Raw genomic sequence first — 55052 nt, 5'->3', positions numbered from 1 at the left:
TCACCGAAAGATCCGATGTTGTCGGCTATAAAGCAGATGAAAGACTCTCAAAGCTTCAGCGAATTGAGTCGATCACAATAATAAAACCCTTTTTTTCAAGCACCTTATTTGTACCCGTTATGAATCCCATCTGACCAATACAGGAAAACCAAATGATCTTAACTATTGACATTGTCGCTCGCATCACTGTTGTCGTGCTGGTGATCATCTTTTCGATCGCGTTTAAGCGCCGCAAAGCACTTTTCACTGTGAAAAATACCAAAGGGGACGCCCAGGCTGCTCTGCTCGAAAGTTACGTGTCCAGAGAAATTCGGGATACAAACTTGCAACTTTACCTTGTGGGCGGCTTTGGGGCCTTCGTTCTGGCTTTCTGCATCTGGTCGATCGTGGCTACCAACTGATAGCCAAGGCCTATCCGATCAGGATGGCCTTGGACACATGCTCCAGGAACGAAGTACTACGGGGCGGCATTGTCACGTCCTGTGGTACTTCTAGATTGAAGGGTCAAGAATGAAAATATCTTATTGGATACACCGGACGTTGTGGCTCGTCGGTCAGCCATCGGTAGCAGTTGCGTTGGCTGTTTTCGTGTACGTCTGGCTTAAGGTTGGATACATCGGCATTTTCTCAGTGGTACCGAGCTTTGTAGTCTTGGTGTCAGCGCTCGCGTATCGCCAGGCGCTGATACGCTTGTGTGCTCTCAGCATCGAATCATCCGGTTCAGGAAGTGCAGGTTCAGATTTGAGTTGAGGACCTGCCATGCCAAAGGCACCGACGCTTAGTGCGTTTTTGCGTAGGCAACGTGAGGATTGCGGTTTCTACAACGGCGTCCCGTTCCTGCACAATGCACATTCATTTCCTGCCGGCGATGGACTCACAGTCCGTTATTGCTTGTCTGAAGACGTCTTTACCTGGGGAGCCGTCTGTGAAGGGCGGGCCCTTGATGCATTGCTCGTCAAAAATGGTGACCCAGTTCCTATCGCAGTTCTAGAGGCCACAGTCCTTTCTAAAGGCAGCGGTCATGGGGTGGGGATCTCCGAGTCATGCGATCTCCTCAGTGAATCGCTCAACAATATTGTGAGCGACTTGTCGCGGACGAGTGTTCAGGATCTATTGAGTGTGCTTTCAGACGGTGGTGTGCTGATTTTGAATCGTTTGGAAGTTAGATCTAATCTGGGTCGTCACGGAATCGGGCATCGTTTCTTCCATTCACTTACAAATCATATTACTGGGTACATAGCGCTAACGCTTTACGCTCTTCATCCTTTCCCATTGCAGTATGAATACTGCGAACCTACACCGGATAGCCAAGAATACGAGCTATTTTGGGAGTCTTTCTGCGCAGATGTGGAAAAACTAACAAATTATTACTGTTATGAGTTTGGATGTAAAAGTGTCTCGCCTGAAACTAGGCTCTTAATTAGTGCGTTGCCGGGCTGGCAACTAAATATCGACCGCTTTGGGTGGTCCGTCGAGGTTTCGGAGTAATCATGTTTTCTGCTCAAGTACCGATCAAAGGCATTAGGTTCATTATTCAAGTGCTGCTCAATGGTTGGGTCTTGTCGGCCTTGCTTTGGTGCATTGGTACTGGGCTTCAATCCATTTCTAGCAATATAGTATATGGCTGGATACCACGGATCGGGGACTACATAGTTTATATAGGGTGGGGGTGCGGATCTGGCTCCGTCCTGATATTTGTACTGTTGATGTGCAAATATTGGTGGACACGACGGTCGGGTAAAATTCTGTGAGTCTTTTTATATCCGGATTGGCTCTTACAGCAGTCGCTCCTCTCCTATGTCGTAAAGCTACCTCAACCAGCACCTCTCAGTGGAAATACACACTGGGATGCGCTGCAGGTGTCTTGGGTCCTTATTTTCTTCTCTGCACATTCATGGACATGCACACAATCCTGTTGTTGTGCGCCGCAATCGGTACACCGTTTTGGCTGGTCGAGCGATTTCGGGCGGTTCGTCGCTTGGCCCCCTGGTCACAGGGGGTACTGGGGTTTGCAGTTTCGCTTGTGCCAATAGCAGCTTTGTTGTTAATCACCAGGTCATTCGTTGTTGAACCATATGTTGTTCCGTCATCCTCGATGAGGCCTGGCCTTGAGGTTGGTGATTTTGTTTTGGTCGATAAGTTAACCTATGGCCTACGGCTTCCGCTTTCAAATAAGCTTGTTTGGAACGTATCTACTCCGAATCGTGCTGATATCCTTGTATTTCGGTTTCCTTTGGATCGCAGCAAGGCTTATATAAAGCGTGTTATTGGCTTGCCTGGGGACATAATCGAATATAAGGCTGGAATATTGTATATAAACAACAAAATCGTCGACATGGTCGGTGGCGTACGTTATGAATATGTAGATGGAGATTCTGGGGTCACGACGATTGCAACATCATTAACTCAACGCATCGATCAAATACCATTTGATATTTTGTCTGACGCGCAGGATAAGGAGTTAGGCCGTGGATCAGATTTTCCAGAGATAACAGGCTGTGAGCGGAAGCCTGAGGGGGTGAAGTGTCTCGTACCCAAAGATGCTTTCTTTGTTCTTGGCGATAATCGTCGCGACAGCCTCGATAGTCGTTATTGGGGATTTGTTCATCAAACAGACATTATTGGTCGCGCTCTTTATTCAGTCTCAATAGACCGGCTTAATATTCGGATTAAACGAATTACTAATTGAATGCCGAGCATCAAGGAAGGTGAAAGATGAAGCATCGAAATCGTATGTGCCCATGTTCCACATACCTCCATGCAAGGGGTTCGCAAGTCTCTTGCATCCACTTATCAGGAGAATGAGCATGAGCTTTCACAATTTGGCTATGTTGTATGCAAAAGTTGCCACATCACCGGTAGATGCCCGCGGGTGTTTGTTGCAGGGTATAGGTGACTTTCCGGCAGGTTCGATTCGTGATGAGGTGTTGATCGCCATCGAAGAGATGAATCGCTCCAACGTGATCACGGATCTGGTGACTGGAAACGGCGCTCCTTTGGCAGCACACGTTGTCGTCAGCCTAGAAGACGGCGGAGCAGGCACCGAGGTGATTGTTAAGGGTGTGTGTTTTGATTCGGTATCGGCGATGGCCATGGCGGAGTTCGCCGCCAGTGAGATGTGTGCCTCGACAAATGCTTTACTGCGTCGCGACATGGGTGAGGATTTTCATCCGGTAGGCGTGGTGCATCTGAAGAGCAATGAAATCTGCATCTCAAGTCCAGAAACCGGTTGCCTGGCTTCGGTAGAAATTCAAACGACGACCAATCTCAGCAGCGAAAATAGCTCTGGCAGCTTTTTCGTCGGCACTCTAATAGGGGCCCAAGCGCTTCCGTCGATCTTGTAAATGCACCTCGACCACTCTCGCATTGCGAGAGTGGTTTTTTTTGACTAGATGAAACGCATAAGGCCTGAACTCGATGGGGATCCGTCCTCAGCGAAACTTCGGTGCCCGATTTTCCCACATCCTGGTTGGTCGAGTTCAGACCTGTCAACGCCATAGCCGCTTTGCACGAATACGCCTCAGGATACTGGATGCTTTAATTCTCATAGATCCCGGTTGGGTGTATATTGCTACCCGTTATGAATCAGCGAGGATCACTCGAATGGATCGCAAAGCATCTGGCCGTTTAATCATCAAAGTTGTTTTTACCCTAGTGGCGATGGTCGGAGCGCTTTTTACGCTCATGGCCGCACGAGCAGGAATGATCGAGCTCTCACCAGGAAAGATTTTCATGGGCATGTTTTTGCTCATTGTTGGCGGAGCCCTGTTGCATGTTGTGCAGGAGTTCATTTCGAGCGACAACGCCAGGCCGCAAGAGGACGCTATAGCTGCTCGCCCAGAAGGGGGAAATTAAAATGTTTGGAGTCAACGCAGAGCTGGCGGCTGCCAAAGAGTTACCACGCAACCTGACCTCCCGAAGCAGGTTTTTCTCCCTCGTCCCCAACGGGCTCAGTAATTCCGAATGGACTGAGCTGATGGACATGCTTCGCGTTGAGCGGGGGTGGAGTGACACCAAGCTTGGCAAGGAAATTGGAATCAGCATTTCGATGATCCGTCAGTGCAGGATTCAGATGCGTCCATTACCTCCTGCTGCAAAAGTGCGAATCCTCTCCGCCATGGGCGTCGAGGTGACCAGATCGTCGCTTATCGCTGCACTGCCGTCCGCAGTCAAGGAGGCTGTCGCTGCCGCGGATCTCCAGTCGTCATTTGTACGCAGGACGCTGATTTATGGATTCTTTGATCGGCTCGATGCGGGTGAATCTGCTGATGTCGTTGGCGGTTTTTTCGACGGCTTGGCTGCAATTGCTGGTGTGGATCAGCAAGGACTCGCCGAGCGTTTAGGCTTAACACTCGATGAGCTGACCTCACTTCGCCAGGGGTTAAGACCAATTCCATTCCTCGTGAAGGTGGCTATCACCGAGTCGTTTACTGCTCACGACATGGGACCTTTGATTATATCGCTGCTGACTTCCGCCTGAATCTGATTTGCTGATTGACTTCCTTCGTGCGCGAATTAAGTATACGTGTTATGAATCTATCTTAACCACGACACGTAACGAGCTGCGGGCTTCGTACACGAAAGGAAACTCCGATGAGTAACGCGCATATTTCTGCATTGACCAAGAGGCTGTGCGGTCATCTCGATATGTACAGCTTTAGTAGCAAAGGCCGTGATGGACGCCGCAGCGACTCGTTGTACGCCGCTACCACACTGTGTGGTGACTGCCGAGCAAGAGTGGGCCGCTCTCTTGAGCGACCTGGTACTGGCTTCTTTCCTGTGGCTCTGCCAGCACTCGCCGGCCGCTCAAATGCGGTGAGCTGGGCCAAAGATATTCGACTGAAGGCTTTGAGGAAAATGGGCCCAGTAATGGCCCAGCTCAAGCGGAGTGACGATCCTCTGGCTACCGCGGCGCTTGCAGTTTACGAGATGCTTTTCAAAATTCCGCTAGCGCTTTTCTGGATAGAAAACCGTGAATTTCCTTTTGATTCCTCCTGGGTTGTTTCAGAGGTTGAGCATCTTATGCGACGCCGGCCATCCAGTGTTGTACGCCTAAACGGATGCTCTGCGTTCTATTACTGGTCACAAGCTGATGCTGGGGTTATAGCCACTGCCAAGGAGGCATCGAGCGCAATCATAGACGTGGATGTAGTGCCTGCTGTGCAGCCTGACGTTCCACCTGCGCCGAAGACACTGCCGGTCATCACACAGTGCATCTTTTTGTAGTGTTCACCCCTTAGGAGGCTCCCCTATGCAGGTCGCGGCATCAACTATTCAAAAAATCGAGATTACTGAGATAAAAGCGCTCGACCCTGTGACGTGTATTTTGGAAGACTTGGGACGCTATCGCGGAAGCCTCGCTGTTTCTTGTGCCGGACGGAGTTGGGTGCGGCAATGGAACAACACCGGCGCCAATTCAATCGCTGAATACATTGGCTGGCAGGACGCCGAGTATCTGGCTTCAGCACTTGCGCCTACGATGTCGCCTACGATTTATGACGAGTCCCTTCTTGTCGCCTACGCTAAAACAGTGGTGGTAGAGCGCCGCCTCGGCAAAAGCCTCGATTACGGTTCGATTGATAAAGACGACGCCCGTCGTCTATTCAACGCCTGCGAAAACTTGCGTGGCTATATGACATTTGACTCTCTTCCTTCGGTGCTTATGACGGAGCTCTTCGGTGACGAATGGTTCTATGCCGCAGCGCATGCGCAAGGTCGGAACCCGGCCTTTGAATACATCAAACGAATCAGTCAGGCGGTAATCGATGGAGTAGCTCAGTTGCGGCCAGTTCACTCCGCTAAGAACCGGTTTGGCCTCGATATGGATTACTTCAGGCGCAGGCTCAACCGTCTGAGTCGAGATCTGGCTGACTTTCCACCGGATGAAGCTGCCCGTGAACTCGCCCGCATGGCTCGAACGGCCGATCCCGCGGTTTTATCGGAAGACGAGTTTAAACAGGTCGAAAGTTCCACTGATGATCACCTATGTCGATATCAGGTTGGGGAGCAGCATTGTGATGGAAATGGATTCCTCACCGGCACAATTCAGAGATCAATGCCTCTGGAGCAAGCGAAACCATGTCCTTGCTGCAACACTATGCTGTGGCTGATGGACGCCAAAAATGAGGTTGGTTCTCTTGCTGCTACTGGAACTGACGGAAGTGCGATCGAGCGGGTATGGCTTGATGCGTTGAATATCGCTTACCAGGCAGGCCCTGAACGTATTCTGGGCGCACTGGAAGCTATTGGGGCCGTTGAGGTAATAGTCCCGCCGGCAGGTGAGGATAGCAGTCAGATCCGCCGCTACAATGCGCCTGAGGCCTTTGCCGAAGCAAAGCTGGACGAGGATGCAATCAACGAGTTTTCGATTCAGATGAAGGTGAAAATGGCCTATTCACGTGCCAAGGGACGTGAAGGCTGGTACCGGAAAGATTTGTGCTCATCTACTACGTTGAGCCAGATCCTTCGGGAACATGTCGACAAGGGCGATCCAATCGATACCGGCATTTTAAGCATGATGCTTCACCAACGCGGGGAGAGCATCGAGCTCGAACAGGTCGCATGTGAAGCCCAAATCTAAAAGTAGAGATTCCATGATGTCTAACTTCCTTCGATGGGCGCCTGTGCTTTGCGTCTGTGCCCACCTCGACAACGCCCAAGCTCTCGAGATGACCTTGTCATCTAACGCACCCGAAATTAACCAAGTCCAAATGAAGGACGCGATCGTTCAAAACTTGCCCTCGGCTGTATCCCAGCTCGGCAGCGACTATCAGCTTTTCGCCATCGTCGAGACAGGCGATTACATGCCAGGCCAGCGTCTTTACAGCTATTCGGTGACCCTCCACCGTAAAGTGATTGAATCAGGTACTGGAAAACCCTATTGGGTGCCTACCGGCGGCATCCGAGGTCATGGTGTGGCTCAGGAATCAGAGACAGTGCTTAGTAATTTGAAGTCTGACGTCGTTGCCGGCGCCAAAGCAGGGGCATTCAAATTGGACCAGATGTAAAATGTCACCGGCAAATTGGCTGATCAGAGTTTCATCACTGTTCAGTCAGTCTGTGTAGAACAACGCCATTATTTAAAGGCGCGGACCAAGCATATGGGTTGTCCGCGCTTCCACTCACCATGCACTTGGTTGCACCCATCGGCGCGACGGTGGCAAGCCCCTCGCTAATCTGCTCAATATCTAGATCCTGCAAGTGACGTGCAGCCTCGTATTTCAATGTGCACGACAGTCAATTATCTGCACGCACTCGTGTGCGCGCTGTTGTTTCAGCGTGACAAGAATGGCCCGAAAGGGTGTAATGGGCATCTTACGTACACCTACGCGTTATGTATCGATTTAAATACCTCAATGATTGAGTTTGGCGTTGGAGCGAACATGATCCAGAAACCAATAGTCGTGGCAGTGGTAGCGGGGGCGCTGTCAGCGCCGTTAATGGCGTCGACATCCTACGGTTTCAGTCTGTTCCCTGAGAATTTTCAATCAGGCGCATCACCGGCAGTTGCCTCGGGCATGGCTATCGCTCTTTTGGCAGGGGGATATTTCTGGGTCCAGCGTGTCCGGCGTTTTTCCAGATCTCAGGAGCAACGAGTACAGAGGCAGTTGAGAGCGATGGAAAAGCTCTCGAAGCGAATCGAGCAAGCTGATGGCACGTTATACAAGAGCAACTTTCTAACGCATGCAACCCGGACAGAGCTTCGGCACGCATTGGATGCAATTGGCACTGATACTGTCCGTGCCATTGGCAACCTGCGTCGACATCAGGATTTACCTGACTCGGCCTTTCGGAAGTTGATGACCCGCTCTGATGAAGTGTTCGAAATTCTTGAGAGCTCAATGACGGAGGCGCTGCCAGACGTTGAGGAGGGGAGCGAACCATTGCTGATGCCTCGGCGCTCGAATCCGCTGCCCCGGCCGAAGCCACAATCTCGCCCACGTGACGCTTTGACCACATTGGAACCAAACCCTATTCGTGCTGCTGTCATCCCGATGCCGGCGAAGATACAACCCAAAGGGGCTAATGCCGACGAAGCTTCAAAATTGACGCTGCCGGATCTGGGGATGACTTCGCTCCTAATGGGAGGTGGGATGCTTTATGCGACTGAAGACCAGGATAGCGAGTTTTCAGGTGGCGCTGCCGATGCTGACTCAGATTGACCGCAACTGGACGTACCATGGCCATTGATCTCCCGGTAAGTTCGCCGTCCGAAAGCAATTCGAATCGAGCCCGAGGTCCACGCCGGGGGATCGACCCCGATATGCAAGGCATCACTCGGGATCTCAGGAAGTCCAACCCATCGGACGCAGGCTGGCGCGTCCGTCTGATGAAAGGGCGTCGGTATGTCGCCGATCGCCATTTTCGAGATCAGGCCTATGGCGGCTCGCAACGTGCCTTGCGGGCAGCTCGTTGTTACCGGGATGACATGGCCAAAGAGCATGGGATTGTCTTAACTGCGTCGAGCACTGGCGCTTTGGCTCAGTTGCGTCGAACGGCTGAGATGACCCAGTTACAGCTTGCCCGGGTCTTGCGAGTATCAAGCGCTCAAATTGCCAAATGGGAGCGGGGAGAGGCACCAGTTGCGTTATTGAAGCTGGCGGGCGCCATCATATCAGGGCAGGTTATTTGCACCTCGGTGGATATTACGGCCGGCGACATTCGTCGCATCCGCACACAGCTCTTGAAGTGGACCCAGCATCAACTCGCCATAGAACTGGATCGGGCTTATGCAGCGATCGGGCAATGGGAGCGAGGAACTCGACGTGCACCTGGTTGGGTGCTGGTCTATCTTCAGGCAATCAATGACGGGTGGAATACAGAAGTCAGCTCGGAGACCTTTAGTGCCTGACATAAACTTGATGGAGTCGATAGCCAGGTGGAAAGCTGAGAAGCCAGTGAACCAACTGCTGCCCATTCAATTTGCCGATGGAACGCGTCTGGACCATCTGGAAATAGATTGTGGCGGCTGCAACCGTGTTTTGCGCGCAAAGCATCAGCGGGCCGTGATCAGCATGTTAATGGCAGATACCTACAGGCTCGATGGCCTTGCTGCCTGTGAGCAGTGTCGCACGTTCACTCGGTTTTCGATTTTGTGTTCGGGCGCTGGTGGCGTGGTAACCATAGAATTTAGCACCGCCAGCGGGAGGGAAATGCGCATTCAGGTACATGCCACCTGGTTTAAAAGGCTTGCTGCTTGGCTGACCAAGCGGCTATGAAAAAGCCCCTACAGCAGAAACTGTAGGGGCTGGCAGAACATTTATACCTCTTCTTGATGGAGGTTGAGCTCGGGCTCTTCCGATGGGTTATCGGCGTTTAGCTTGGCTTCGGCTTCTTCCGCTTGCTTGAATTGCTCCAAGATTTCTTCCAGCTTCTGTTGATTAGCAGGAGACAGTTGGCTGAATGCCTTGTCCTTTTTGATATCATCGATCGCCGCTTTCATCGCCGGCGCAGCAGCAGTAACAGCTTTCTTGATCACCTTCCCAGGGACAAAACGAGGCATCAGCTTCGTTTTACCAGCGGCTTTCGATCGTGCCAAAGATTGCTCGATGATTCCCAGCGCCTTCGGGCCGTGCTCCTTCAGAAGCTCCACTGCCAGTGTGAAGGCGATGACTTCATCGCGAACGTAGTTTGAGATTTCGACCGGACCGTTGATCAGCAGCAGATAGTCCGTAACCTGAGATGGCCAGAGACCGAGTTTTGAGGCAATTTTTGCGTGGTTGTCAGGGTGCCAGCGAGTCATGCGTTTACACACGATAGCGGTGGCGTAAGGATCCAGGGGATCTCCGTTATTACTGAGAACGAGATCCGCGGTGAGACTTTCTTCATCGATGTCGTCTTTAACGATGACACACGGAACAGTTTCGAAGGGTTTTCCTTCGGCCATGGCGCCCAGTACAGCTTCAAGACGTCTGTGGCCGCGCTTCAATTTGATTCGTTGCTTGCCCTCTTCGTCGATCACGACGATCACGCTGAGCGGACTGTCCTTCTTGAAGCCAACTTCCATCATGTTGGTTTTGAGGAGAAGGACCTTTTCTTTGTACCTGGCGTTCTTTACCCGGGTGTTGTATCCGGGAATGACTTCAATGACACGAGGGTCGATGTTCCAGAGGTCACTTGAACCGAATTTATCGATCGGTTTTTCACCTTCAGCGACAACATCCTTGTTCCCGTTTGCCATTGCTTTCTTGATGCTGCCTGGAAACAGGTTCAGCCGAAAGTCCAAGTCCATCTGATTTACAGCATCGGTTTGTGGCACGGTGATAGCGTCCATCGGGAATTCTCCAAAAGTCAAAGATCGTTGAACTTGCTTTTGGTGATGGCGAACATCAACAAATAACCGATGATGATGACTTGGCCGGTGGGGCGCAGGGCTTCAAACAGCGGAATGGTTCAACGGCGCGCTGATCATAGCAGAATACAGGTACGTGTTATGCATCGTTAGTCTGATTCTCGACGATTTAGGACTTGCCAGACCATCGGCCTCAAAATGTTGTCACTCCCATCCAGCTCTAGGAGCTCGGTGGTAGGAAGCAACTGAACATCTAAGGCGCTATTCACCGTCTGTACCACGTCCAGTTCGGTTTCCGGAGTCGAGTGGGGGCCAATGGCAACACGCACAGTGCCTGTTACCAAAACAAGCTGCTCCCCTGCGGCGCTATTGCCTTTTCGGATCACTTTCAGGTCAGCGATTCGCCCATCAACCACCGCCAGCTGTTGCAAGCCTGCGATCGGCGCGGGTTCAACAAGCATTGCGCTGATGTGTTCCGACAGATCTACATCACAGTGAAGTTTGCTTTTTACAGTGGTGAATTTGAGAAATGAAGCGTCGAACATTTGCCATTGATGCAATGCTGGTAGTGCTCCTTGCTTTGATGACCACACTGGCCGATAGCTCACCAAGACCTTGTGTGCGAAGCGGGGTTGGGGATCAACGGAGGACCAATGCTGATCTATTTCTGAGCGCGTGTTGGCGATGATCCAATCGGTACGGAATGCCCACATCTCAAGAGTTGAGGTGGGGTCAATACCGAAATGAGCGCAATTCTCCTGGGCGTGTTCAAGAGCTGTCCCTTCAACAACTTCGCCGGGCCATTCAAAGCGCTCGACGTCCTTCAACTTCTGCCCGCCATGCCAGTAAGACAGATCGATGACCACCTTGGGCAGCCAAGCTACGCGGTTCACACAAACACTGGAGAGGGGAATTTTTAGGGAAGAAGAGTGCTGCGGGTTGAGCATGGCCAGCTCCTTAAGAATGTTTAGCGCAATGTTAACATGCCTACATACTCAGCAAGAATCTGTTAGGGGTCATCCTGTATTCATGGCCAAAAAAAACCGCCTGCGATGAGCAGGCGGTGATGGTGCGGTTAATTAGATGGTGAAGGAGGTGTGGCCTTCAACAATTCATCGAGGCTGGCACCAGCGAGGGCTTTGCGAAGCATCATTGCGATTGTCTCTTGCGTAGTGCCGGTGCAGGCTTTGGCAATGCACGTTGCGTAAGAGAACAGCAATCGATCAGCTACTTTCACGATGTCCGCCTCAGTTGGCGATTTGACTGGGTCGAAATTGCTGCAGCCATCACCGAGGCCGGTTTCGACAGCGGCAACATTTGCGCAGTACAACGGATCACAAATACCACGCACATCAAAACGCATGCAGAAGGCTTGGGCAAAATTTCGTAATGTTGAGGGTAGTCCAGAATCGCCAAAGGCTTCCTCGAAGAAGCCGGGCAGGAAGGAACTAAGAATTGTATGTGCTGCTGCTGGATTATTCACGGCGGATCTCCTGGTGGGTTTACTTGCAACAGGAGAGGTCTCACACAGGAATATAAGCTTTTAGAGAACCAGTGTTATTAGGCAAATAGTGAAAATCCCTATGCCAAGCAGCACCTTACGGTTGCCCTCATCGATGTGGAACCCGCGCTGCTTTAAAAAATGCTCCGCAATCGTCCAGCCATCCAGAGGGGGCAATGGGATGATGTTCGTGGCAGCCAGCAGGATCGACCCCTGCGCAGCTACCAGAGTTTGCCAATTTGGGTACATGAAATAGATCCCAAAGAATAACAATCCAGTGACCGCCGAAATCAGAGGGCCGCCCGCCGCGATAATTGCCCGTTGGCCCGAAGAAGCTTTTTCGTAATCCGCGCTCACCACGTACGCCCAGAGTGGTATCAGGCCTACCTCATGAATGATCCCGGACTTTTTGAATGAAAAGAGTTTCACCCCCCCGATGATTAGCTTGTCTGGTTTGATTCCCATTTTTTGCATCGGTATGAGATGCCCGGCTTCATGTATGAGGAGCAGAAAAACGAGCATCAGCCAGATTACGGCAAAAGCCGCGATGAACATCCCGATGGTCAGCAACATAGCTGTTTTATCCCCGATTCAGTAAGCCGTGATTCTTTAGCATCGCCCGGTTTCCTACAAGGAAAACATGCGCTTGCAAATCTGATTATGGCCCTCTGTGCACCATCCCCAAGTGTAAAGCAAATGCACTTGGAGTCTCCCTTATGCACACCGTATTTCAACTGGCCTTATCTGCGCGAACGAATTGGGCGATGGGTGTCCTCTTGTCCCGGGAAACCGGTGGAGAGTTATCGGCAGAAATTAAATTTCAGGAAGCTCGCGATCTTGCGTGGGCTTACGGCTGGGGGGCTTCTGCGGAACCGTCGCCGCTGTTCACAGACGTTCCAGACCTCATGGACGCGTTCCTCGCCGGATCACAAACATTAACCCTCGATTGCGATCGTTGCACGCTCGAATCAAACCTCTGAAAGGTGACGTTATGACTCAACAAGCCATGCCTACTGAAAATACTCAGCAACTTTACTCCGTGACTCTTCGCTGGCCGCAAAGCGATCAAGGTGACTACTCTCAATATGTTCTCGCCGGCGACCATTACGAGGCGTGCTTGCTCACAGCCCGAAAGATGGCTGAGGTGCAGGAAGAAGACAGTGATGACCACTTTGATGCGTTCGAGGACAATGCTGAGCGTGAGACATGGATCAAGGAACGAGCCGCTGATTCGATGGAATGCAGTCTTGTCGCTGACTCATTGAGAAGCGATCTTTCGGAGCTGTTTGCCGCTGAGTTGTTTCCAGATGGTGTTCGTCACGGTATCGACATCGAGGCATTGCGATCGCTGGTGCTGGAAAACAGAGAGCTGCTTTGCACTAAACCCTCTACTCCTAAAGTATCCCTGACTTTCAGCCTGGTCGATTCAGGCAACTGCCGCGTGTATTACAAGGATCCGCTCAAGCGGTTGTTTTGCTTCCAGCTTGACCGCCCCAAACAATTCAAATTGCTGTATTGCACTCGAGACGGTGAGCCCTCGCACACTGTTGAACATCTCAACAAAGATCTGCTTGATTTGCCTCCCGCAGAACCTGGCATTGCAGTGGATTTTATCCGATGGTGGGAGCTGATGATGAATCAGGAGCCGACCGCAAGCTAACGTTTTACCCATGCCACTGGACTCCAGTGGCTTTTTTTTATGGCCGTTTTCAAAGTTTTTGCGCGAAAAAAAACGCTCCGCATGGCGGAGCGCTTCATTTATTCCTTGCAACCTTCAGGTGGTCTAGAAACCCACTGAGAAAGACACAGTGGCTACGTCGCTGGCAACGGCCTTGCCGCCGTTGAATCGGTGACCGTACGAAAAGCCGACACGAGAGGTCTTTGCTGGACCTGCCATTTGCACCCCAAGACCAATTTCGTCCCAGCGTTCGGTGGTGGCTTGTTTGAGGTCAAAGGTCGACACGCCCAACACCTGACCGCTCAGGTCGTCGCTCGAATTATTAAGCCGCTCTACGTGCTTGAGGTTGGCCGACAGAATTGCCTTGTTACCCAGATTCAAGCTGCCGTTGACCCCAGCGGTGCCATAGATGTTGTTTTTTTTACGGCTATCGAACTGGACAGGGTATGGACCGCTATTTTCGGTGTATCCATCCAGCTTGGTGTCCAGGTAGTCAAGACCGATAAACGGCATTACAGCTGCATTGTCCTTCACGATGAACACGTAGCCAGCTTGACCTGAGACAGCGCGTTGGCTGATATCAGATTTTCCTTTGGAGGAGGAAGTGCCAGCACCGGTCAGGTAGGAGCGCTTGATGGTTGCATCACCTTCCGAAATTGCCACGGCGCCGCGGGCGAAGACGCCCTGTTTCAGTCGATTACCGTATTCGACGAAGGCGCCAAAGGTGTTTGTGTCCCCTTTGACACGGTCGTCGTTGACCTTCAATGACGTGCTCGGCCCTTGGTAGCCGATGCCGGCAATGAGGTCTGGCGAGATGCGATAGGCCAGCGTGACACCACCGTAGGTGTTGGTCCCATCAACGGTTCCATTATGACGGGTCATCTGCACGCTTACGTTGACGCAGATGCCCTTAGCATCGAACGTAGTACAGCCCAGTTGATCTTGTACGAATCCCTGCAATTGGTTTTGCAATGCTTCAGCGTACAGGCTTGCATTGTTCAGCGAGTCGCCGAGGTCATACAAACCGATCACGCCCGTCGGAGGCACAGGAGTGGTGCCGGTACCGGAACCAGATTCGCTCCCGCCGACCGTTGGCGTTTCACCGCCGTTGCCGGACGTCGGTGGGGTAGTTGCACCTACACCGGATGTAGGCGGGGACACTACTGGTGGGGTGACTACCGGCGGGGTCACCACCGGAGGAGTTACAACAGGGGGGGTCACTACTGGAGGAGTGACTACTGGAGGAGTGACTACTGGAGGAACCGCGATCGGACCGTAGGAACGGGCAACAAATGGCTGATCACGACCGTTCAAAGTGCCCAAGCCGAACACTGTATTTCCGTCAGTTGATACCGCGGTGGCGAGATTGAGAGAGTTACCTGGCAGAAGCGTGTAGGACGGATCGTTATCCTGCAACCATTGCACGAGCGATTGCATTCCCGTTTCTGCGGTCCAGCGGAAGCCAGACACAACGTTGCCAGTAGTGTCGGCGATGCCTACGACCACTGCTCCATTGGCCGAAATAGCTTGCGCGTCAGAAAAAGAGCCGTCCGAAAGAAAACCCAGCCCCTTCATTCCCGAAGCCTCGGTCCACAGAAAAGCTTCGTTAGCAGACAACGAAGAACCACTCACGCCGGCGATGTATGAACCGTCTGCACTTGCCGCTTGGGCACGGGAAATAACACCTCCAGGCATAACCCCGAGGCTTTCAGCACTTCCGCCATTGACCCAGCGGGTTGCAACCTCTCCGTTTGCCGCCCCATTTTGAGCGTAGCCAACAACTACGCGGCCGTCACCGGAAACGCCAAGGGCGAAACTGAATGCGCCGTCACTCAAATGGCCGAGACTTGTAATGTCTCCGGCGCTATTCCACATCACTGCGGTATCGTTACTCAGCAGGCCGTCACTGGCGGTACCGACGATCACGCTACCATCCGCGGAGACCGCGCTGGCTCCGGCATAATCGCCGTTGTTGAGGAAGCCCATCGCGTGGACTCCAGCGCCGTCCCAGAAGACAGCTGTCCTTTTCCCGGTCGATCCGTCCAGCGCAGAGCCGACGATGACGCCGCCATCATTCGATGCAGCCCATGCCTGGCTGCTGGTCCCCCCACCGAGATTAGGTAGGTACTGCTTACCCCCCAGCAAGGTCCACTGAAATGCACTTGTGGTGCCGGTCGAGGTGTTGGTTTGTGTTCCTACGAGCATCTCACCGTCACCCGACCCACCTAAGGAGGGGTTGTAACCGTTGATTGAGGTACCGAGTGTCGGGGCAAAAACATCGATGCCGCTGTAGGCGGCCTGTGCGGCTGGTGTGGTGAGGCCTAGGCCGATTGCGGCGACCAACAGCGAGAGGCGGGGGTTGAAGCGATTGTTCTTGTCGTGCATGGGTGATTCATCCTGGTATTAGGTTCGCAGTAACATGCGTTTATAATACTGAAAGAATCGATATCAAATCAACGACATTTTGGTTGCAGGGTGCCATTACGAGTCAAGCCCAGTAAAAATGGGCATTTCGGTATCTTTTTATGTGACTGGCCTATCCGTTATGGGGATGGAGTTTTCTCAGAATTAGATTCTTGTAGTATCGAATATCTGACCTTGTTCAGCATTCCTACGAGTAAGGCCACCGCAAGTGACCGCCAACCCCGAGGAGAATATCCGTGCTGAACATTCCGAAATCTCTTTTGGAAACCCGCATCAAAAAAGACACATTGCATCGATCTGGTAAGCGTTTGCTGCTAGAAATCGCCGATGCTCTCAAGCTGCCGCCTGACTCATACAGCATCACCTCAAACAAAGGCGGTACCGGAGTCATGGGGGAGGTGTCGCTGCATGGCGATCATCTATACCTGAACGTTCACGTTATGAACGGTGAACTACGGGTGCTGTACCGAGCATGCAAAGGCAGGAGTGATTATTGCGGCGGGATGAACCGATACGTCGGTGTACCCGAACTGGCCAGCACCACCGCCAGCGAACGATTTATCGCAAAGCTAGAGCAGATGAATTGTCTAAACATCCGTGATGAAAACCATCAGGCAGCATGAAAGAGGAACTCAATATGTCGGATAACCTGGCGCAGTTTCCCGAAGCTATCGCACGACGCATCAGCAGGATCATCGGGTTCGATCCGCCTGTGTCAGCAACGAGTGCCAATGGCTGGTTCGGTGGCTACGGATGCCGCTGGTGTGCAGCTTCAAAAGCATGGTTTACCGTCGTGCCTTTCAACCATCGGGAGGTGGCAGAAAAGGTCGCTCAGATGTTCAGAGAAGCTGGTATTGAAGTCACGATATCGAACGAGGGCGGCGTCACTCAAGAGGATGATGGAAAGGGCCTGCAAGTGTCGGCCTACGTTTGACCAACGCTGTATCCGCCGCTCCTTTGGAGCGGTTTTTTTTCATGCGTTTTACTATGAACGACATTTTCCTTGTGGGGCCATGTTGGCCATCTCCCTATTGATATGAAAACAACCTGGAGATGCACATGAATAAAGATGATCAGAACCCGGCCCAATCCACGGCAGAAACTGCCCACGCACCAAGCGACACGCCGATGATGCTAACGGATGCAACGGGAACAGTTACACCCGTCCCCTACGATCCTGCATTACTGGCTTTCGTTCACGAAGGTACAGAAATCCGAAATCCGTACGTCTCCCCTGACGGTCGAACACTCGTAAGTCCTCTCATTTATGGATTCGTCGAGTATCACACTGGCGGCGGATGCATGGCGTTAATGCGGCCGCACACCGAAGGTCGATCCCTCTACCTCGTGCAGGATGGAGCCTACATCGCTGATCCACAAGATTGGCGTGAGTGCGTGATCTCCCTGTCCGACGAGGAGGGCGATGAACTCGCCTACTGCGACCTCGGGGCCGTGCCATCGTCAAGCGAAATTGGCCATCAAAATGCAGCTGAAAATCCGGTCTGCCCTGATGAGCTCAGTATCGTCCCACCTGAGATTTTGAAGGATCGCTATCGGAAATGGGCGATTGATAACCTTGCGAATGATGACCAAGAGTTCGACGAAAAAGCTTCGGTGAACCTGTGCGAGGGAGGGGCATTTGTCCAGGCATGGATCTGGGTTCCCTCCAGTCGACTGCCAGCTCAACCAGATAGCACCATCTGAGGTGTCACTAGAACCTGATAACCGCCCTCATTGAGGGCGGTTTTTTTGTGCCCGCTTTAAAGCTTCCCACGCTCGATTGCTGGAGCATGTAACACATCACTGGCCATACAGATCAACCACTACGGAGTGCGCTTTATGGCTAACAAGCTTTCACAAAATGTACCTTCCTACGCGAAACCATTGGTCGACGCTCTCGGTGATGGATACCGTTACTCGCCGGGTGAGATGTTCCGCTATTTCCTCAGCGCGGTGATGGAGGTTTGGGGATTTGAACCCTGGTACCCAACCCCCGCGGAGGTGAGGGCGCGGGTCATTGACTCCATCAGCTGCTATGACAACCTTGTCGCGAAAGAGGAGCCTTTCATGGACATCCTGGGAGCGGTTTACGCAGCATTGAGCAGTAAAGGAGGCAAACAGCTTTTGGGTCAGTACTTCACGCCGTGGAACTTGGCGTTGATGATGGCCAGGTTAAATCCTGACCCGAATCCCGAGCAGCAAGGTTTAAAAGTACTCGCTGACCCTGCATGCGGCAGTGGCGTTTTGCTGTTGGCCAAGGCTAATCAGATTCTCGAATCCCACGGGCCGGTTGAATTGTGCAAGTGGAAATTCTATGGATGTGATCTAGATGCTATTTGCGCACGTGTGACGGCCATTCAACTTGCCGCCAACTGTGCGGTGCACAGAGTTGAAATTGGAGAGATCCTGATCGTTCAAGGAAACACACTGGCAAAATCCGAAAGCAAACAGGTGATCCTTCACGCCAGCTCCCCGCAGCGTCTCGCTTTGGCTTCATAATTCCTCATCGAAAAGAGAGAACCTCATGAAAAACCGCGTCGTATTGGCAGGCCTGATATCGCTTTGTGGTCTTTTACCATTGATGGGTCAGGCGTCCGATGCCACTGATGCTGTTATGGCAGTAGCCGCTTCTCAGATGTCAACGGTTGTACGTTTGAATAATAAAGATGTGCCAGTGATCTATGTGGGCCAAACAGGCGATTGTGACTCAGTAGCCATTGAACACGCGTCTAAGCGTTACGAGCATTTTCGGGTTTGCAATCAGCAGGTAGTTCCGCGAAACACTGTGTCGCCCAGTTGGTCTGAAAACGACGGCGGCCGGGCTGTGCTCGCCGCGGTGGTAAGCAATGCGATCATGTTTGGTGAGGCCAACCAGACAGACTCAAACGGCTATCTCATCTCCGCCCGAACTCTTGGCGGTTTAAGAACCGATTGTAAAAGTGTGGAAGTGATCGTCAGCTTCGACGGTGACTTGGTCGACAGGGCACTGAGAAGCGTCTGTGACGATCGAAGATAACGCAACATCAACCCCACCGCGGTGGGGTTTTTTTTTTCGACTAAAACATACATACACCCGCATGTGATGCATCCCTCCATACCAGGCCTTCGCAACGTCTGGCTCACTTCAGGAGAGACACGATGCAACACGCAATCAAAAAAGCTGCAAACCATTCAGACATTCTGGATGGTTTTGACCAGACCAAACTCCCAATTGACCGCGATTCCATTCGTTCACGGCGGCTGCTGAGGCTGATTGAGTTGGTCGAGGTTCTCAGGACCCCGGACACACAGCGGACTATGTGGCAACTGCTACTGGACGCCGGCGCCAATCCCGACTTCATCCTCATGCGTGACTGCGATGATGACGTTCAAAATGGACGCCGCCCGGCGATTCAGGTACGGGTCAACACCTGCAAACACCGTGGTTTCGTAGTGCTCGGTTATGACGCTGATGATCGAGGCTTCAAATTGCAGTTGCAGGATGAAGGTACTTCGATTGCTCGGCACACTGTCGAAAAGGTCAATGTACGTAAGCTGGCCGAAGTTCTTGAGTCCCTCGTTGATGACGGCACTCGCCGGTTGCCGAGAAACTCTGCAAACAACGCTGTATTCTCGAATGCAGCCATCCAGGGCGACTATCTGTTGCTCCCTTAACCGTTGTTCAAGCCCACTCTTCATTGAGTGGGTTTTTTTTTGCCGATTACTCGGCTTTGAACCCGGGCAGACCACGTGCCGCCCGCCATTTTGTGACTGTTTGGGTGATGCCTACAGCAGAACCATCTGCTCCATCATCCGGAAAAAAAATAAGGTCAGATCCATCCGGGTGCTCGCTTACCTCTTCAAAGTGGAACACAAGCTGATCTACTTCCGCTTCGGTACCTTCATGGTCGATGATGCGCTGTAGCAGAGCTATGAAATCGCTCTCTGTGTATTCACTGAATTTTTTTTTCATGACTTGTTTCGGTCTTCCTTGTGAATTTCAGCATGTCTTTTTGGCGTTGTGATGGTGAGGTTATCAACATCGTAAACTGCGCCGCCGTGTTGAATATGCTCTATGTGGTGGATCTCGTATCGCCCTTTCCCGCCATTACGCTCTGCTTTCGGAGCAAACGGGGAATTACCTTTCAAAATCCAGTCTTGGTTCGTGGGTTTGAACTGGCTGAGTAGTTCAGCATCTTTGCCCACCGCTATCCAGAGTGCAGCACGAAAATCGTCGAAGCTCTTAAAATTTTGACCCCGTAGCTGATCGGCAATTCTCGTAGGTATAGGTGAGCCGAGTCCTGTTCCTGCACCATCAAGCCAAGTGCCGAAAATGTCCCTTCCAGTTCCCGTCACCGTGCCTGACTCATGCCTGGCGCTGACTACGATATACAAAGGCTGAATGCCAGATCCCGCAGGGAAAACCAAGATGAAGTCGAGATATTGATCAGGATAAATCGGACTAACGATAATGTTGTCAGCTTGTTCAGTGGGTGGATAAATCCAAATCTGTGGTGCTTGGGGCGCAGCTTCTAATGGAGGAATACCGGTACTGCTCGATGGATCTACAGCAGGGGTCCAGATTAGAGTCAAACCATTGCCGAAGTCCGCCACTTGCTTTGAACCTTCAGCAACGAACTGAACGACGGGAATCATTTCCCACTCACCGTGTTTCTGAGTATTGAACCCATAACCTTTCAATGCGCCATCGGCCTGCTGCTCGACATGCAGTCGGACTCTCGTGCGTGCTTGCTCGAGCGATCGCAGCTGCTCCTCGCTGTATAACGAGCTGTCCCCGAGGTTTGACGACCACAGCATCAACGCTATTCCGCCGAGAGATCCAACTGCTACCCCGGCCGTGATCGCTCCACTACCCGCTGCACCTGCACCGGTTGCAGCTGCGCCTGCTGTACTAGCAGCACCAGCTGTGCACATTCCGCCACAGAAAGCGCTCGTAGCGGTGGTACCGCTTAGGATTAGTGTTCCAAGAGCACTCGGTAAGGCGCTGCCGCTAATTTTCTTCAGAGGGAGGTTACCGTCTTCGTCCACATCCCGCCCGCCAAGAATGGCGTACTCGCCGTAATTGGCGATTTTTTCAACGGGGATGAAGCCGGCCGGCTTTTGATAATTGATCACACCGTCACTGAGCTCACAGCTTTTAGCAAAAACACAGCCCACGGGATTTGGACTTCTTTCTACCTTTGGAGAAACGTCCTTGTATTCAGTCCATCGCTGGGCGTGTATATCAACTGGCTCTACTCCGCTGTAACGGTAGCCCTTCGGCGGGTTCGGTACGTATCCGCTCATGATTTGCTTCCTGTTCATCCTTGGATATCCAGCGTGTAGCTGGGGGGCAGAATGACGTTACTGGAAATCGGTTGGACGAGATTTAGGACAAAGCCTAAACGCCAGTACTTCATTCCTGTCCATGTCATGGGTGGAGAAGGATACCTTCACTTCTGTCAAGTGTTGAATGATGGCGATGGGCCCAATTTGCGGCAAAGAAAAAATATGGGCATGGCAACGCCGGCGATGTTCACATCATCACTTTGACCGGTTATCAACCACCAAACGATCTGGCGGGTATGGCTGCATAAAGCTCATGGTTTGCTCGACGGTTGAGTCGAGCCAGTCTTCGATCAACCCATTAGGCAGAATAACGATCGAGCGCTTTTCATCACTCGGTTTGTGGAATGCCTTCATGAAGGGGTGTGAATCGGCATTTATCGTCAGCATGGTGTAGGAGTGGATGATTTCCCCTGTTGGCTCTTTCCATCGCTCCCAAAGACCTGCGACCGCCATAACCCCGCCATCGGTACGGGTGATGCGGGTGGAAATCGACTTTCCACTTCTCCAGTCTGGTTCAAAGAAAGCGGCAACCGGGATGATGCACTTTTGATTTTTCTTCCACGCTGACTTGAACGTCGGTTTCGTATTTCCCGTTTCAGATCGGCAGTTATAGCTATGGCGCCCGAACTTGCGATCTTTCGCCCAGAACGGCAAAAGACCAAATTGTCCCATGATCGCTTCTAACCTCGGGGTTTGATCGTCGCATTGCGCCTCGGATCGCATTCGGATGAAGGGTCCTTGGTACAGCGGCCATAAGTCCAGGGGCAGCTGTGTTTCGGGGGTAACCCCAAAACCTGCCAGCAGTCGATCGCTTTCGGGTGCCTCGTAATGGGAGCACATGGTGGGCCCTTCTTGTGTTGATTGCAGGATAGACCTCAATTACCAGGCAAATGTTTGTTGAAGAGGCACATAAAAAAAACCGCTGACCCAAGGCCAGCGGTGGAAACAACGTTTTAGGTCTATCGAGTGCTGTGCGTCTGAAACGTCACGTCATCCATGCAGGCGAAAAGGGTGCCCACGCGTTCTTGGAAAAGGTGCAAAGCCATTTGCTTGAAGCGCACTTCAGTATCAGGTGTTGGTGCGTCGTCGAAGGTGAAACAGACTTTGCCACCGTACTTTCCTTGATGATAGATCGGATGGATATCGACGGTTGCCAACAGCCTACCCTTCACCTTGATGTGCCGGCCCTCGAATTCGAATGCACACGTCTTGATCAGTTCGCGAGCTTTCGGCACCGTGATGGTAGAGATCTCCGCGTCGCCGTCGGCTAGCAAAGTAAGCTCATAGCATTGCACATGCTCGAACGAGTCGAGTGCGCATTCAACGAACTCAGTCGCACGCGGATGCAAATCAATTGAGGCGAGGTGCGTCCCGTTTTCACGGATAACCCAGATGTAGCGACCTCCCACAGTGCCAGTGTTGGCAAGGTGATCACGGTCGAACTGATAAAAGTCTTGCCGGTAACCGGTCAGAATGCACTGCTCGGATTCGACGATATTAGTCATGCGGTTGAAGGCTGCCTGAAACTTCACGGTACTTCTCCTGAAAGGTTTGCGTTACGTAACGTGATGAGCCACATCCACATACAAGTTTTAGAGAGGCCTCTGACGTGTAATCGCCTGTGGAGCATTACCTGGTTGCAAGCTCAACCCATCAGGAAGATCTACTAAATGAACAACCTCCATGGCTACGTTTCAGTAACCCAGCTTAAGGACTTACTCTCTGCTCTTGTAGCGCACAACGATGGGCTCAATGAGGCTGAGCGTCCTCCGGAAGGCGATGACTACAACGATATCTACGGCACGTTCGTGGAGAAACTGAGCGGATTGATCAGCGCCGCGAACGAGGGTGTAGTGGCAGCGCCTACCAAACCCCAATGCTGCTCCAGCAAACAATCCCCACCGTTCTACCAGGTAGGCAAGGCTTTAATGGCAATTGTCCAGCGGATTCGGCTAGCTGATGCACGTGCCCTTGTGACGGGGCTCGAGCGGTGCTGGCAGGAGCAATCAAACGGCAACGCCGGAAGCCAGAATCGAGCCAGTGATGACCTCGACATGCTTACTCAGGAAATTGCCGGCAGAATGGTGGCGAGCGATCGTCAGTATGTAGAGAATTTGTTTTCATCTTTTCTGCCTCAGCAAAGTTCTTAACCTTCTCCCACGCCCGGCCACGCGCCGGGTTTTTTATTTTCACCACGCATGTTCAGCATCTCTCAATTACACAGATAACGGGAGATCCCACATGTCGCACTTTCAAAAGAAAAAAATCGATCGGCGCAGTAAAGAGGCGATGATCAGGTTTCTCGATGATCATTATCGCTACGACACCATGCGCAGCTGGAATGCCTCCACTAGCTATGCACAATGCATCAAACTGCACACGTTGGGTCTTACACATGAGCAGATCATGAAGGCGTACGACGTCATCCAGACAGATATCTGGGATGAACTCGACGTTTTGATCCAAGACTTCGTAATCGAAATGGACGGGGCTTACACTATTGGCATTAATGGCCGCTCAGGCGGTTACTTGGTGCTGTTAAGCTGTGAGTGGACATCCACCGGTTACAAGTCGTATTGCCGGACATGCTCACGACGCAACTATATGTCATGCGGCAACACAGCCGGTGACAATGCCTGTGGCGTTTGTCGAGCAACTGGTGATAAAGGCCGAGTAAACTATGCCACGCCGCCACGCCAACTTAGTGTTTCAAGCGCTGGTATCGACGAAGAACGCGATTATGAAACCTGGTCAATGGAACAGTTGAGGGCCCGTGTGAAAGTCGTGGACGCTTTTGACAGCGCCTGTGATGACATTCGTTTGGCGTTCTTAGCAATGCTCGACTTGGACGTCGTTGAAGAAACGATCATGGTTCCACAAAAACGCTTCGTCCTTCAGGCGTCGCATGCGCTCTAACCACCACGACCGCTGGCCTATTGGCTGGCGGTTTTTTTTACAAAAAACTTTTATGGTCCTGACTCGTAAGACGGCCCCGGCAACGATAGGGGCGGTTGCCGGTTTACGTCAAATTGTGGGGACTTGCCGATTAGCGAATGACGCCGACGCGAATCAGCAGCTTGGCCACCGCAGCGACCATCGTCCGCGCATCCTCAATCTTCCGCCAGGCGCGGTCGTGGTCTTCTTGCGAAGCGACAACGGTCAACGCTTGCTGCTCGGCTTCGGCGGCTTCCAGCTCGGCCACCTCTGCTTTGAACTGGCTGCCAAAGGCTTCTGTAATTCGTCCCAATCAAAGCCCATTTGTAGGCTGCCAGCGCGGAGCATATTTCGCCTTCAATGGGGTCTGTCGTGAACTTGCGCAGCATGGTCCGCTTTCCTTGATTAATTGGCGCTTTCAGCATGCTTCCGACGCCAAAACCGTTTACGGCGGATAAGGCGCGGCAGAGTCAGCGTTAGCCCCATATACATCATGCCTACCAACATCGAAAGCAGCACGGTACAAGCCAATTGGATTGGAAACTCCAGTGAGCCGCCCAAGGTGTTGGCAGGGAAGTCCAAACTGATACGCGACCCAACGTAGTGCCAGCACCCATAAAAAATGGCGGCGCAAAGCAGGCTAGCCAAAAGGTAGATTCCACAACGCACAAGGAGGTCGCGTTGATTTTCACTCATGTGATTTTCCTTTAGCCTGCGAGTGGCAGGCGGTTGTTCAGCTCGATCAGCTTTTGGTCGTACTGCTCGACCAATGCGCTGTATTCCTTCGATTGCCAGCTTTCCAAGCCACCGGCAGACATGACCCTCAGGCATTAGTCTTTCTGGCACCGAACAGAGAGGATTTCGTCTGCGATCAGTTGTCGGTAGTGGTTCATCGCGAATTCCTAGACCTTTGGGGCAAAGCCGCCCAGTTCGAGCACAGGCTTGGCTTTCGATACATCAACAGTTTCGGTGCGCCCGTCCTGGAGTCGAAAGTCGACATGCTGCGGCTTGAGAAAAACGTGGGTGGTCGCCTGGTTAACGATGTTTTCGGCAGGTGCTGTATCAATCGGGAAGTGCTGCCTGAACGTCGCAGCATCCTCGGCCTCCACTTTATTCATCTGTTCAGCAGCTTCGCCACTGAGTCCGCTCTTGGAGTGAGCGAGTGCCAACAGCTCGGTGAGAGCGCCCGAATGCATGAGGTAGTCTGAGTGATCTTCCTCGCTGTACTGGCCAGCCTGATGCTTGGGGTAATAGGCAGCCAGCGCCTCCTGGTGGGCGCGGGCATTGTCGATAAGTGTCTGTTCCAGCGGTGTGATAGCCATGGTCGTTCCCTCATTGCGCTCGGCTTATCCGGCGTCTCTACTGGCTCGGCCCCACGTTTGACGGCGGGGCTTGGGTGTACCTGGGCGTTTTCTCGAACTATTCAGCCAGCGGTCTGAATACGAAATCGCGGCTGCATGCGTGACACGTCACGCCGTATGTCACAACCGGGGAATGAACAAACATGCCCTGCGTGTTGATTAGGGGCCATTGCGCAGCGCGGTGAGTGCCTACAGCGCCGCACAGAGGACACTCTAGGTTTACGCTGTCGGCTTCTAACGGGATTGTCTGGGCAATTTCCTTGGGTGAGTCTGCCCCGTAAATCCCGAAATCCACTGGTCGCTCTGCCTCTATCTCGTCAACGTCCTGAGGCCCGGTGAGCCACATTGCTTGACGTGACGCCCTGGTCTTGAATGGCCAGTCCGGAGCATTGGCCCATTCATTGATGACAACCGCCTCTTGCGTGGCTTTGGCGGTCGCAGGCTCCGAAAAAGTCACTCCTTCGCCGTAACGGGGAACATTCCGAGCTTCCTCGGCAGTTTCGAACAACTGGCGGCAAACCCAGCCGCCGATATCTTCGCTGATACCAAAAAGTTGTTCGCCGTCCGCAAACTGGACTGTGAAGACGTTGTGTGCCATTTGACTTCCTTTTGATCTTCGCTGACGCGAGAACCGCGTCTTGGTACTGCCTAAGCCCGCGGATGGGCGGGGTGGACTGGGCTTCGGCGTACGTTGGCGCTTTCCAACAAAAAAGTTTATGCGGGCATAATAGGTGCCTTAAACGCACCTGTCAAAGGCATTTTTGCACCGGATCGCTTAATAATTGGCCCCCAGTTTTCGATGACATAAACCGGCCCCGACTTGATAATTCTGACCCCAGCCTGCTCGCCCGCTTGGGTTATAAGGTTGGTGACGGTCTTCTTGTCGAGTCCGGTTTTTGCCACAACTTTTACCAGCGTGGCGTCGGGCGTTGAGTCGATTGCAGCAAGCACAGAGAGCATGCGCCGCAGGTCGCCTTTTGGATAACTCACAACATCGGTCATTCGGCTGCCCATGGGTGCTATAAACGCACCCATTTTAGACGTGGCCATGTGCCGTTGTCACGTTCATAACGCAATCTCAAATGCTCGACGGATACGCTCTGGTCAGCACTTAAATAGGGCTTGCTGGGGTCAAGGCATGCATGCCCAAGGATGGTTTGAACGGTTTCGTCATCGTCGGTTGCAGCAAGCACCTTCGCCCCGAGCGAGCGCCTGCCGCTGTGGGATGAGCCGTGTTTGATACCGGCCTACCGGTAGAGCCTGCTGATGGTATGTTGTAGCGCGTCACAGGGTCGGGTACACCTCCGGCCCGCTGTCCAACTGGCGATGCTTGAATGCAATTTCAAAGGCTTGCCCCTTGTGCGTCATGACCAGCTTTGAACTTGGGCGAAACCCTCGGTATTCATCCGCGCTGGAAAGCCCGCAGCGGCGGCGAAGACGTACCGCAGACCACGCATCGAGAGCGGCAAGAAATTTGGCGTGGGTCAGGTAGATGTTTCGTGGCCTGCAAGCCTTCGTGATGTCCGCTCGCAATACATCTCAGGCTTGATGGAACCGCTCGAATACAGTCTGCGATCTCAGCAAGGCGAACTCGGTGACGCTACTACCTCTGTTATGAGTGAGCCACAACAAGGCCACATCGCGCTCTGGCAGACGGTGACTAAGGCAACCCGCATCAGGTGTTTGAGTTGACCAGGGCGAAGTGAAGTAGCGCGGCGGATGGTCATGGGGGCTCTCTGTCAGGATCGAACGGGAATGGTGCTGGATCTTAAGAGAGTGGACAGCGGGCTTCCTGAATAGCTTACAGGCAAGCCCGCTGGGAGTGTTCAGGGGAAGTACGAAAACGCCAATATCAGATGACCTAATGTGAGACTACTATGACCATTCTTTCCAACCATCGTGTTTCAGGATTGTGTCGAAGTTCCGTTCTACCGACTCCGCACTACCCGCGTCCATTGGTTCCAATTGGACGGTACAGGCTCCAGATTCAGCGTCAATTTCAACATCCTCAATTTTCGGCCGATCGTTTCGGTGCCACGCAGAATCGTCTATGCGATAGCCTAACTGCGGTGGAACCTCGGACACGATTTCCTTCGCGACGTCTTTTGCTACTAAGCCTGCCTCATCAGAATGGAAGTAGATGCGCCGAACTGCTGTGTATTTCATTTGAAAGCCTTATTTGAGCGGTAGCCGAGATCCCTGTGATCTCGCTGACGGACAATCATAGGCCCACTAAAGCAATTCTGTCAGTGCGATTGAGGAGACGCTCAGAACTCGTGCTATTCGCACGCGACAAAGGGCAGGGAAAGTCCACGGACTGTCTGCCGCAGCTACCGGCAGAACCTAGCGCAAAAAAAAACCCTGACCGAAGTCAGGGCGTGTATAGCATTGATAGAGACCTGCGCAGCTTAAGCTGCCACGGGTTTGGAGATCTGTCCGAGTATGTCTACAAGAGGCATGCTCGACAGGCTTCGTAGGTCATCGTCCTCGTTGAGCAATCGTGCGCGTAGTGTCTCCAGGAATGTGTCGATTTGTCTGCGAGTGTGCAGTTGTACGGACATAGTCAGGAGACGCCAGGCCAACTCAGCTTCAGCTTCAAGGTTATCCGTGCGGTTGATGTAGTCCTTGAGAAAGTCCAGCACTTCAGCAGTCCAAAGAATCGATCCGAGATCTTCGTTATCCACGTGACCATGATTCGAGGGTTGGATGCCGTAGCCCGCGTTCAAACCTTCCGAAATAGCCTCCAGCGCCGGCGTAAGTGTTTCCCAGTCGTACCCTTCATCTTCAGCTGACTGCTGATTCAGTTTATGGAGTGTGTTCAGCGCGTTGTAGGCGGCCGGAAACAGAAACTCCAGCACCGCATCAGCCCCTTGTGCAACGGCAGCCGCCAGTCTGCCAACCACGCTTTGTACCTCGTTCAGATCGGGATTCTCAGCAGCCTTTGCGAACACCTGCAGAAGGGCATCTTCAATAGCCGATGGCGATTCTTTCTTCGGAGAGAGAACCTTCATCTGGAGGAACTCGAGCATCACAGTTTCGCCATAGCAGTTCTTGCAATGGAACGAGTCGCCGACCCAATGGCCTTCGTCGATGTTTTTGGCCGTAATGATGGTTGCGTACCGGCCTTGATGTCCCCAGAAAAGTTGGAGCACCTGGTCCTCGTCCAATGGTTGAGCGAGATCAAGGTGTACTGGGCAGCATTCCGTCAGTCCACACGACAGGGTAAGTAGCGCATGAGATGCATTGCCGGCGATGTCGAGGAAGCTGTTGCGAGTGTTTGTGTTAGTCATGGTTAAGCCCCTGAAAGTTGTTGAACGTGCAGTACAGGGATGAACAACAGGGACCTGTAGCAGTGGATACCCCGTTCTTGTTTGGTGCCTTCGGCTTTTGCTCGACTTCAGATCGACGGGAGAAAGCGCTTCGCGTTTGCATGTTTGAAGCCCAAACAAGGCATGCAGATCAGCAAATCCTAAGCTAAAATCGCGCTTTTAAAGAGATGCAATTAACAGTCAAGGATTTACCTATCTGCGTCCAATACCAGCGGAGTGAACCATGAGCGCGTGCGACGACCTGTTCAAAACCGATGCTGTAGCTTGGGATTCTGACCCTAAGACAACGTTCGAACAGTGGATGAGCCAACAGCCAGGCAGAGGGATGTCGCGTGCTCATATCAGAATTTCATCCGCTGAAGTCTACCGGGCTCAATGGGGCCGTTTTGTGGACTGGATTGAGCAAAAGAGCATTAAATTAAGCGAAGTGGATTCAGGAAACATCAGCGAATTCCTGGAAGGCCTTGATGTAAATCGACCTCAGCGAGACCGGTACCGCAAGTTGATACAACGTGTGCTTGCAGACCTAATCAAAAACACCGCCGAGATCGGTTTTATGAACCCAGCCGCACAGGCGATGCGCGAGGAAGGAGCTAAATGGAAGGAAGCGGATGGAAATCTTCCAACCAGCTTTCTCAAGCCCACAGAACGCGCCTTGCTCGCTACATACCTCAACTCTGCGATCACCGCAGAGAAAGAGCGTGATCAATGGCGTGAGGCACGCGATCGAGCAATAGTTGGGCTATGCCTGGGGGCTGGTCTCAAGGTTGCAGAAATCGTGCCCTTGACTGTTAATTGCATCTACTTGGGTGAAGAGCACTGGATCAATCTTCGCGACAAGAACTCCCAATTTTCCCATCGGACCCGGCCCCTCGATTATGCCGCGCAAGCACTCAAGACCTGGTTACAGCATCGAGCTCGAATGGCTACCGAAGGAAATTTGTTATTCCCTTCGGACATCAAGCCCATTGTAAAAAACGGGAAGACCATTACCAGCATTCACCCATCCACCCTTGTGCGAATCACCGAGGCGATGATCGAGGAATCAGGCGTTAAAGCCTTAAGGGGCGATGCACATCGCGCCAGCCCACAAACATTACGCAACTCATTTGCAGCTGAACTGTTTGAAAAAGGAGAGTCACCTGAGCACGTTGCTGATCGAATGGGTTTCGCTCATGTAATCTCGGCAGAGCGACTGTTCGCTTCATGGGAAATGTGGCGTAACAGCTGAAGAGCACCGAACAAGGAAAGGCTGTCTCGCAGCGGAGCGTTTGTGCTGCTCCGCTGCGTTAAATTACGACCGTCCAGCCGTGCCGGTTACCGGCAGATCGCCCAGCAGATTCAACCCAGTGGTTTTGACGAACGCAGCGTAATCCATCGGCCGCTCGACGCGTGTGTCTGCGTTTGGAAGCACATACGCCCAGGCACGCTTGGACGAAGCGTCATAAACCAGCTTGAACAACCGCGTCGGAACCCAGACCTTGTTGTCTCCGATCGTGGTGTACCCAGGATCAAAAATCGGACCTGTGAACACATAGACACTGCCCCCGGAACGTTGGGCGAACTTGCGCACATCTGATTCAATGCGGCTCCACGCACCCCGATTGTTTTGTGAAGACTGCGGCACCATATTGGACAACGCAAAAGACTGCGCCATCGAGCGAGCATTTGGCGAATCTCCAGCCGGACTTTGATGGCCTCGATCAAACCCAGCGCCACGATAGTCGCTCAACTCAGCCCGGCCGCTCTTCGGTATACGCGGATCGGGATAAAACTGATTGGTTCGTTCCTCCCCCTTGGCATCTCGAACCTTCGCAGCATCGAGTCGCTCGACCACAACCAAAGGTGTTCGACTCGCCTGCGAGTAAATAACCGCAAAGCTATCAGAACACAGAGCCATTGGCTTCATGGCCGGCGGTACGCTTGCGACGCTGATCGGCCTGCCTGCCGGGAAAATGTCGACGCAACCATCGAACGAGGCCTTCTTCTGCTGACTGGTGTAGAGGGCGAGAGCTTCGCTCGGGTTGATCGTTCCGGATCGGTAGCTGCTTTTTTCTTCCTGGGCATTGGGAAACTTGATGAAATCCATCAGGCCGCGGGCCTGTGCGGCGCCGGCGGACAGCATTACAAGGGTCGATAGCCCAACAGCAATTTTGCTTAGCTTCATGCGTGAGTTCTTCAGGATTGAGTGACGAAATACTGACAGTAAGAGCAGAGACCACCTGATCCGCGCAACGTCAGTAAAGGGTTTGACAAATGTCAGGGGTAGGGCGGGGAGGGAGGCGGCTCCCGGGAAGGTCGAGGTGCAAACGAACTGACAAAGGCATGATGAACCACCCGCTGCATCGGAAATTAAGCATAACAGGTACGCATATCAGAATTCACTACGTCGAAACGGATTTCTCAAATGCCAGAAACCACAAGGCCCACTACACGTAGCGGGCCTTGTGGTCGCAAGTTCAACCTTTCGGTTGATTTCCCAGCCTTTCAGGAGATTGGGTCGTTTGAGGCGTTTCCGCCTGCTTGGGACCTATTAAACACAGAATTTTAAGGACATGCAACACGCACCTATAAAATTTATTCAACTTTCTGACTGACCAATTCACAACGCATCATCCCGTTGTCCGGGGAATGGGAGCCAGTAACGCAGGAGGTTTTTAGATTCTCGCCGCCGCCTTAAAAAATCTCTCAGTATTCACAACTGTTGGGAAACGGCAGAATTCGAAAAACAACACGTACTGCGATTCCCGACAACCAGCTTTTTTCTCGAGAGGTTCAGCAATGAAGCTTTTCTATTCGGACAGATTTTCAGAGCCTCAAGGGGGGTCACCATATTTAGCAATGTTCGCATTCGTAGTGCTCTACTGCGGATTTACCGTGGGTATTGGCCTCCTGATTAGCGGATCAGTGGGTCAAGCAATTTTCAGCGATTGCTGGGTTGGTGCTTTCCTCGGGATTTTGCCAACGTCCGCCAGATATAAGATCAGGATCGGAAGACTTAGAGCCTTACTACTGGTAGTTCTTGCAATAGCATTTCTTAACTTCGCAAAAGTGATTGCCGGGCTTCAGCTCCCATCTCCACAGAGTGAACAATTACAAATGCTCGAACTGGCCGCCGCAACCAGCGTAGAAGTATTGACCGGATTGATCTGCGTGAAACTGGTAGCTCAATTCCTTTGGAAGGGTTTTGGGGGAAACCTTTTCTAACCACCTAAAGGGGCGCACGGCACTGATTTACGTGCGCATCCTGCCAATTATGCTTGGGTGCATGACATCTCCGAATACCAGGTCCACGCAAGACCTGCTTACCTTCAGGAGATGCACCATGACTAACCCGAAAATTGTTCCAGCTCAGGTTGTTTTGCTAGTCGAAAACCGCGCACAAGCAACAATCCTCGCAGCTCTTCGTCACTATCAGCATGCGCTGAGCAATAACCGACCTGCCTTAAGTGAGTTCATCGAGATCGCCTCCGATAGCGGCGCCGTCCTGCCGCTATCGGCCGATGAAATCGGGGATCTGTGTGAGATCGTCAATTTTGGCGCCCCGCTTGACCAGATAAAGGACTTCATCGACTGGACGACGCCTCACAAGACGGCTTTCAAACGATTGGTCGAACAGATGTACAAGCGCGGCTGGCGCTCCGCCCGCGTTCATAACGGCGAATACTGGACGGATCTCTCCGCAGGTATGACATCAGAAGCGATCTACAAAAATCATTTTGGTGAGCTGGATTTTCAAATTGAGTTTGCATTCAAACTGAACCCCTCCAACACCGGTCAATGGCAGTTCGCTCCAAGGGACAAGGTCGGCATCACTTGTTTCGGTGGTTCGCCTGCCTTTGTGGAAGCTACACATGCGGCAACCAGCAGCGTTTTCGGTGAGTGAGGTGGCCACTATGCACCCCATTATCGAAGCATCACGTCTGATGAATAACGCTCAGATCACAAGGAAGGCCGCCATTCATGCCAATGCGACAACGATCTTCCTGTGGGAGCTTTCCACCGGTGACACCCTTGAGGTCGTGCGGACGTGTTCCGGCTTCAGCTCAACCGAACTCAAGCACCATTCCTTTAACGACCGCATCAACTACTACCAGGAACGCCGTAGCGCAAAAGTGACTGGTTGTTATCAGCAGCCCGCATGACTTTAAAGATCCACCAGCCCGGCACCGCCCGGGCTTTTTTCCCCTCAAAAATACACCTGCCTGATCTTCATATCCGATTGCAAGTCAACGCGTTCGTCAGGGCAGCCCTGACGACTCACAAAAGTCCTTCCATTCGGAATTCCTATATGGCGACTCCTTATACCCCCTCTGAAATGCGAAACAAGATCAGCAAGCATCTGGAAAAAGGCGCCGGCATCTATGCCTTTCACCCTAGTGCCCTGGGCGAGCGGTATTTCAAAGCCCGGGTGTCCGAAGGACGTTTGGAGGTATGGAGCGGCTTTAGCTGGTTTGAGGTACCCCGCGGTACCCAGTTCAACAACGGCCACGGCTCCGCCGGAAATCTGTTCGTTTACTGACATCAACGCTTCGAGCAGCCAGACGCTTTCGCAAGAGTGTTTGGACCAATTTTCAGGAGAGTTTTGACATGAAATCCAACCGAACGCCGTACACAAAGCTTGGTGACACAATCAATTCGTTTGCCGCCGTTTTCAAGATTGGCCGCACAGAGCATAAAGTGACTGTTCCCGCCGGCACTCGTTGCTGCCTGTTGGAAGGTCCAGGCGAACGCTGGGTCGTCGATGATCTGAGCTTCATTGACCCCAAAAGTGGCCTCTACTCTGACGCTTCAAACTACGGTATCCCCGTCGAATCATCGAACCTCACCAACGTTCGTTAGCCAAAGGCTTAACGCTACACCCCCCCTGCCACCTTTGGTGCAGGGGTTTTTTTTGTCGAAAAAATCTGGAAAAGATAAAAATACAAGCGGCGTATAGTCTTGTGTTGTTGGAATTGGTAGCATTGCATCACACGTACGCATAATCCTGAAGTAATCACTTATCAATCCGAGGTATTCGATGAAGAAGCTTGCACTCGCAATCGCCCTCGCCAGTTGTTCACTGGCCGCATTCGCTGACGAAACCAACACCCAGGCACCTGCCACCGGTACTGCCAGCACTACCCAGGCTGCCCCAAATACTGCACCACAGGTCGCCACACCTTCGCCTACCCCCGCAGTTGCGCCGGCAGCACCAGTCGACCTCGAAAGCCTGGCAGTGATCAATGGCCTGCGACAAAAATACCCGGCCACGAATTTCACCAGCGTCGTCAAAGCTCCGCTGGCCGGTATTTTCGAAGTCACCATGGGCAAAAACATCGCCTACACGGACGCCGAAGGTCGTTACCTGATGTTCGGTAGTCTGTATGACATGCAGACACGCCAAGACCTGACTGCGCCAAAACGAGCAGCAGCAGAAAAAATCGATGTGTCCAAGTTTCCCCTCGCCGACGCGTTCACGCGTGTGAAAGGTGACGGCTCGCGGAAAATCTACCTCTTTACAGACCCCGACTGCCCTTACTGCCACGACCTCGAAAACAAAGTTTTCCCTCAACTCGACAACGTAACCATCTACACCTTCATGTTCCCGATCGAATCCTTGCACCCTGCGGCCAAGGCCAAAGCCGAGTCCATCTGGTGTCTGCCAGAAGCAGAACGCGCAGTTGCCTGGGACAGCATGATGAAAGGTGTCACGCCGGCGGCGCAGAAATGCGCAAACCCGATCGAGAAGAACATCAGCCTGGCTGAAAGCCTCGGCATTAACGGTACTCCAACGATGATCAGCGAAGACGGGCGCAAAATGCCTGGCTTGGGCACTGTCGAGCGCCTGGAAGCATTCCTGAACGGCGGGGCATAAAAAACACCTTTCGTCTCGTGGCCATTTCGATGGCCACGATGCATTTCGTCACAGAAAGTCTCACCTTGGACCACCTGACGGCGGTCCCTTTGGAGTTGCGATGAAGCTACACCGCCTTTGTGCATTCGCCTTCGTCCCCACACTCTTCCTTACTTCAATCAACCTGCACGCTGAACAGCTGGGCCAATATGGCAACACCTGGAATATTCAGGAGCAGGATGCAATCGACATGATCAAAGGTCGGTTAGGAGAAATGGAGAAAAGAGGGGAGCTCACGAAATACTGGAATGACTACCGCGACACACAACTGGCCGGTTTGGAAAATCCAAAACCCTTGCCAGGCATCGAACCGGTGGTTGAACCGCAGATCCGTATGTACGACCCAACGTACACCTACGCTGAAACAGTCAAAGATCATCTCGGAAATGTGCTGGTACCAGCTGGCACCAAAATCAATCCGCTCGATTACACCCCGCTCAGTAAAGCCATCATCTTCATTGACGGCCGCGACCCTAAGCAGTTGGCGTATGCAAAGCAACGAACCGAAGAGCACCCTCGCGACAAGGTAATTCTCGTGGCTGGTTCCTTTTTGAAGCTCAACCGCGAGTGGGGTCGCCCAGTCTACTTCGACCAGCAGGGAATCCTGACCAGGAAGTTCGGCATCGAGCGTGTACCCGCTGTGTTAACTCAGAAAGGGCGCCAGCTCCAGATCGAGGAACTCAAGCTATGAAAAAACTTTTGATGGCCATGGGGTTCTTGATCACCGGTTTTTTTGCTTCAGCCAACGTCAACGCTGACGCGATATGCACCGGCAAATTTCCGAACCTCATTACAGACGTTTGCTGGTCCTGCATGTTTCCGATCAAATTGTTCGGATCAACCAACTTGGTTTCTGACGGGCAGGAGGATTTTGATAGCGGCGGGGGATCAAGCCCATTCTGCTATTGCGGCAATCCTCCCAAAGTAGGTATTCCGACCTCCTTCTGGGAGTTCGACATGATGACTGACGTAACCACCGTCCCTGGCTGTTTCCCTTTGCTCGGCGGTGTGCGTGTAAACGTTGGCGTGAACAAGGACGCGTTCGGCCAGATTTCCGACGACCAAGCGGGTACCCGAGACTCGTTTATGCAGGTCAACTTTTACATCAACCCTGCAATGTACGTCATGGGCGCGATCTTGGATGACTCCTGCATGGATCGCCGTGGGATGGATGTGCCCTGGGTCTCGTTCGCTGACCCAACGCATAACGACGATGAGCTGGCAGGAATCCTCACTCCCTACGCATTCCCGTTCGGCAGCATGGTTGCGATCGGAGCAATGTCAGCTGACGCGGTTGCCGCAGCAGCCGGGTTCCCACTGTCGACCATTTTCTGGGCCGCAGGCTCGTATGGTCACATGTACCCACTGACCGGCCATAACGAAGCGCATTTGAGCATGGAACAGACCGCCCGGTTACAGACGACTCGGATTCTCGCGAAGTTGCACGCCGCCGGGACTCAGTGGGCAGCAATGGGCAGCGGGGCAATGTGCGGCTACTACCCGCAAATCATCATGGACAAGCGCCAGTACAAACTCACGCGTTTGTACCCAAAACCTGAAACGGCAAAGATCGCCGGCAAATGCTGTGGCCCCATCGGGCGCTCCACCATTTTGACCGAATCCAACACTGAATTTCCAATTCCCGGTTACAAGGACTTTGGCTATGGCATTTTCCGTAAACGCGACTGCTGCGGCGGCGTTACTCTTGGCAACTAGCGTTATAAGCCTGGGCGTTTACGCCCAGTCGCTCTCAATGCCGTCCGATGCAGATCTTCAAAAGCTGATGGGCGAACAGTCTGCGGCCAGGGCCGCAACCCTCGGCGGCAAGATTGACCCAGTGAAAGCTGGCACCTTCAAGTCGAATGTGCCAGTGATCAACGCTCCGCCCCCCACCAGAACGGAGTCGCTGGACGATGTTGTAGCCCGTTACAACAACGCCAAGCAGGAATCGAAGGGGAAGCCTGGCCAAAGCGATTTTATTATCTTTGTATCGTTCTCGATGCCGAAGGACATCCTCATCGAACTCACGCGCCAGGCTAAAGAAACAGGTGCAGTGCTTGTAGTACGAGGCTTCGTCAACGGATCCATGATGCAGACTAAACGTGCCGCATTGGAGGTAAACAAAGCGGGTGTCCCTTGGGAGGTCAACCCGGAGCTGTTCAAAGCATTCAAGGTTGAATCAGTTCCCACGTTCGTGGTGGCCAGCGCAGAGGCGGAGTCCGTTCTCGATACCGGATGCTCGCCTGATGCGACGTACACCTCTGTGACGGGCAATATCTCCGCCATGCTGGCATTGGACACCATTCGGCTGCGCGGTCAGCCAATGATCTCAAAAATGGCAGAGAACAAACTGGCCCAGATCGAACAACGAAATGCGCCAGGATCCGTTCAGCAATAACTTTCACGTGCCCTACCTTGTAGGGCATTTCTGCATCAAAACTCCCATTGGGGTAAGTTTTGGAAGAGACCAAAATGCGAGATCTATTAACCCAAGAAGATCGTGAATGGCTCAATGGGCTGAGTCTTAACCTGACAACATGGCGCGAATTGACATGCGCACAATTCAAAGGTGTTCCCTGGCACGACCAAAAAAGAATTGCCCTTGACGGCGTTGTCTACCGGCATGGCTCTTGGGTAAATGCCCGGGATATCGTCGAGGAAGTCGGTAAGTCACTCACCTGGAACACGCAAATATTTGAAGCATGGGATTACGGGTATGCAAGCGGAATTCATGAGATCTGCGACACCCTGACGAGTTTCGATGCAGACATCTTGCTAATCGCCTCAGGATACAAGGATCAGGATCTGAGTGAACTCAGCCGGGCATCTACAGAAGCTGTTGCTGAAGCCTACCGAGATCTTTACGGAGAGGGTGAGGACGATGACGAAGACGATACTTACCACTACTACGCGAGCGGGGGTGGTGCTCACGATATGGAAGGATTCGTAGATCCAGTCGTGGAAATAGATGATGAGAACGAGGTGAGGTGAGATGGGTATGCCAGTGTCCACAGGAAATCACATACCAAAAGAAAGCAGGTCGTTGATCTCAGCAGTAATACTCCTGCTGCCAGTTCTGGTGATCGCATGCATTGATATAGTGCTGATCTATTACCAGTTTGCCCTGGCGCCATCTGTCGATGTGAATAACTTGGTGCCTTCCGCAGCTCTCACAAACACCGCCTGGGTGCTAGACAAGGTCGTCATTGGTGGAGGAGTTGTGCTCGTAGTGATGCCCCTTCAACACTTGTTTCTTACTCAATCGATGGGCCTATTCATTCTCAGCGCCGGCGGGCTCGCGGTGCACCTCGCTACATCTTTCATCGTAGATCAGGCGGTGGTCACGCCATTCATCGCATCGAAAGCGTTAAACCTCTTCAGCTAGCAATATTCAAAGCAAAAAAAACCCGGACAAATGTCCGGGTTTTGTACTTCGTTAAGCCATGCGTGTCTGCCTGCCAGCGCCGAATGCAGCACGTCGGCTAAGCAGATTCCATTGAGCATCGGTGACCAGCAAGCTTGAGCGAGCTTTAACGTAGCCATTCACGGTCTGGCGGTAATGCAAGCGGACAAGGCCAGCGGTTACGCTAGGAACACCTTCCAGCTCGTAAACGTTCATGAACCCGTCAACATCGACGACGGTCGCTGTCACGATCTGAGCGTGAAACATTTTCAGATAGCAAGCTTTGCCCAGCAGAAAAACAACTTCGCCAATCAACTTGGCTTGCTTCTTCATCGACTGGAGCTTCAACTTCAGCTTCAGGCTAATGGACTGAACATTGCGGTTGATAACAGCGGTATCAAAGGTGAGTTTCATGGTCATTCTCCCGGGATATGAGCTAAGCCTTGCGTATGCCTAGTAACCGGTGATGCGCATCATGCTCTTACAATCGAAGCCCCTATCTATCCGTCCCCCAGTTCCTCTCCACCCAAAGCCTCAAGCAATGAGGGAACGAGTTTTGTCAGCTGCTCTGTGTAGACATGGAACATTCCTGCGTAGGCCGCTTCATCGTCTTCCTCGTCGGGGATCTCGGCCTTGACGCTGTCCAGGAACGTGATTTTCTTGACCTGAAATTTGTCGGTCAAAAAAAACGTAATTCGTTCATCCCAGGTCATTGCCAGCTTTGTGGGTCTGCGCCCCTCGATGATGTGCTGTCGCACCTCATCACGCTCGAGGCTCAGCTGAGCGTAATGAACCTTCGATTTCTCGATGTCGAGACCTTGCAGGTACACCTCACGATCGACAGTGAACTCATCAGGCGCCTCGTTATTCATCAACCACGAGGCCATAGCTGACCCCGGATCCATGCTGGTGCGAATGAGGGAGACGGGAGTATTTATCGCCTCTTGGAGAATGGTCATTACGTCGTCTGCTTTCGCCGGCGTTCCGGTGTCGATCCCGATCAGCCCGGCGGACGTATTCACCCAAACAGGAATCGTCACCTGGTGCTCGAATGCACGTGGAAGCAACTCAAGAAGTGCTTCCATTTTCAAATCTTTCAACTGTGCCCGGCTGGGCTTGTAACCCTTTTCCTTTTCCACTTTGGCGGCCTTTGAAATGGTCAGCCGTTGCAGGACGGGTTCTGGAACCTTGCGTTCCTCAAAACAGACGGTTAGGAGAAGCTGTTTTTGATTGACGTAAACCAACCCACTGCCCGGCCGTGGTTCGACCCATCCACTGGAGCTGATCATCTTTTCGGTGCAGGGTTTGAACACCTTGTTTTGGAGCTTCTTGGCCAGATCTGTGGTTGAGAGAGACCATGGCTCTGTAATCCGGTAGAGGTGCAGGTTTGAAAACATGGCGTCGACCTTGAGAAAGCTGGCTATGACTCAATAATAATTCACATCACGTGCACATAATACCTTCAGATTTACTATGATGCAGACCTCAGTTCTGCAAGTGAGAAAACCATGTCCGCTCTTTTACCGGTTACACAACGGCAAAGCAGTTGCGCACGGCCGAACCCGCTTACCTGTCAGGCGATGCGTCCCAGGTCATTGGTGGTAAGGCGATGAGCACTTGAAGGTCTTGCGAGCTGAAATTACAGGCCAACGTAAAGCATAACCAAGCATCAAGATTTCATCTGGAGAACCAGCAATGGCAGGTATTCAAGACCACTTCAAGCGCGACGCCAACGGCAACGTTTACGAAGTTGACTTCAAGTATGTCCGCAATAACGTGCCGCTCAACTGGTTCTTCGAGCACATGCTCGATGCAAAACCCAAACCAATGAGCGGAGCCATACGTTACGGTGTTTGTCCAAACGAACCGAGCTGCCAAGCAGCTTCTGTTCACTCGGTTAAAGTTTGCGTAAAGGAAGATAGCTGGAAGTGCTTCAGTTGTGGGGAGCATGGCGATGTTGTTGCGGCAGCAGCCTTTTACTGGCGCATATCGCACCGGGAAGCCGGCCTTGAGCTTATGAGGGCCGACGTGGATATGTTGAAGCATTACATCCCACCTAAACCGGATACAGCTATTGAGCGGGACGACAGCGCCTTGGCGCTAGTGCTGAAAAAGGTTGCGGAAGCATCACCATACCCTTCAAAGGATGCATTAGCGTACCTGGGCGGGCGAGGTATTTCAGAACGCGTTGCACGTGAGGCTTGCGAGCGAGGCATTTTGATCACGATACCCAACGACCCCTTTCAAGCAAAAGCTTTTTTGACTGAAGTGGCCGGAAAGGAATTGATGGAAAAAGCTGGACTCTGGAAGCCCGATAAAAAGGCACCGGCTTGTGCGTTTCGTCCACTCTGGTTCCGCTCGCAGTCTCACTGTGCCGCAGAATTCAGACTGATGCGTGATCCCAAAGAGGGAGAGAAAAAAGCCATGCGTTACGGTGGTAAATCTCCATGGATATGGGAAGGCGAAACTCCTGACGATTACATGATCGTTGAGGGGCCGATCGACCTTATATCCGCTGTCGAAATGGGTTCAAAGCGTACGATTTTCGCGCTTCCGGGTTGCGAGAATTGGGAACCAGACTGGTTTCAAATGATGGCCGAGAAAAACGTGCTGATGGCACTGGATCCTGACAAGCCTGGCTACGCAGCAGTAGAAAAACTGAAGCCTGTTCTGCAAGCTTTCGAAGCCATGGTTGGTATCTTCAATCCGCCCAACAGGATCGGCGACCTAAACGATCAACTCAAAGCGATGCGAGGACTCATCTAAAACCCACTACAGCCCGGCATTCATTGCCGGGTTTTTTTACGCCGTCAGAATGATTCATAACACATACACATACGCTTTTTGAGCTGTTACGATGCTCGGATTACAGCCACAGATATGTCCACCGTGAACCGACGACAATTTCTTCTACTCTCCCTCGGCCTAATGGTCACCGGCACACAACCCGCATGCGCCAGCACCAGCACGTTCTGGGATCAGCCCAGACGCCTTTGGCTGAAACGTGAAGTGCGCAAGGGGGTATGGGAGGAGGTCAATGAGATTTACCATCAAAGCGGGCACCTACAATGGTCAGGTTATGAGCGGATTTGTCGCATTCTGCGTGATATTCACACCGACACCGCAGTCCAGATGAGCCATACGCTCCTCGATATACTCTGTGGCATACAAGGGTGGTTTTCGATGCACGCGATTCACCTCCCGATTATCGTTACCTCCGGCTATCGCAGCGAAAAAACAAATGAGGACGCCGGCGGCGTGCGTGACTCTGCGCACCTACGAGGGGGGGCATGTGATCTGTATGTTGAGGGTGTACCAGTGGAGTACCTGAAGGACTTGGCGTTGTACCTTCAAGGCGGTGGCGTAGGCATATATCCAGATTCAGGCTTTGTGCATGTTGATGATGGCAATTTGAGAACTTGGCGAGGGGTTGTGAAAAAGAGGAATGCCATACAAAAGCCAAAGCCCCGTTGAGGGGCTTGGCGTGCAGAGCTAGAACATGTTCGACCAGGAGACCTGATTAGTAGTTGGCCGGTTAGGTATGATCGCCATGTCGAGTGCGCGAAGAGCCGGATTACGACCGGTTAGGTACCAGCAGTCGTTCTGCTGCGACAGCATATAACGGTCGGCAAGACGCTCAAGCGCCACGCGGTACTTGTCCGTTACTTCCCCCTTTGACGCCTGGGACAACAGGTCTTTAGACCTGATGCCAGGCTGGTTCCACGCAGCTCGCGCCAAATCGTATCCTTCATCACCGCTCATGATGTAAATCTCATCGGCAACCGCCTCTGGCACCGGGTCAATCAGAAACGGGAACTCAACTGGGAAGATGTACCAGCGACGCCAGAACTCATAGTGAATTCTCAACCGGATTACGTCCTTACGTGCACCTAGAACTTCACAGCAACGATCGAACGACCAATCCCCCAACGTTGGACCGAATACCCATTGAGCGGCCTTCACGTAGTCGTCTGGCTTCATTTTCTTGGCAAACAGCGCCTCGACGTTTGCCTTGACGATCCTGAAAGCCAGCCGCGGAACACCCGCTTCAAAGTCTTCCTCGTCCAACCGGCGAAGACTCTCTTCTTTTACTGTTCTTCTTTGCGATCCAAGGTTCGGTAGATTATCGAGTGCGGAGATAGCAAGTTCTTGAGCAAAAGGACGTGACTCGACCATAGCTTCGTCACTACCCAGAAAATCCACTTGAGCATCGTTGATGCCGTCGCCAAAATCGAAGGCGTCAAGACCTTCGAAAATATTGGCGCTATCAAAGCTCTCAAGCCAGTTACGAACATCCCCAGGATCAGAAATATCGCTATCAGTGCCAGTATGAACTTCAGGTCTGTACTCATAGCCTGTGTCCTCCATTACGTCTTTCTGTATGGTTAAATCGTTCATGGGTGAGTCCTCAAACTGGCACAGTCTGGGTAAATTGATCCGCCCCCGTCAGGGGTTCGTGAAAGAGGCGCTCTGGACGCGGTAGCGCAGCGGCTTGCAGCCTGGCTACCGAGTGCGCTGCTCTGGCGTCACCCCACTGCACGTTGCACCCATCAGTAATCGATATGTACTGGGTTGCAGTGAAGGCCAACATCTTCTCTGCCATAGCTACCAGCCCGAGGTCGCCATCCTGAATCAGAAACTTCAGGTACAACTGCGCGGTGGCTTGAGTGTTTGGCCTGAAGAAAACAAAGCTTCGCGCTCGGCTGAGGCAGACCTCTCGAAGGTCTATCGACTCCTGTCCTAATGCTTCCAATGACGGTGCCGAAATCACAACCCTCAACACATGCTCACTTTCCGCCGCCAGCAGGCGATCAACACACGGGTCGTTGCAGCCCCCGGGATCGGTAAACACTGCAAGAGCGGGCACTTTTGGTACTTGGCGATCACCGACGCGCCCAACTGCGTCGGCAAGATTCGCGATTACAATCCTACGGAGGTTAGACGCCGCGGCTCCCCGACCGATGTACGGTGCAGCAAGATAGACAATCTTCCCGCCAGCGATGGCATCGTGCAGGACTAGATCTGGTGTGTAGCTGTTGAATATCTCACCCAGCCGGCCTGTCCCGAGCATGCACATGCTCCCGGCAAGACCTGAGTACTGTGCTTTGAGAAGGGAAGGGCTGATGTTGCCCTCCGAGTCACGGTAGGGCGCTAAGGCAGATCTCAGTAACCGCAGCGCTTCGGACCCGGGGTGAACTTCATTGATGAAACACTCCAAGGCCGCTATCGAGTCAGGTTTCATGACAAACATGCCGAGATCAAGGAACGAGTACGGGATATTGCCCAGCTGAAGGCAGGCAATTAGCGACTCCAGCAACCTGGCAGTGCTGGCATTGTTTTGATCAACCGAGTCATCCTGAATTGCAATGAAGTTCATCACCTGGCTTGCGATGTTTTCAGGTGAGCTGTGTAGCACAGGGTTATACGTGTGACTGGTCGCTGGCTTCGCAGGATTTACGACCAACAGATCTGCCTCACGGCCGGCAGCTTGGCAGGCCTTCACTAATGTAGTGAGCATTGGCTCCTCGATCGCTGAGCCAAGGACGATCACAGCACCACCCGATGAGATCTGGTTTTCCAGCATCTCGCCGATCAGCTGCTCCTGGCCAGTGCCACGCGGATCAAGGACGAGCATGTGCCCGCCACTGGCTACGACAGCCATTGGGTTTATTTCATTCATCTGCTAGCTCCTTTAAGACCTTGCGGGCGCCGGTAGGCTTGCCACTACCACCGAGGTATTTGTCACTGTTTTTGAAGTAGTCAGCGCCCTCCACGGACGCTTTCCGGAAATGATTGATGCGGATTCGGCCAATCTCTTTTTGAAGTTTTTTGTCGATGGTGATCATCGGCACACGGACGTTAAAGATCTGGTCACCGCCGTATTGGATGATGCATTCGCCCTTACCGAGCGCTTTAAGATCGTCGGGACTCACCTTGTATTCTTCCTGCTCGCGTTCACCCTCAGAGATACCGGCGGCTGCGCCCGTACCTCCTTCTGGAGCCACATTGAGTAGGGGACTACTGCTACTTTCGTTCTGCGTACCACTAAGTGATTTCGCAATCCCGATTTTCATGCCGATCAGATCGGCGCACTCTACGGCCGTGGCTTGGGTACCGATCTTGAAAAAGATCTTGGTCCAAGTGTTACCGATGATCATCTCCTTGAAATCGGGAGACACCACATCAAGGTTTGCCAATGTCTGAGCGGCGGGGAACAGCGCCATCTGCGCTGATCGGCCTTGCTCAAAAGGTCGTGCAAGCGAATGAACTGCATAACTGCCTAGCTCATCCATGAAATTGAGGTGAGGTGGATTTGGCCGCTCTTCTTCCGGTAATGCCTGCACCCAGGAAATCGCTGTACGGAAATCACCGAGGAACATCTTGCCGAAGTTGGATGCCGCCTCGTTTTTGCCCATGGTAGGCAATGCAACGTAAATAATTTTCTTCGCCCGAATGGCTTCGAAGAGGTCAATATCTGGGGTATACGTGTTCAGTACCTCACCGAACTTGCCGGTACCGAACATGTACATCCTGCCGGCAAGTCCGCCGAAGGTTTCTTTCATCCGCTTGATGTCGACCATGTTTTCAAGGCCGGGCTTTCCGGGTCCGCCGCCGACTTTGTACTGCTCAAGAAAAAGCGACAGATTTTTTGTGGCCGGGTTGTGAGGCTGAGTTTTCTTCAAGCGAGTCTCGAGTTCCTCGATCGCTTTATGGTTCATCAGCAGGATCGTGAAATCGATGAAGTTGTAGGCAAGCCCAGCCGCTTGAAACGCCGCAACCAAAGTCGCAATCCCCTGGTTCGCTGACTGCTTATAGTGGTCTGCTCCCGGGTTGTTCTCAGTCGAAGGGATAATCGACAAAATTCGTGCAGCAACTTCATCCGGATCGCCCCGGAGGATCGGGTTGTAGGTATTGCTTAAATCCGGATTGCCCGGATTGAGGATCAAGAGGTCTTGCTCACGGCCTGCCCAGCAGCAGTACTGATAGATGGTCTGAATATCGTCGGCGTTCATTTTGCCGTCGATGAACGTCAATCCCCCACCGCGCTGGATCTGCTGGAACATCAATAATTTGCCTAGGACGGTCTTGCCGACGCCGGACTGGCCCAGAATGAAACCGTGTCGCATGAGATCTTCATCTGGAATATGGACTGGGCTACCTGTGTCAGTCGTATAGCCCACTAGCATTCCATCTGGACGCACTAAGTCAGTCGCTGACCTGATGTTGATCTTCGAATCAAGGAGCAGCTGATCCTTCCAGAACTGGAACAATCTGTTGCCAATGAATGCCCCTCCCGCCGCTCCCAGCGCGAGCGGCAAGCTGGAGGGTAGCGATCCGAAATATGGTGAAGTCAGAACCCCACCGGCGCCCATTGAGCTCAGCGCCAGCGTATCTAGTGATCCTCCAATTTTCGATCGTAAAATCTTTTCCATGCTCATCGAGGACGACCTATGCAGCGCATAAAAAAACCCGAACACCAAAAGGCGTCCGGGTTGTGGGGTTTATAAGAAAATGCTCGATTCAGTGGAACCGGAGCCAGACTCAACTGGATCGGCTGGTGAATCAGCAATACGCAGCAAAGGCGATTGCAAAAGCGTTTTGATTTCAATCTGAGTCAGCAGGGTGTCCTGCTCAATCTGCGCACGTGCAGCTGCGATATTGCTTATGTGCTGTCCTTTTTCCTGATACTCCTGGAGTCGAGTTTTGTAGCTCATGTAGCGGCTCGAGAACTCCGTTCCCATTGTCAAAGATCCAGTGTCGCTTTGTTGAGTTACGCCGGATGAAGTGACTTGAGTAGCCATGCCGGTAGCAGGATTCCCCGCAGCCTCCATCTTGGCCTTTAGCCCTTCGACGTACTTGTGATCATCGAATTTTCCCATGTAAACATCAGCACTGAACCCCAGTAGCGAAAGACATTTAGACGTTGCGTCGGTAATGCTTTTCTTTGCGTGGTCTTCATCACTCGATATTGTCCCGTAGGCATCCCGAGAGAGGAACGTGGTTGCGCCGAACTGCTTGATGGAGCCGCGTTTGCCCTCATAGATGTACCAGACCTCAAGGTAGACCTTGTGGATGATTTCACGACCGAGCATGCGACCGTCTTTATCAAAGCCCAAAGGGCCGCCTTCAACATAGCTTTCACTGATGAGTTCAGTACCCCATCCCAGCCCATGAGGCCCAAAAATCTGGGTCGCACGCATTGCTTGGTAGGTTGGAGATACTGCGGTGCCTTGAAAACCACCCTTGCTGAACGACTTGGTTATGTCGGGATGCGTTTCCTGCACCTGGTTCCACACCGCCAGACCGATCGAAGCCGCAGGTGCACCTGCATCCAATGATTGGCATTGCTTGACTGCCGGAACCGCAGTGGATACTGCTTCAGATGTGGGTTGCATAGTTGAACTCCTACGACGCTGCAAAAGAGTGAATAACCTGATGCAGGGGTATGTCGCACAGCAGCCAATAAGGTCGGGAGGGGGGAGAACGTATTTTTTGCTTACGTAATTTGCAATACTTAACACGTGGCTATATTTTAGGCCCCACAAACAGCCTATTGCAACAAAAAGGCGACTACCTGTATTATCGCTACGTGTTACGTCGCACACTAATCCCACGAGTATTCCTATGAACACCAAACCCCGTGCCCTACTGGTTGCTTCGCTCGCCTTTGCCGCAAGCACCGCTGGCGCCGTCGACGTGCGCCAAATGGTGATCCCGGAATCGGTGGGCGTAGCGGTAGAACCTGCGCATCAGGCACATGTCCTCGGTGAAGCTATCCGCGATAGTCAGGTCAAACGCACGCCAACCATCTGGATCGTTAATGAACCATCGCGCACCCGCGCACTGATGCCAGCAGAAGAAGCACGGTTAGACTCGATCGACGCGGAGGCGGCTGAAGATGCTCGGCACGTGCGAGCAACCGTTCTGTTTGGTTTCGACAAGACCAACCCTATTGAGTGGGCAGCACTTGAGAACACGATCGCTGAAGCACTGCGAAAGGGGAGTGTCGTTAAGCTTGTAGGTCATGCGGACGATGTTGGGAGTGACGCGTATAACCAGAAGCTCTCTGAAAATCGCGCAATAACCGTCGCCCGCTATCTGATCAAACGCGGTGTCAGCAAAAAGAACATCAAAGTCTTCGGCCGCGGTAAGCGTGAACCTGTGTCGATCGTTGACAGCTCAATGAACCGCCGAGTCGAACTGGATATTGTGAAAGCTACGGGGGGCGCTCTTTGAAAGAGATCGACATTCCGCGCTACGTCGATAGCCAAACGCAGTTGTTGTTTTGGGAAATCGACGAGGCGGTAATTTTCATCGGTTGCTTGGGCGCAGGAATCGCTATCGGCGGCTGGGCAACAATCGCATCACTGGTAGGAGGTTGGTACGCAGTGAAGCGCTTCAAGCGTTTCAAGAATGGCGCACTCGATGGGATTTTGCAGCACCTCTGCTACTGGGCCGGGGTAATGCCACTCAACAAGCATTACCAAGACTCATCGAAACGAGACTTCTTTCTTTGAAACTGTTTGTTCATGCGTTATGCGTACGCGTTATGAATCCTTTTCCCTCTCAAGGGTTTTAGAAAATGAATTTAAAAAGTCTGCTCGGCACGATGGAAGGGCTCCAGTCGTTCGGCAAATTGAACGCAACGGCCAATATCTTTTTGGCTGTTGCAGTGAGCGTGCTGGCGATCAACCAAATGGGGCAGCACGAGACAACTCGCCTGATCCCTCCGACGCTGGACAAGGAGGTAAGGATTGGCTGGAACACCGCTGACGAGGAGTACCTGAAGTCCTTTGGCCTTTACGCCTCAGTTCTGATGGGTAACGTCACCCCCAAGAATGTGCAGTTCGTTGCCGACTCAGTCAGCGCCTTCGTAGATCCTGCGATTTACCCAGAAGTACGGAAAAAGATGTTCATGCTCGCCAACGATCCCGTGTTCAACACGAACGCCGGGTCAATCAGTTGGTCGGCCTCAAAGACCAGTTACGAAAAAGAAACCTCAAAAGTTTTCATCGTCGGAACGATGGAGTCGCGCAGCGCGACAGGTCAACTCAAGCCCGAGGTTCACGTCGTTGAGTACGTCATGAAAATGCGAAACGGCCGCCCAGTCATTGAGGCGTTCGATACCTATCCCGGTTCCAACCCTAAAACCCAAAAATGGATCCAAGCACACCCACCTAAGCCAGCAGAACAAACCAAGGAGACGATTCAGTGAAACGCACAGCCATTGCTCTCATTGTGCTGGTCTCCCTTCAAGCGACTGTTGCTGTTGCTGATGGGACGGCCAATTACAACTTGCCGCCGGTACCGAAGACGGCCGTTCAACGCACCAAACCTGTAGAAGCGCAGCCATTGCCTGGATTGGGGTTGATGCCGGGTAATAAGGAAGAGTCCCGTACTCAGGTAGTTCGCGTTGGTTCTGACCGAAATGAGATCGTATATGTTTCGAGCCTTTTGCCGAATCGGATTTCTACGCCTTTCGCTGAGCCACGCTCGATCGACCAGCAAGAAGCAGATGTCGATTTTTCAACGATCGGCCAATCTCTTTACGCAACGATGAAAACAGGCAAACCAGTCGCGGCCTATATCACTGGCGCGAATCCGAATGATCCTGTGATTTCTCTCACTCTCGTACCAAAAGAAATGCCGCCGCAGACAATAGTTTTGCAGTTAGATAAGGCCCTGGCAGAAACTGGTGCTAAATCCGAGACAGAGAGTGCACCGGACAACAATGTTTACACTGATCATATTCGATACTGCTTGCGAGAAATTGCACTCGGCAAAACGCCGGAAGGATTCAGTGAAGGCGCTCTACCTTCGGCAGCGGCTAACATTGGTAATGTAATTGCCTACCCGAAAGTCCGGTATTCAGGCCCCGAATACGATATCTATCGCTATACAATCTTGGGCACTACTCCAAATGATGTTGATTTGGATGAAGGCACGTTTTATAGCGAAGGCGTACGCGCCGTATCGTTTTTCCCAACTGCCACCTTGAGAAACGGAAAAACCACAGAGGTATTTATCGTTTCTGACAAATCGGCGACCGGGGATTAACCATGGCACTGAAAGACAATTTGAATACTTGGTGGCAAGACCTGAATCCGCGCTGGCGTCAGGTCATTGCTATAGGGGGTTTGTTGTGCGCCCTGATGCTGGTTGGTGCAATTCTGGTTGGCGGCGGGAAGCAAACTAACCGCAAAAAGCCAGAACCTTTAAACGAGTCCAATCTGTTGTTGCCGGTCGGCAACAACAACACACCGGAACAGTTGCTCGCGAAGATCGAAGCTCAAGGCAAAGAGCTGAAGACTGTCAGCTCTCAGCTTCAACAGGAAAAAGACGCTCGAACCGCCGATAAGCTCCGTGAACTGGAAGAAAAACAGAACAATAAAAATGATGCAGTCACCCAAGATGCCTTACAGGAATTAAGAAGGCTTAACCAGCGTATAGAAGATCTGGAGAAGAACGGACCACGTCCTGGTTCGCCTCCAGCATTAACTGATGCGCTGCCTGGTTATGACGCTTCGGCCGGCACTGGCACCGCAACACCCGCTGCGGAAGTTAAACCGGTGGGCCCGAAACTGCGAATCACAGGGGCAAACCTCGATAACAAGCGGGAAGCCCCGAAACGTGAGGAAAAACCTGTACCGGCCATGCCTAGTGGTTCTTTCTTCGAAGTGGTTCTTCTGAACGGGATGGATGCTCCAACCAGCGCCACGACGCAAAAGAATCCAGTTCCAACGACGATGCGTGTCAAAACGCTCGCAATGTTACCTAACAAGTACAAGCTCGATATCAAAGAATGCTTTGTACTTGCATCTGGATACGGTTCGCTTTCTAGTGAGCGTGCAATTATTCGAACTGAAAGTATTTCGTGCGTACGAAAAGACGGCAAGATTATTGACACCAAGCTGGAAGGTTACATCGTCGGTGAAGACGGTCGTGCAGGTATGAGAGGGCGACTTGTTTCTAAGCAAGGCCAAATGATCGCAAAAACAATTGTTGCCGGTGGCCTCTCGGGCATCGCTCAAGGGTTGACGCCTCAAAGCGTTCCGCAACTTAACCTCAACCCAGGCCAAACCGTTTCCACACAAACTGCGGATGCTTCAAGCATCCTCCAGACCGGTGTTGCTAAAGGCTTCTCAACATCCGCGAACGAAGTTGCAAAGTTCTATATGGAAATGGCGCGTGAAATGACCCCAGTTGTCGAAATTGATGCTGGCCGGAAGGTGAGCGTCATGCTGGTTAAAGGGTTTGAACTGAAATGAACAAGGTGACGCCTATGAAACGAATTTCAATTATCAGTGTGCTACTGCCCATCGCATTGCTCAGTGGTTGTTCTTCTTGGTTCAACACCGCAGGCGACGATGAGTTTTCCTGCCCCGGTATGCCCCAAGGAATCATTTGTAAATCGCCAATGGCCGTTTACAAGTCGACGAACCAAATGCCGGCGTTGACCGAAAGTGATATGCCGATCGGTCAAAAAGTGCCGAACGTTAAATACGGTAATGATCTGGGAAAGACTGCGAGCTCTGAGCAAAGCCTGAAGGCTTCGAACGGGATGCCAGGGCCCAAAGTTGCAGATCTTGCCCGTCCAGTACGAGTGCCGGCGCAAGTTATGCGCATCTGGATCGCACCTTGGATCGATAGCAAGGACGACCTCCACTTTCCGTCCTACCTATTTACTGAAGTACAACCGCGCACCTGGTCCTTCGGTAAAGCAGAGTTTGCCGGGCAGGGAATGGTTGTACCTCACCGCGAGCTCGCAGCCGTACCGCCAGTGAACGCCACGGTACCAGCAAACCAACACGAGGAAAAACAACCCTCGGATTACGCTCCCGACCCAACTGCTGCAATCCCAACAACCACCGACATCAACCTGAACTGATCCAACTGGAGCTTCACCATGAACGTACAAAACACTGCTCAAAACGTAAGCAAACTGGCTGCGCCTTTCGCCAAGATCAAAAGCAAACTGGCCGTAGCAGCTATCGGGCTTGCTACCGCGTCCGGCTTCACCGCTAACGTCCAAGCCAGCAACATGATCGAGCTCAACCAGGCCGCTCCGCACGCAAAAATGAACAAGACCGCCATGCTGGTTGTCGCCGCAGTAGGCTTGGCGGCGGCTCTGGACGTCACTGCCGGCTCCGACTCCACGTTCACCACGATCGTGACCAACCTGGATGACTGGATGACGGGCTCCCTCGGTAAAGTCTTTGCTCTTGGCGCGCTGGGTACTGGCTTGGCTATCGGTGTTGTGAAGCAGTCGGTTATGTCGGTTGTCACCGGCGTCGCTGTTGCCCTGTCGGCAAGCGTTGGCCCGGGCGTGCTCACCAACATCTTCACTGCCACTTTGTAATACCCCCGAAGGCGCACTGGTCATCAGTGCGCCTTTTTAGTTGGCTCTGCCTGCGGGTTGCCCTACAGGCCTTCCAAAGCCTACTCAACCACACTCCAAGGCGAACAGTGCTATGGCAGCCCCAAAAGCAACGATCAAAGGTGACCGAGTCACCCTTCCTCAAGCAAAACTCACCGTAAGAGCAGTCGACCCAGACTCCAAGGTTTTTTTCTGCTCTGATGGTACTGAACACTATCTCGGCGCTTGTTTTGTCTCCGACGCTTTGACGGGCGCAAGTTCGTCGACCGTGGACAAGTTGCAATCGGCGTTGAGCATGGCCTTTCCGCCTGGAACATTCATCCAGATCGGCATGCTTGCCAGCCCTGATGTCGGCGAGTACATCGACGCATACGTCAACAACAAGCCCAATTCAACACCAATACTGCGCGCACTGACGACACAACACGCAAACCTGATCAGCAGCGGCGTGGACACTCCGCTGGTGCAGCGCAGCGGAGTCATGCTCAATCGTCAGCGCGTTATTGTCACCGTCAAGTTTCCATGCCGTAACGAGCGGCCTGAAGACGCGGATATCGCCACAACGAAAGAAAGCGCCGACCGAATCACGGAAGCGCTGAAGGCAGCATCGCTGAACCTTTTTCAGCTGGATGCCGTAGCGTACCTGGTGATCATGCGCATCATCACCAAGCTATGGGATGCCCCGCGCTCCCATTACGACGAAGCAAAATTGCTGAAGGACCAGATCTATTATCCGGGTGACTCGATCAACTACGACGATCCTTCAACGATCAAATTCAACGAAGGATCTCATTACGCTAAAGCGTTGAGCGTCAAATTCTTCCCCCAGCGCACAAGCCTAGCAATCATGAACCATATGATCGGAGATCCAGGTGGACTCTCAAATCAGATCACCGATCCTTACTACATGGTTCTGACGCTGCACTACCCAGATCAAGTGGTGAAGGTAGACGAAGTCAAAAACACCTCCTCAATTATCAACCATCAAGTGTTTGGGCCGACGGCGCACCTCATCCCTGTGCTGGGCTATAAGAAAAAAGGCATCGACACGCTCGTGCATGAGATCGAGGGTAAGGGCGCAGTGGTCGTCGAGGTGAATTTCACTGTTTTCCTTTTCTCGCGCAGCCTTGAGCGGTTGAACAAGCTTTCCTCTGGCCTCCAGGCCTACTATACGTCTCTCGCATTTGAGCTACGGGAAGACAAGCGGATCCTCGAAGCCTTGTGGAACAATCTACTGCCTCTGAACACCACTCGCGAAGGAACGAAAAACCTATTCCGTTTCCACACGATGGGCGTACGCCACGCCGTGCAATTTCTACCGATTCTGGGGGAGTGGACCGGCTCGGGAATGAGCGGAGCAATGCTGCTACTCACACGCCGTGGCCAGCCAGCGCTGATCGACCTGTACGATTCAACTACGAACTATAGTGGGATCATTTTTGCCGAGGCGGGCGCGGGCAAGTCCTTCCTCACTCAAAAATTCGTTGCGGACTACCTGGCTTCAGGTGCGAAAGTCTGGGTCATTGATGCCGGCCGGAGTTACCTCAAGCTATGCAAAAGTGTCGGCGGCGAATTCATTGAATTTCGTCCTGAGTCAGATGTGTGCCTGAACCCATTCACGCACATCGAGGATCTCGAAGAAGAAATGGACATCCTCAAGGCCACCATCGCCAAGATGGCAGCTCCCGAAGATATCCTGGACGACTATCAGTTGTCCCGAATCGAGCAGGCCATCACCAGCGTTTACACGAGGTATGGCAACGCCGCCAATATTCGAGCAGTTTCTGAGTGGTTCATCGCTCAATCCGATGATCCAGAGTGTCTGCGTCTTGGCCGTCAGCTCTTCCCGTTCGCCGGCGGTCAGTTCACGCGATGGTTCGAAGGAGAAAATAATCTCGATATGAGTAACGCATTCATCTGCATGGAGCTGAGCGATCTGAAAGGTCGACCAGCGCTTCAGCAGGTTGTGTTGCTGCAATTGATCTCGCGCATCAACCACGACATGTACAAAGCCCAGATGGGGCAGCGCGGACGTAAGAAGATTTTGATTGTCGACGAGGCTTGGGAGCTGCTCGATGACCCGATGATGGCGAAGGCCATGATTGCAGCCTACCGTAAAGCCCGAAAAGAGGATGGAGCCGTGCTCGTTGTTACTCAGTCGATCGGTGACGTTTATGCATCGAAAAACTGCGAAGCGATCGCGGCAAACTCCGCCTGGCAGTTCATTCTTCAGCAAAAGACAGAGTCGATCGATTCTGCTATCGACAGCAAGCAGTTCAAGATCGAAGCCTACGGCCAGCACATGTTGAAGTCGGTTCACACGATGCCAGGCAAATACAGTGAGATTATGGTGAAGCGCAGCGATACGGACTGGGGGATCGTCAGACTCGTGGTCGATAACTTCCACAACGTCATGTTCTCCACAAAAGGTGCGGCGCGAAACGACATTCTTGACCAGCTCGACCAAGGCGTTGACGCCGTCGATGCAGTTAAGAACTTCATCGAGCGTGAGGCGGCCTACGCATAGTCGTAGCCGTCGCACCCCTTCACACGCCCGGAGAAATCTGGGCTTTTTTTTGGCACAAAAACCATATCATGATACTGATGGGATTATTGGCACGTGTTATGATTCGGAATAACGCCTAAACAACACCTATTTCTCAGCAGCGACAGAGGCCGGCAATGACTAGTACAAATCACCCCACCCCTGACAACTCGAGTGAGAACGTCAGCCTTGAACCTGAAGATATTCGCAGTAAGCCTGCCGGAGGCAAAAAAGAGACCGTAGTGCAGGGCGGGGTTTCGTTTCTCACTACCGCCGTAATCGCAATGGCATTTTCAGCCTTCAGCGGATTTATTTCATTCCACTACGCCACTGCAAACCAGTCGACCTCCGCACAGGTTTTTCTGGTAGACGGCTCAAAGCTCGCAAGTGCACAGATGAAGCAGACACTTGATAAGCCAGGCATGACGCCTGAGCAGGCTCAGAGTGAGGGTCTGGCGTTTGTTAACGATCTGCAAAGCGCACTTAGACCATTTAGCGAAGCAGGGATTATCGTCGTCAATTCATCGGTGGTGATGAACGAACCAGCGGGTCTCAACATCACCCCGCAAGTGGCTAAACGACTGGGCCTGACGCTGGAGTGATGATGGAAGCAAAATCGTTTGGTGCACGTCTGGCGGCCCCCTTTGTTGCGCTGCGCAATGACAAACAACGTCGGCTGTTTCTACGCAACTCCCTAATCGGCATCACAGCTTCTTTCATCGTCGCGATCGCGAGCGTTACGGCATTCCGCCAGGAATACCGAATAGGGGTTGATCTTGCATCTGTTCGGTGCCTGCCATGGCGGTTGTACTTCATCACCTACGGCATACCGCAAGACTTGAAAGTTGGTGATTACGTGGCATTTGTTCCTTCAGCCGGCCTAATGGGGCCTCACTTTGATGGAAAAACTGTAGGCAAAATGATCGCGGGCTTGCCCGGCGACAAGCTTGTAGTAAAAGGCAATATTGCATTCATCGGGGGTCG

68 protein-coding genes are annotated in these 55052 nt (G+C 52.5%); 46 read left to right on the top strand and 22 right to left on the bottom strand.

Going from position 1 to position 55052, the window contains the following annotated elements; translation table 11 throughout:
- The first annotated feature begins 152 nt into the window (after positions 1–152).
- From QMX88_RS03660 to QMX88_RS03605, 12 genes are all read left to right on the top strand, one after another.
- Positions 153–401 carry a hypothetical protein gene (locus tag QMX88_RS03660; RefSeq protein ID WP_282366446.1) on the top strand — a complete coding sequence of 83 codons (249 nt, stop codon included), beginning with the start codon at positions 153–155 and terminating at the stop codon, positions 399–401.
- Positions 402–759: 358 nt separating this feature from the next.
- Entirely contained in the window at positions 760–1488 is a 729-nt protein-coding gene (locus QMX88_RS03655) for a hypothetical protein (protein WP_282366443.1), read from the top strand.
- Positions 1489–1900: 412 nt separating this feature from the next.
- Positions 1901–2689 (top strand): signal peptidase I, encoded by a 789-nt coding sequence (gene lepB / locus QMX88_RS03650; protein WP_282366441.1) that lies wholly within the window; start codon positions 1901–1903, stop codon positions 2687–2689.
- 118 nt (positions 2690–2807) lie between these two features.
- Positions 2808–3344: a hypothetical protein gene (locus QMX88_RS03645; protein WP_282366439.1), complete on the top strand. Its 537-nt coding sequence runs from the start codon at positions 2808–2810 to the stop codon at positions 3342–3344.
- A 259-nt stretch (positions 3345–3603) separates the two neighbouring features.
- The gene (locus QMX88_RS03640) at positions 3604–3855 is read left to right on the top strand and encodes a hypothetical protein (RefSeq protein WP_282366437.1); all 252 of its coding nucleotides are present in this window, start codon (positions 3604–3606) and stop codon (positions 3853–3855) included.
- 1 nt (position 3856) lies between these two features.
- Entirely contained in the window at positions 3857–4480 is a 624-nt protein-coding gene (locus QMX88_RS03635; protein WP_282366436.1) for a hypothetical protein, read from the top strand.
- Between the two features lie 113 nt (positions 4481–4593).
- Positions 4594–5226 carry a hypothetical protein gene (locus QMX88_RS03630; RefSeq protein ID WP_282366434.1) on the top strand — a complete coding sequence of 211 codons (633 nt, stop codon included), beginning with the start codon at positions 4594–4596 and terminating at the stop codon, positions 5224–5226.
- 25 nt (positions 5227–5251) lie between these two features.
- Positions 5252–6580, top strand: a complete 1329-nt coding sequence (locus tag QMX88_RS03625) for a hypothetical protein (protein ID WP_282366432.1) — start codon at positions 5252–5254, stop codon at positions 6578–6580.
- Positions 6581–6596: 16 nt separating this feature from the next.
- A complete protein-coding gene (locus QMX88_RS03620) occupies positions 6597–7007 on the top strand; it encodes a hypothetical protein (RefSeq protein ID WP_282366430.1) in 411 nt (136 codons plus the stop codon).
- 375 nt (positions 7008–7382) lie between these two features.
- The gene (locus QMX88_RS03615; protein ID WP_282366428.1) at positions 7383–8162 is read left to right on the top strand and encodes a hypothetical protein; all 780 of its coding nucleotides are present in this window, start codon (positions 7383–7385) and stop codon (positions 8160–8162) included.
- A gap of 17 nt (positions 8163–8179) precedes the next feature.
- Positions 8180–8851: a helix-turn-helix domain-containing protein gene (locus QMX88_RS03610; RefSeq protein WP_282366426.1), complete on the top strand. Its 672-nt coding sequence runs from the start codon at positions 8180–8182 to the stop codon at positions 8849–8851.
- Between the two features lie 46 nt (positions 8852–8897).
- Complete coding sequence (locus QMX88_RS03605; RefSeq protein ID WP_282366424.1) at positions 8898–9218, top strand: hypothetical protein; 321 nt, start codon at positions 8898–8900, stop codon at positions 9216–9218.
- A 41-nt stretch (positions 9219–9259) separates the two neighbouring features.
- On the opposite strand, the gene QMX88_RS03600 is transcribed toward QMX88_RS03605, so the two are convergent.
- The 4 genes from QMX88_RS03600 to QMX88_RS03585 all read right to left on the bottom strand — a co-directional run bounded on the left by QMX88_RS03600 (position 9260) and on the right by QMX88_RS03585 (position 12365).
- Positions 9260–10273 (bottom strand): ParB/RepB/Spo0J family partition protein, encoded by a 1014-nt coding sequence (locus QMX88_RS03600; protein ID WP_282366422.1) that lies wholly within the window; start codon positions 10271–10273, stop codon positions 9260–9262.
- A 167-nt stretch (positions 10274–10440) separates the two neighbouring features.
- The gene (locus QMX88_RS03595) at positions 10441–11238 is read right to left on the bottom strand and encodes a hypothetical protein (protein ID WP_282366420.1); all 798 of its coding nucleotides are present in this window, start codon (positions 11236–11238) and stop codon (positions 10441–10443) included.
- A gap of 128 nt (positions 11239–11366) precedes the next feature.
- Positions 11367–11774: a hypothetical protein gene (locus QMX88_RS03590; RefSeq protein ID WP_282366418.1), complete on the bottom strand. Its 408-nt coding sequence runs from the start codon at positions 11772–11774 to the stop codon at positions 11367–11369.
- Positions 11775–11834: 60 nt separating this feature from the next.
- Positions 11835–12365: a site-2 protease family protein gene (locus QMX88_RS03585; RefSeq protein ID WP_282366416.1), complete on the bottom strand. Its 531-nt coding sequence runs from the start codon at positions 12363–12365 to the stop codon at positions 11835–11837.
- A 143-nt stretch (positions 12366–12508) separates the two neighbouring features.
- Here QMX88_RS03585 and QMX88_RS03580 point away from each other — a divergent pair, with 143 nt between their 5' ends.
- Both QMX88_RS03580 and QMX88_RS03575 read left to right on the top strand, forming a co-directional pair.
- Positions 12509–12772 (top strand): hypothetical protein, encoded by a 264-nt coding sequence (locus QMX88_RS03580; RefSeq protein WP_282366414.1) that lies wholly within the window; start codon positions 12509–12511, stop codon positions 12770–12772.
- Positions 12773–12783: 11 nt separating this feature from the next.
- Positions 12784–13452 (top strand): hypothetical protein, encoded by a 669-nt coding sequence (locus QMX88_RS03575; RefSeq protein ID WP_282366412.1) that lies wholly within the window; start codon positions 12784–12786, stop codon positions 13450–13452.
- A gap of 123 nt (positions 13453–13575) precedes the next feature.
- On the opposite strand, the gene QMX88_RS03570 is transcribed toward QMX88_RS03575, so the two are convergent.
- The gene (locus QMX88_RS03570; protein WP_282366410.1) at positions 13576–15855 is read right to left on the bottom strand and encodes an autotransporter domain-containing protein; all 2280 of its coding nucleotides are present in this window, start codon (positions 15853–15855) and stop codon (positions 13576–13578) included.
- Positions 15856–16130: 275 nt separating this feature from the next.
- On the opposite strand from QMX88_RS03570, the gene QMX88_RS03565 reads away from it, so the two are divergent.
- The 6 genes from QMX88_RS03565 (at position 16131) to QMX88_RS03540 (ending at position 19548) form a co-directional block, all read left to right on the top strand.
- A complete protein-coding gene (locus QMX88_RS03565) occupies positions 16131–16517 on the top strand; it encodes a hypothetical protein (protein ID WP_282366408.1) in 387 nt (128 codons plus the stop codon).
- A gap of 14 nt (positions 16518–16531) precedes the next feature.
- Positions 16532–16828 (top strand): hypothetical protein, encoded by a 297-nt coding sequence (locus QMX88_RS03560; RefSeq protein WP_282366406.1) that lies wholly within the window; start codon positions 16532–16534, stop codon positions 16826–16828.
- Between the two features lie 125 nt (positions 16829–16953).
- On the top strand, positions 16954–17598 hold the full coding sequence (locus tag QMX88_RS03555) for a hypothetical protein (RefSeq protein WP_282366404.1): 645 nt from the start codon (positions 16954–16956) through the stop codon (positions 17596–17598).
- Positions 17599–17733: 135 nt separating this feature from the next.
- A complete protein-coding gene (locus QMX88_RS03550) occupies positions 17734–18393 on the top strand; it encodes an N-6 DNA methylase (RefSeq protein WP_282366401.1) in 660 nt (219 codons plus the stop codon).
- 25 nt (positions 18394–18418) lie between these two features.
- Complete coding sequence (locus tag QMX88_RS03545) at positions 18419–18910, top strand: hypothetical protein (RefSeq protein ID WP_282366399.1); 492 nt, start codon at positions 18419–18421, stop codon at positions 18908–18910.
- A 122-nt stretch (positions 18911–19032) separates the two neighbouring features.
- Positions 19033–19548 (top strand): hypothetical protein, encoded by a 516-nt coding sequence (locus QMX88_RS03540; RefSeq protein WP_282366397.1) that lies wholly within the window; start codon positions 19033–19035, stop codon positions 19546–19548.
- A 46-nt stretch (positions 19549–19594) separates the two neighbouring features.
- Here QMX88_RS03540 and QMX88_RS03535 read toward each other — a convergent pair whose 3' ends face one another.
- From QMX88_RS03535 to QMX88_RS03520, 4 genes are all read right to left on the bottom strand, one after another.
- Complete coding sequence (locus QMX88_RS03535; RefSeq protein WP_282366395.1) at positions 19595–19846, bottom strand: bacteriocin immunity protein; 252 nt, start codon at positions 19844–19846, stop codon at positions 19595–19597.
- Positions 19843–21180 (bottom strand): S-type pyocin domain-containing protein, encoded by a 1338-nt coding sequence (locus QMX88_RS03530; protein WP_282366393.1) that lies wholly within the window; start codon positions 21178–21180, stop codon positions 19843–19845. Before QMX88_RS03530 ends, QMX88_RS03535 begins: the two co-directional genes overlap by 4 nt.
- A 237-nt stretch (positions 21181–21417) precedes the next feature.
- The gene (locus QMX88_RS03525; RefSeq protein ID WP_282366391.1) at positions 21418–22062 is read right to left on the bottom strand and encodes an SOS response-associated peptidase; all 645 of its coding nucleotides are present in this window, start codon (positions 22060–22062) and stop codon (positions 21418–21420) included.
- A 119-nt stretch (positions 22063–22181) separates the two neighbouring features.
- Positions 22182–22754 (bottom strand): hypothetical protein, encoded by a 573-nt coding sequence (locus QMX88_RS03520; RefSeq protein WP_282366389.1) that lies wholly within the window; start codon positions 22752–22754, stop codon positions 22182–22184.
- A gap of 138 nt (positions 22755–22892) precedes the next feature.
- Here QMX88_RS03520 and QMX88_RS03515 point away from each other — a divergent pair, with 138 nt between their 5' ends.
- A complete protein-coding gene (locus QMX88_RS03515) occupies positions 22893–23372 on the top strand; it encodes a hypothetical protein (RefSeq protein WP_282366388.1) in 480 nt (159 codons plus the stop codon).
- 91 nt (positions 23373–23463) lie between these two features.
- Entirely contained in the window at positions 23464–24138 is a 675-nt protein-coding gene (locus QMX88_RS03510; RefSeq protein ID WP_282366387.1) for a hypothetical protein, read from the top strand.
- A gap of 130 nt (positions 24139–24268) precedes the next feature.
- Here the strand turns inward: QMX88_RS03510 and QMX88_RS03505 are convergent, their stop codons facing one another.
- The 6 genes from QMX88_RS03505 to QMX88_RS03480 form a co-directional block, all read right to left on the bottom strand.
- Entirely contained in the window at positions 24269–24469 is a 201-nt protein-coding gene (locus QMX88_RS03505; RefSeq protein WP_282366385.1) for a hypothetical protein, read from the bottom strand.
- A gap of 92 nt (positions 24470–24561) precedes the next feature.
- Positions 24562–24852, bottom strand: coding sequence for a hypothetical protein (locus tag QMX88_RS03500; protein WP_282366383.1), 291 nt, complete (start codon positions 24850–24852; stop codon positions 24562–24564).
- Positions 24853–25058: 206 nt separating this feature from the next.
- Complete coding sequence (locus QMX88_RS03495) at positions 25059–25478, bottom strand: hypothetical protein (RefSeq protein WP_282366381.1); 420 nt, start codon at positions 25476–25478, stop codon at positions 25059–25061.
- A gap of 97 nt (positions 25479–25575) precedes the next feature.
- Entirely contained in the window at positions 25576–26115 is a 540-nt protein-coding gene (locus tag QMX88_RS03490; protein WP_282366380.1) for a hypothetical protein, read from the bottom strand.
- A gap of 116 nt (positions 26116–26231) precedes the next feature.
- A complete protein-coding gene (locus QMX88_RS03485; RefSeq protein WP_282366378.1) occupies positions 26232–26567 on the bottom strand; it encodes a hypothetical protein in 336 nt (111 codons plus the stop codon).
- A 1358-nt stretch (positions 26568–27925) separates the two neighbouring features.
- Positions 27926–28807, bottom strand: a complete 882-nt coding sequence (locus QMX88_RS03480) for a hypothetical protein (RefSeq protein WP_282366376.1) — start codon at positions 28805–28807, stop codon at positions 27926–27928.
- Positions 28808–29069: 262 nt separating this feature from the next.
- Here QMX88_RS03480 and QMX88_RS03475 point away from each other — a divergent pair, with 262 nt between their 5' ends.
- Positions 29070–30077, top strand: a complete 1008-nt coding sequence (locus QMX88_RS03475; protein ID WP_282366374.1) for a tyrosine-type recombinase/integrase — start codon at positions 29070–29072, stop codon at positions 30075–30077.
- Positions 30078–30140: 63 nt separating this feature from the next.
- Here the strand turns inward: QMX88_RS03475 and QMX88_RS03470 are convergent, their stop codons facing one another.
- Entirely contained in the window at positions 30141–31013 is an 873-nt protein-coding gene (locus tag QMX88_RS03470) for a DNA/RNA non-specific endonuclease (RefSeq protein WP_282366371.1), read from the bottom strand.
- A 614-nt stretch (positions 31014–31627) separates the two neighbouring features.
- Between QMX88_RS03470 and QMX88_RS03465 the strand changes: the two genes are divergently transcribed.
- The 11 genes from QMX88_RS03465 to QMX88_RS03415 all read left to right on the top strand — a co-directional run bounded on the left by QMX88_RS03465 (position 31628) and on the right by QMX88_RS03415 (position 38127).
- On the top strand, positions 31628–32053 hold the full coding sequence (locus QMX88_RS03465) for a hypothetical protein (protein ID WP_282366369.1): 426 nt from the start codon (positions 31628–31630) through the stop codon (positions 32051–32053).
- A 118-nt stretch (positions 32054–32171) separates the two neighbouring features.
- Positions 32172–32732 (top strand): hypothetical protein, encoded by a 561-nt coding sequence (locus QMX88_RS03460; protein WP_282366368.1) that lies wholly within the window; start codon positions 32172–32174, stop codon positions 32730–32732.
- 10 nt (positions 32733–32742) lie between these two features.
- Positions 32743–32991: a hypothetical protein gene (locus QMX88_RS03455; RefSeq protein ID WP_108184862.1), complete on the top strand. Its 249-nt coding sequence runs from the start codon at positions 32743–32745 to the stop codon at positions 32989–32991.
- Complete coding sequence (locus tag QMX88_RS03450; protein WP_282366361.1) at positions 32988–33368, top strand: hypothetical protein; 381 nt, start codon at positions 32988–32990, stop codon at positions 33366–33368. The genes QMX88_RS03455 and QMX88_RS03450 overlap by 4 nt, the downstream gene beginning before the upstream one ends.
- Before the next feature lie 68 nt (positions 33369–33436).
- Complete coding sequence (locus tag QMX88_RS03445; protein ID WP_282366359.1) at positions 33437–33688, top strand: hypothetical protein; 252 nt, start codon at positions 33437–33439, stop codon at positions 33686–33688.
- 178 nt (positions 33689–33866) lie between these two features.
- Entirely contained in the window at positions 33867–34703 is an 837-nt protein-coding gene (locus QMX88_RS03440; protein ID WP_282366357.1) for a DsbC family protein, read from the top strand.
- 100 nt (positions 34704–34803) lie between these two features.
- A complete protein-coding gene (gene traW / locus QMX88_RS03435) occupies positions 34804–35433 on the top strand; it encodes a type-F conjugative transfer system protein TraW (protein ID WP_282366355.1) in 630 nt (209 codons plus the stop codon).
- Positions 35430–36458, top strand: a complete 1029-nt coding sequence (locus tag QMX88_RS03430; protein ID WP_108184663.1) for a TraU family protein — start codon at positions 35430–35432, stop codon at positions 36456–36458. Before traW ends, QMX88_RS03430 begins: the two co-directional genes overlap by 4 nt.
- Positions 36406–37140, top strand: a complete 735-nt coding sequence (gene trbC / locus QMX88_RS03425) for a type-F conjugative transfer system pilin assembly protein TrbC (RefSeq protein WP_233097167.1) — start codon at positions 36406–36408, stop codon at positions 37138–37140. Before QMX88_RS03430 ends, trbC begins: the two co-directional genes overlap by 53 nt.
- Before the next feature lie 74 nt (positions 37141–37214).
- Complete coding sequence (locus QMX88_RS03420) at positions 37215–37733, top strand: hypothetical protein (RefSeq protein ID WP_282366343.1); 519 nt, start codon at positions 37215–37217, stop codon at positions 37731–37733.
- 1 nt (position 37734) lies between these two features.
- Positions 37735–38127 carry a hypothetical protein gene (locus QMX88_RS03415; protein ID WP_282366341.1) on the top strand — a complete coding sequence of 131 codons (393 nt, stop codon included), beginning with the start codon at positions 37735–37737 and terminating at the stop codon, positions 38125–38127.
- 51 nt (positions 38128–38178) lie between these two features.
- On the opposite strand, the gene QMX88_RS03410 is transcribed toward QMX88_RS03415, so the two are convergent.
- Both QMX88_RS03410 and QMX88_RS03405 read right to left on the bottom strand, forming a co-directional pair.
- A complete protein-coding gene (locus tag QMX88_RS03410; protein ID WP_282366339.1) occupies positions 38179–38559 on the bottom strand; it encodes a hypothetical protein in 381 nt (126 codons plus the stop codon).
- 86 nt (positions 38560–38645) lie between these two features.
- Complete coding sequence (locus QMX88_RS03405; RefSeq protein ID WP_282366337.1) at positions 38646–39542, bottom strand: recombination-associated protein RdgC; 897 nt, start codon at positions 39540–39542, stop codon at positions 38646–38648.
- Between the two features lie 298 nt (positions 39543–39840).
- On the opposite strand from QMX88_RS03405, the gene QMX88_RS03400 reads away from it, so the two are divergent.
- Together QMX88_RS03400 and QMX88_RS03395 are read left to right on the top strand one after the other, a co-directional pair.
- Complete coding sequence (locus tag QMX88_RS03400; RefSeq protein WP_282366335.1) at positions 39841–40911, top strand: toprim domain-containing protein; 1071 nt, start codon at positions 39841–39843, stop codon at positions 40909–40911.
- Positions 40912–41025: 114 nt separating this feature from the next.
- Positions 41026–41619: a YcbK family protein gene (locus tag QMX88_RS03395; RefSeq protein ID WP_282366332.1), complete on the top strand. Its 594-nt coding sequence runs from the start codon at positions 41026–41028 to the stop codon at positions 41617–41619.
- A gap of 18 nt (positions 41620–41637) precedes the next feature.
- Here QMX88_RS03395 and QMX88_RS03390 read toward each other — a convergent pair whose 3' ends face one another.
- The 4 genes from QMX88_RS03390 to QMX88_RS03375 form a co-directional block, all read right to left on the bottom strand.
- Positions 41638–42543, bottom strand: coding sequence for a hypothetical protein (locus QMX88_RS03390; RefSeq protein ID WP_282366330.1), 906 nt, complete (start codon positions 42541–42543; stop codon positions 41638–41640).
- 10 nt (positions 42544–42553) lie between these two features.
- Positions 42554–43825, bottom strand: a complete 1272-nt coding sequence (locus QMX88_RS03385) for a hypothetical protein (protein WP_282366328.1) — start codon at positions 43823–43825, stop codon at positions 42554–42556.
- Entirely contained in the window at positions 43818–45584 is a 1767-nt protein-coding gene (locus QMX88_RS03380) for a type IV secretory system conjugative DNA transfer family protein (protein WP_282366326.1), read from the bottom strand. Before QMX88_RS03380 ends, QMX88_RS03385 begins: the two co-directional genes overlap by 8 nt.
- A gap of 63 nt (positions 45585–45647) precedes the next feature.
- Complete coding sequence (locus QMX88_RS03375) at positions 45648–46541, bottom strand: hypothetical protein (RefSeq protein WP_282366324.1); 894 nt, start codon at positions 46539–46541, stop codon at positions 45648–45650.
- Between the two features lie 229 nt (positions 46542–46770).
- Here QMX88_RS03375 and QMX88_RS03370 point away from each other — a divergent pair, with 229 nt between their 5' ends.
- The 10 genes from QMX88_RS03370 to QMX88_RS03325 form a co-directional block, all read left to right on the top strand.
- Positions 46771–47382, top strand: a complete 612-nt coding sequence (locus QMX88_RS03370) for an OmpA family protein (RefSeq protein WP_282366320.1) — start codon at positions 46771–46773, stop codon at positions 47380–47382.
- Entirely contained in the window at positions 47379–47663 is a 285-nt protein-coding gene (gene traL / locus QMX88_RS03365; protein ID WP_116894912.1) for a type IV conjugative transfer system protein TraL, read from the top strand. The genes QMX88_RS03370 and traL overlap by 4 nt, the downstream gene beginning before the upstream one ends.
- A gap of 65 nt (positions 47664–47728) precedes the next feature.
- A complete protein-coding gene (locus tag QMX88_RS03360; RefSeq protein WP_230691856.1) occupies positions 47729–48361 on the top strand; it encodes a type IV conjugative transfer system protein TraE in 633 nt (210 codons plus the stop codon).
- Positions 48358–49203: a TraK domain-containing protein gene (locus QMX88_RS03355; protein ID WP_230691857.1), complete on the top strand. Its 846-nt coding sequence runs from the start codon at positions 48358–48360 to the stop codon at positions 49201–49203. Before QMX88_RS03360 ends, QMX88_RS03355 begins: the two co-directional genes overlap by 4 nt.
- A 2-nt stretch (positions 49204–49205) precedes the next feature.
- On the top strand, positions 49206–50414 hold the full coding sequence (locus QMX88_RS03350; protein WP_282366309.1) for a TrbI/VirB10 family protein: 1209 nt from the start codon (positions 49206–49208) through the stop codon (positions 50412–50414).
- A 14-nt stretch (positions 50415–50428) separates the two neighbouring features.
- Positions 50429–51034 carry a type IV conjugative transfer system lipoprotein TraV gene (gene traV, locus QMX88_RS03345; protein ID WP_230691859.1) on the top strand — a complete coding sequence of 202 codons (606 nt, stop codon included), beginning with the start codon at positions 50429–50431 and terminating at the stop codon, positions 51032–51034.
- A gap of 18 nt (positions 51035–51052) precedes the next feature.
- The gene (gene traA, locus QMX88_RS03340) at positions 51053–51505 is read left to right on the top strand and encodes a TraA family conjugative transfer protein (RefSeq protein ID WP_230691860.1); all 453 of its coding nucleotides are present in this window, start codon (positions 51053–51055) and stop codon (positions 51503–51505) included.
- A gap of 112 nt (positions 51506–51617) precedes the next feature.
- Positions 51618–54050 (top strand): type IV secretion system protein TraC, encoded by a 2433-nt coding sequence (traC, locus tag QMX88_RS03335; protein ID WP_230691861.1) that lies wholly within the window; start codon positions 51618–51620, stop codon positions 54048–54050.
- Positions 54051–54205: 155 nt separating this feature from the next.
- Entirely contained in the window at positions 54206–54670 is a 465-nt protein-coding gene (locus QMX88_RS03330) for a hypothetical protein (protein ID WP_282366298.1), read from the top strand.
- Positions 54671–54672: 2 nt separating this feature from the next.
- Positions 54673–55052, top strand: a 380-nt coding sequence (locus tag QMX88_RS03325; RefSeq protein ID WP_282366296.1) for a pilus assembly protein, incomplete at its 3' end; no start/stop codon positions are given.

The sequence above is a fragment of the Pseudomonas sp. PS02290 genome, from assembly GCF_029960075.1.
Lineage (GTDB): Bacteria > Pseudomonadota > Gammaproteobacteria > Pseudomonadales > Pseudomonadaceae > Aquipseudomonas.
Note: the sequence above shows the minus strand (reverse complement) of the source record. Positions and strands in the feature narration are given on the sequence as shown.

Coding starts and splice junctions, on each gene's coding strand:
- QMX88_RS03440 (WP_282366357.1), top strand. CDS start 33,867: ATGAAGAAGCTTGCACTCGCAATCGCCCTCGCCAGTTGTTCACTGGCC.
- QMX88_RS03580 (WP_282366414.1), top strand. CDS start 12,509: ATGCACACCGTATTTCAACTGGCCTTATCTGCGCGAACGAATTGGGCG.
- QMX88_RS03485 (WP_282366378.1), bottom strand. CDS start 26,567: ATGGCCACGTCTAAAATGGGTGCGTTTATAGCACCCATGGGCAGCCGA.
- QMX88_RS03385 (WP_282366328.1), bottom strand. CDS start 43,825: ATGAATGAAATAAACCCAATGGCTGTCGTAGCCAGTGGCGGGCACATG.
- QMX88_RS03465 (WP_282366369.1), top strand. CDS start 31,628: ATGAAGCTTTTCTATTCGGACAGATTTTCAGAGCCTCAAGGGGGGTCA.
- QMX88_RS03640 (WP_282366437.1), top strand. CDS start 3,604: ATGGATCGCAAAGCATCTGGCCGTTTAATCATCAAAGTTGTTTTTACC.
- QMX88_RS03525 (WP_282366391.1), bottom strand. CDS start 22,062: ATGTGCTCCCATTACGAGGCACCCGAAAGCGATCGACTGCTGGCAGGT.
- QMX88_RS03625 (WP_282366432.1), top strand. CDS start 5,252: ATGCAGGTCGCGGCATCAACTATTCAAAAAATCGAGATTACTGAGATA.
- QMX88_RS03415 (WP_282366341.1), top strand. CDS start 37,735: ATGGGTATGCCAGTGTCCACAGGAAATCACATACCAAAAGAAAGCAGG.
- QMX88_RS03445 (WP_282366359.1), top strand. CDS start 33,437: ATGAAATCCAACCGAACGCCGTACACAAAGCTTGGTGACACAATCAAT.
- QMX88_RS03380 (WP_282366326.1), bottom strand. CDS start 45,584: ATGAGCATGGAAAAGATTTTACGATCGAAAATTGGAGGATCACTAGAT.
- QMX88_RS03555 (WP_282366404.1), top strand. CDS start 16,954: ATGAATAAAGATGATCAGAACCCGGCCCAATCCACGGCAGAAACTGCC.
- QMX88_RS03450 (WP_282366361.1), top strand. CDS start 32,988: ATGACTTTAAAGATCCACCAGCCCGGCACCGCCCGGGCTTTTTTCCCC.
- QMX88_RS03395 (WP_282366332.1), top strand. CDS start 41,026: ATGTCCACCGTGAACCGACGACAATTTCTTCTACTCTCCCTCGGCCTA.
- QMX88_RS03610 (WP_282366426.1), top strand. CDS start 8,180: ATGGCCATTGATCTCCCGGTAAGTTCGCCGTCCGAAAGCAATTCGAAT.
- QMX88_RS03655 (WP_282366443.1), top strand. CDS start 760: ATGCCAAAGGCACCGACGCTTAGTGCGTTTTTGCGTAGGCAACGTGAG.
- QMX88_RS03530 (WP_282366393.1), bottom strand. CDS start 21,180: ATGAGCGGATACGTACCGAACCCGCCGAAGGGCTACCGTTACAGCGGA.
- QMX88_RS03400 (WP_282366335.1), top strand. CDS start 39,841: ATGGCAGGTATTCAAGACCACTTCAAGCGCGACGCCAACGGCAACGTT.
- QMX88_RS03570 (WP_282366410.1), bottom strand. CDS start 15,855: ATGCACGACAAGAACAATCGCTTCAACCCCCGCCTCTCGCTGTTGGTC.
- QMX88_RS03430 (WP_108184663.1), top strand. CDS start 35,430: ATGAAAAAACTTTTGATGGCCATGGGGTTCTTGATCACCGGTTTTTTT.
- QMX88_RS03330 (WP_282366298.1), top strand. CDS start 54,206: ATGACTAGTACAAATCACCCCACCCCTGACAACTCGAGTGAGAACGTC.
- QMX88_RS03460 (WP_282366368.1), top strand. CDS start 32,172: ATGACTAACCCGAAAATTGTTCCAGCTCAGGTTGTTTTGCTAGTCGAA.
- traV (WP_230691859.1), top strand. CDS start 50,429: ATGAAACGAATTTCAATTATCAGTGTGCTACTGCCCATCGCATTGCTC.
- QMX88_RS03500 (WP_282366383.1), bottom strand. CDS start 24,852: ATGAGTGAAAATCAACGCGACCTCCTTGTGCGTTGTGGAATCTACCTT.
- QMX88_RS03645 (WP_282366439.1), top strand. CDS start 2,808: ATGAGCTTTCACAATTTGGCTATGTTGTATGCAAAAGTTGCCACATCA.
- QMX88_RS03350 (WP_282366309.1), top strand. CDS start 49,206: ATGGCACTGAAAGACAATTTGAATACTTGGTGGCAAGACCTGAATCCG.
- QMX88_RS03455 (WP_108184862.1), top strand. CDS start 32,743: ATGCACCCCATTATCGAAGCATCACGTCTGATGAATAACGCTCAGATC.
- QMX88_RS03635 (WP_282366436.1), top strand. CDS start 3,857: ATGTTTGGAGTCAACGCAGAGCTGGCGGCTGCCAAAGAGTTACCACGC.
- QMX88_RS03405 (WP_282366337.1), bottom strand. CDS start 39,542: ATGTTTTCAAACCTGCACCTCTACCGGATTACAGAGCCATGGTCTCTC.
- QMX88_RS03360 (WP_230691856.1), top strand. CDS start 47,729: ATGAATTTAAAAAGTCTGCTCGGCACGATGGAAGGGCTCCAGTCGTTC.
- QMX88_RS03545 (WP_282366399.1), top strand. CDS start 18,419: ATGAAAAACCGCGTCGTATTGGCAGGCCTGATATCGCTTTGTGGTCTT.
- QMX88_RS03490 (WP_282366380.1), bottom strand. CDS start 26,115: ATGGCACACAACGTCTTCACAGTCCAGTTTGCGGACGGCGAACAACTT.
- QMX88_RS03375 (WP_282366324.1), bottom strand. CDS start 46,541: ATGCAACCCACATCTGAAGCAGTATCCACTGCGGTTCCGGCAGTCAAG.
- QMX88_RS03470 (WP_282366371.1), bottom strand. CDS start 31,013: ATGAAGCTAAGCAAAATTGCTGTTGGGCTATCGACCCTTGTAATGCTG.
- QMX88_RS03620 (WP_282366430.1), top strand. CDS start 6,597: ATGTCTAACTTCCTTCGATGGGCGCCTGTGCTTTGCGTCTGTGCCCAC.
- QMX88_RS03390 (WP_282366330.1), bottom strand. CDS start 42,543: ATGAACGATTTAACCATACAGAAAGACGTAATGGAGGACACAGGCTAT.
- lepB (WP_282366441.1), top strand. CDS start 1,901: ATGCACACAATCCTGTTGTTGTGCGCCGCAATCGGTACACCGTTTTGG.
- QMX88_RS03510 (WP_282366387.1), top strand. CDS start 23,464: ATGTCGCACTTTCAAAAGAAAAAAATCGATCGGCGCAGTAAAGAGGCG.
- QMX88_RS03420 (WP_282366343.1), top strand. CDS start 37,215: ATGCGAGATCTATTAACCCAAGAAGATCGTGAATGGCTCAATGGGCTG.
- QMX88_RS03480 (WP_282366376.1), bottom strand. CDS start 28,807: ATGACTAACACAAACACTCGCAACAGCTTCCTCGACATCGCCGGCAAT.
- QMX88_RS03630 (WP_282366434.1), top strand. CDS start 4,594: ATGAGTAACGCGCATATTTCTGCATTGACCAAGAGGCTGTGCGGTCAT.
- trbC (WP_233097167.1), top strand. CDS start 36,406: ATGGCATTTTCCGTAAACGCGACTGCTGCGGCGGCGTTACTCTTGGCA.
- QMX88_RS03600 (WP_282366422.1), bottom strand. CDS start 10,273: ATGGACGCTATCACCGTGCCACAAACCGATGCTGTAAATCAGATGGAC.
- QMX88_RS03595 (WP_282366420.1), bottom strand. CDS start 11,238: ATGCTCAACCCGCAGCACTCTTCTTCCCTAAAAATTCCCCTCTCCAGT.
- QMX88_RS03585 (WP_282366416.1), bottom strand. CDS start 12,365: ATGTTGCTGACCATCGGGATGTTCATCGCGGCTTTTGCCGTAATCTGG.
- QMX88_RS03475 (WP_282366374.1), top strand. CDS start 29,070: ATGAGCGCGTGCGACGACCTGTTCAAAACCGATGCTGTAGCTTGGGAT.
- QMX88_RS03370 (WP_282366320.1), top strand. CDS start 46,771: ATGAACACCAAACCCCGTGCCCTACTGGTTGCTTCGCTCGCCTTTGCC.
- QMX88_RS03560 (WP_282366406.1), top strand. CDS start 16,532: ATGTCGGATAACCTGGCGCAGTTTCCCGAAGCTATCGCACGACGCATC.
- QMX88_RS03535 (WP_282366395.1), bottom strand. CDS start 19,846: ATGAAAAAAAAATTCAGTGAATACACAGAGAGCGATTTCATAGCTCTG.
- traC (WP_230691861.1), top strand. CDS start 51,618: ATGGCAGCCCCAAAAGCAACGATCAAAGGTGACCGAGTCACCCTTCCT.
- QMX88_RS03550 (WP_282366401.1), top strand. CDS start 17,734: ATGGCTAACAAGCTTTCACAAAATGTACCTTCCTACGCGAAACCATTG.
- QMX88_RS03410 (WP_282366339.1), bottom strand. CDS start 38,559: ATGAAACTCACCTTTGATACCGCTGTTATCAACCGCAATGTTCAGTCC.
- QMX88_RS03540 (WP_282366397.1), top strand. CDS start 19,033: ATGCAACACGCAATCAAAAAAGCTGCAAACCATTCAGACATTCTGGAT.
- QMX88_RS03495 (WP_282366381.1), bottom strand. CDS start 25,478: ATGGCTATCACACCGCTGGAACAGACACTTATCGACAATGCCCGCGCC.
- QMX88_RS03615 (WP_282366428.1), top strand. CDS start 7,383: ATGATCCAGAAACCAATAGTCGTGGCAGTGGTAGCGGGGGCGCTGTCA.
- traA (WP_230691860.1), top strand. CDS start 51,053: ATGAACGTACAAAACACTGCTCAAAACGTAAGCAAACTGGCTGCGCCT.
- QMX88_RS03515 (WP_282366388.1), top strand. CDS start 22,893: ATGAACAACCTCCATGGCTACGTTTCAGTAACCCAGCTTAAGGACTTA.
- QMX88_RS03575 (WP_282366412.1), top strand. CDS start 12,784: ATGACTCAACAAGCCATGCCTACTGAAAATACTCAGCAACTTTACTCC.
- QMX88_RS03660 (WP_282366446.1), top strand. CDS start 153: ATGATCTTAACTATTGACATTGTCGCTCGCATCACTGTTGTCGTGCTG.
- traW (WP_282366355.1), top strand. CDS start 34,804: ATGAAGCTACACCGCCTTTGTGCATTCGCCTTCGTCCCCACACTCTTC.